42 protein-coding genes and 4 pseudogenes (2 of these 46 running past the window's edge) are annotated in these 57,671 nt (G+C 48.0%); 10 read left to right on the top strand and 36 right to left on the bottom strand.

Features of this window, described 5'->3' with window-relative positions:
* The 4 genes from ACN0UN_RS04210 to ACN0UN_RS04195 form a co-directional block, all read right to left on the bottom strand.
* Positions 1-1,461 carry the 5' portion of a sodium:solute symporter family protein gene (locus ACN0UN_RS04210; protein ID WP_417658860.1) on the bottom strand. Its footprint begins 252 nt before the window's first position, so only the first 1,461 of its 1,713 coding nucleotides appear in the window; it begins with the start codon at positions 1,459-1,461; the stop codon falls past the left edge of the window.
* Between the two features lie 11 nt (positions 1,462-1,472).
* Positions 1,473-1,739 carry a DUF4212 domain-containing protein gene (locus ACN0UN_RS04205; RefSeq protein WP_092856100.1) on the bottom strand — a complete coding sequence of 89 codons (267 nt, stop codon included), beginning with the start codon at positions 1,737-1,739 and terminating at the stop codon, positions 1,473-1,475.
* A gap of 78 nt (positions 1,740-1,817) precedes the next feature.
* The gene (locus ACN0UN_RS04200; protein WP_417658859.1) at positions 1,818-3,272 is read right to left on the bottom strand and encodes a tetratricopeptide repeat-containing sulfotransferase family protein; all 1,455 of its coding nucleotides are present in this window, start codon (positions 3,270-3,272) and stop codon (positions 1,818-1,820) included.
* Positions 3,273-3,346: 74 nt separating this feature from the next.
* Positions 3,347-6,319, bottom strand: a complete 2,973-nt coding sequence (locus tag ACN0UN_RS04195) for a TonB-dependent receptor (RefSeq protein WP_417658858.1) — start codon at positions 6,317-6,319, stop codon at positions 3,347-3,349.
* A gap of 317 nt (positions 6,320-6,636) precedes the next feature.
* Here ACN0UN_RS04195 and ACN0UN_RS04190 point away from each other — a divergent pair, with 317 nt between their 5' ends.
* Complete coding sequence (locus ACN0UN_RS04190) at positions 6,637-10,083, top strand: PAS-domain containing protein (protein WP_417658857.1); 3,447 nt, start codon at positions 6,637-6,639, stop codon at positions 10,081-10,083.
* 3 nt (positions 10,084-10,086) lie between these two features.
* Here the strand turns inward: ACN0UN_RS04190 and ACN0UN_RS04185 are convergent, their stop codons facing one another.
* The 5 genes from ACN0UN_RS04185 to acs form a co-directional block, all read right to left on the bottom strand.
* Complete coding sequence (locus ACN0UN_RS04185) at positions 10,087-10,560, bottom strand: hypothetical protein (RefSeq protein WP_417658856.1); 474 nt, start codon at positions 10,558-10,560, stop codon at positions 10,087-10,089.
* An 8-nt stretch (positions 10,561-10,568) separates the two neighbouring features.
* Positions 10,569-14,564, bottom strand: coding sequence for a S8 family serine peptidase (locus ACN0UN_RS04180; protein WP_417658855.1), 3,996 nt, complete (start codon positions 14,562-14,564; stop codon positions 10,569-10,571).
* 108 nt (positions 14,565-14,672) lie between these two features.
* Positions 14,673-18,875 carry a S8 family serine peptidase gene (locus ACN0UN_RS04175; RefSeq protein WP_417658854.1) on the bottom strand — a complete coding sequence of 1,401 codons (4,203 nt, stop codon included), beginning with the start codon at positions 18,873-18,875 and terminating at the stop codon, positions 14,673-14,675.
* A 153-nt stretch (positions 18,876-19,028) separates the two neighbouring features.
* Entirely contained in the window at positions 19,029-19,676 is a 648-nt protein-coding gene (locus ACN0UN_RS04170; protein ID WP_417658853.1) for a response regulator transcription factor, read from the bottom strand.
* Between the two features lie 3 nt (positions 19,677-19,679).
* On the bottom strand, positions 19,680-21,623 hold the full coding sequence (acs, locus tag ACN0UN_RS04165) for an acetate--CoA ligase (RefSeq protein ID WP_417658852.1): 1,944 nt from the start codon (positions 21,621-21,623) through the stop codon (positions 19,680-19,682).
* 323 nt (positions 21,624-21,946) lie between these two features.
* Between acs and ACN0UN_RS04160 the strand changes: the two genes are divergently transcribed.
* Complete coding sequence (locus tag ACN0UN_RS04160; RefSeq protein WP_417658851.1) at positions 21,947-23,140, top strand: DcaP family trimeric outer membrane transporter; 1,194 nt, start codon at positions 21,947-21,949, stop codon at positions 23,138-23,140.
* A gap of 106 nt (positions 23,141-23,246) precedes the next feature.
* On the opposite strand, the gene ACN0UN_RS04155 is transcribed toward ACN0UN_RS04160, so the two are convergent.
* The 6 genes from ACN0UN_RS04155 to ACN0UN_RS04130 all read right to left on the bottom strand — a co-directional run bounded on the left by ACN0UN_RS04155 (position 23,247) and on the right by ACN0UN_RS04130 (position 31,579).
* Positions 23,247-25,376, bottom strand: coding sequence for a TonB-dependent receptor (locus tag ACN0UN_RS04155; RefSeq protein ID WP_417658850.1), 2,130 nt, complete (start codon positions 25,374-25,376; stop codon positions 23,247-23,249).
* An 83-nt stretch (positions 25,377-25,459) separates the two neighbouring features.
* Positions 25,460-26,611, bottom strand: coding sequence for a poly-gamma-glutamate system protein (gene pgsW, locus ACN0UN_RS04150; protein WP_417658849.1), 1,152 nt, complete (start codon positions 26,609-26,611; stop codon positions 25,460-25,462).
* Positions 26,612-26,638: 27 nt separating this feature from the next.
* The gene (pgsC, locus tag ACN0UN_RS04145) at positions 26,639-27,214 is read right to left on the bottom strand and encodes a poly-gamma-glutamate biosynthesis protein PgsC (RefSeq protein WP_417658848.1); all 576 of its coding nucleotides are present in this window, start codon (positions 27,212-27,214) and stop codon (positions 26,639-26,641) included.
* A complete protein-coding gene (pgsB, locus tag ACN0UN_RS04140) occupies positions 27,211-28,416 on the bottom strand; it encodes a poly-gamma-glutamate synthase PgsB (RefSeq protein ID WP_417658847.1) in 1,206 nt (401 codons plus the stop codon). Before pgsB ends, pgsC begins: the two co-directional genes overlap by 4 nt.
* A 119-nt stretch (positions 28,417-28,535) precedes the next feature.
* On the bottom strand, positions 28,536-31,232 hold the full coding sequence (locus ACN0UN_RS04135; protein WP_417658846.1) for a putative bifunctional diguanylate cyclase/phosphodiesterase: 2,697 nt from the start codon (positions 31,230-31,232) through the stop codon (positions 28,536-28,538).
* Positions 31,233-31,318: 86 nt separating this feature from the next.
* A complete protein-coding gene (locus tag ACN0UN_RS04130) occupies positions 31,319-31,579 on the bottom strand; it encodes a hypothetical protein (protein WP_417658845.1) in 261 nt (86 codons plus the stop codon).
* Positions 31,580-31,718: 139 nt separating this feature from the next.
* On the opposite strand from ACN0UN_RS04130, the gene ACN0UN_RS04125 reads away from it, so the two are divergent.
* Genes ACN0UN_RS04125 through ACN0UN_RS04105 form a run of 5 tightly spaced genes read left to right on the top strand, consistent with a single transcriptional unit; the run spans position 31,719 to position 36,781 of the window.
* Positions 31,719-33,110: an MBL fold metallo-hydrolase RNA specificity domain-containing protein gene (locus tag ACN0UN_RS04125; RefSeq protein ID WP_417658844.1), complete on the top strand. Its 1,392-nt coding sequence runs from the start codon at positions 31,719-31,721 to the stop codon at positions 33,108-33,110.
* 40 nt (positions 33,111-33,150) lie between these two features.
* Complete coding sequence (gene cysC / locus ACN0UN_RS04120) at positions 33,151-33,774, top strand: adenylyl-sulfate kinase (RefSeq protein ID WP_417658843.1); 624 nt, start codon at positions 33,151-33,153, stop codon at positions 33,772-33,774.
* 11 nt (positions 33,775-33,785) lie between these two features.
* Positions 33,786-34,571 (top strand): 3'(2'),5'-bisphosphate nucleotidase CysQ, encoded by a 786-nt coding sequence (gene cysQ / locus ACN0UN_RS04115; protein WP_417658842.1) that lies wholly within the window; start codon positions 33,786-33,788, stop codon positions 34,569-34,571.
* 24 nt (positions 34,572-34,595) lie between these two features.
* A complete protein-coding gene (locus ACN0UN_RS04110; protein ID WP_417658841.1) occupies positions 34,596-36,389 on the top strand; it encodes a hypothetical protein in 1,794 nt (597 codons plus the stop codon).
* Complete coding sequence (locus ACN0UN_RS04105; RefSeq protein ID WP_417658840.1) at positions 36,389-36,781, top strand: SH3 domain-containing protein; 393 nt, start codon at positions 36,389-36,391, stop codon at positions 36,779-36,781. The genes ACN0UN_RS04110 and ACN0UN_RS04105 overlap by 1 nt, the downstream gene beginning before the upstream one ends.
* Here ACN0UN_RS04105 and ACN0UN_RS04100 read toward each other — a convergent pair.
* The 4 genes from ACN0UN_RS04100 to ACN0UN_RS04085 are packed head-to-tail and all read right to left on the bottom strand — an operon-like array spanning position 36,778 to position 39,917.
* Positions 36,778-38,004, bottom strand: a complete 1,227-nt coding sequence (locus ACN0UN_RS04100) for a hypothetical protein (RefSeq protein ID WP_417658839.1) — start codon at positions 38,002-38,004, stop codon at positions 36,778-36,780. The genes ACN0UN_RS04105 and ACN0UN_RS04100 overlap by 4 nt on opposite strands.
* On the bottom strand, positions 38,001-38,498 hold the full coding sequence (locus tag ACN0UN_RS04095; RefSeq protein WP_417658838.1) for a hypothetical protein: 498 nt from the start codon (positions 38,496-38,498) through the stop codon (positions 38,001-38,003). Before ACN0UN_RS04095 ends, ACN0UN_RS04100 begins: the two co-directional genes overlap by 4 nt.
* A gap of 21 nt (positions 38,499-38,519) precedes the next feature.
* Entirely contained in the window at positions 38,520-39,275 is a 756-nt protein-coding gene (locus ACN0UN_RS04090; RefSeq protein ID WP_417658837.1) for a DUF3307 domain-containing protein, read from the bottom strand.
* Positions 39,276-39,917, bottom strand: a complete 642-nt coding sequence (locus tag ACN0UN_RS04085) for a hypothetical protein (protein WP_417658836.1) — start codon at positions 39,915-39,917, stop codon at positions 39,276-39,278.
* A gap of 201 nt (positions 39,918-40,118) precedes the next feature.
* Here ACN0UN_RS04085 and cysD point away from each other — a divergent pair, with 201 nt between their 5' ends.
* From cysD to ACN0UN_RS04070, 3 genes and pseudogenes are all read left to right on the top strand, one after another.
* Complete coding sequence (gene cysD / locus ACN0UN_RS04080) at positions 40,119-41,021, top strand: sulfate adenylyltransferase subunit CysD (protein WP_417658835.1); 903 nt, start codon at positions 40,119-40,121, stop codon at positions 41,019-41,021.
* Between the two features lie 2 nt (positions 41,022-41,023).
* A pseudogene (cysN, locus tag ACN0UN_RS04075) lies at positions 41,024-42,352 on the top strand (sulfate adenylyltransferase subunit CysN); the annotation flags it as partial.
* Between the two features lie 77 nt (positions 42,353-42,429).
* Positions 42,430-42,843, top strand: coding sequence for a WbuC family cupin fold metalloprotein (locus ACN0UN_RS04070; protein ID WP_128351268.1), 414 nt, complete (start codon positions 42,430-42,432; stop codon positions 42,841-42,843).
* Between the two features lie 28 nt (positions 42,844-42,871).
* Here ACN0UN_RS04070 and rfbC read toward each other — a convergent pair whose 3' ends face one another.
* From rfbC to ACN0UN_RS03985, 17 genes and pseudogenes are all read right to left on the bottom strand, one after another.
* Entirely contained in the window at positions 42,872-43,414 is a 543-nt protein-coding gene (gene rfbC / locus ACN0UN_RS04065) for a dTDP-4-dehydrorhamnose 3,5-epimerase (RefSeq protein ID WP_128351269.1), read from the bottom strand.
* An 11-nt stretch (positions 43,415-43,425) separates the two neighbouring features.
* Positions 43,426-44,295: a glucose-1-phosphate thymidylyltransferase RfbA gene (gene rfbA / locus ACN0UN_RS04060; protein WP_128351270.1), complete on the bottom strand. Its 870-nt coding sequence runs from the start codon at positions 44,293-44,295 to the stop codon at positions 43,426-43,428.
* Positions 44,295-45,173 carry a dTDP-4-dehydrorhamnose reductase gene (gene rfbD / locus ACN0UN_RS04055; protein WP_128351271.1) on the bottom strand — a complete coding sequence of 293 codons (879 nt, stop codon included), beginning with the start codon at positions 45,171-45,173 and terminating at the stop codon, positions 44,295-44,297. Before rfbD ends, rfbA begins: the two co-directional genes overlap by 1 nt.
* The gene (gene rfbB, locus ACN0UN_RS04050; RefSeq protein ID WP_128351272.1) at positions 45,170-46,237 is read right to left on the bottom strand and encodes a dTDP-glucose 4,6-dehydratase; all 1,068 of its coding nucleotides are present in this window, start codon (positions 46,235-46,237) and stop codon (positions 45,170-45,172) included. The genes rfbD and rfbB overlap by 4 nt, the downstream gene beginning before the upstream one ends.
* A gap of 39 nt (positions 46,238-46,276) precedes the next feature.
* Positions 46,277-46,483: pseudogene (locus ACN0UN_RS04045) on the bottom strand (polysaccharide export protein Wza); the annotation flags it as partial.
* An 89-nt stretch (positions 46,484-46,572) separates the two neighbouring features.
* Positions 46,573-47,531, bottom strand: a pseudogene (locus tag ACN0UN_RS04040) (IS3 family transposase).
* A gap of 75 nt (positions 47,532-47,606) precedes the next feature.
* Complete coding sequence (rfaH, locus tag ACN0UN_RS04035) at positions 47,607-48,107, bottom strand: transcription/translation regulatory transformer protein RfaH (protein ID WP_128351273.1); 501 nt, start codon at positions 48,105-48,107, stop codon at positions 47,607-47,609.
* 40 nt (positions 48,108-48,147) lie between these two features.
* Positions 48,148-48,290, bottom strand: a pseudogene (locus ACN0UN_RS04030) (UDP-glucose 4-epimerase); the annotation flags it as partial.
* A 30-nt stretch (positions 48,291-48,320) separates the two neighbouring features.
* The gene (gene wecA, locus ACN0UN_RS04025; protein WP_164876771.1) at positions 48,321-49,367 is read right to left on the bottom strand and encodes a UDP-N-acetylglucosamine--undecaprenyl-phosphate N-acetylglucosaminephosphotransferase; all 1,047 of its coding nucleotides are present in this window, start codon (positions 49,365-49,367) and stop codon (positions 48,321-48,323) included.
* 160 nt (positions 49,368-49,527) lie between these two features.
* Entirely contained in the window at positions 49,528-50,730 is a 1,203-nt protein-coding gene (locus ACN0UN_RS04020) for a glycosyltransferase family 4 protein (RefSeq protein ID WP_417658834.1), read from the bottom strand.
* A gap of 8 nt (positions 50,731-50,738) precedes the next feature.
* Complete coding sequence (gene wecB, locus ACN0UN_RS04015) at positions 50,739-51,893, bottom strand: non-hydrolyzing UDP-N-acetylglucosamine 2-epimerase (RefSeq protein ID WP_417658833.1); 1,155 nt, start codon at positions 51,891-51,893, stop codon at positions 50,739-50,741.
* Positions 51,890-53,047 carry a UDP-2-acetamido-2,6-beta-L-arabino-hexul-4-ose reductase gene (gene wbjC / locus ACN0UN_RS04010; RefSeq protein ID WP_128351276.1) on the bottom strand — a complete coding sequence of 386 codons (1,158 nt, stop codon included), beginning with the start codon at positions 53,045-53,047 and terminating at the stop codon, positions 51,890-51,892. Before wbjC ends, wecB begins: the two co-directional genes overlap by 4 nt.
* A gap of 4 nt (positions 53,048-53,051) precedes the next feature.
* Positions 53,052-54,086, bottom strand: a complete 1,035-nt coding sequence (locus ACN0UN_RS04005; protein WP_417658832.1) for a polysaccharide biosynthesis protein — start codon at positions 54,084-54,086, stop codon at positions 53,052-53,054.
* A 148-nt stretch (positions 54,087-54,234) separates the two neighbouring features.
* Positions 54,235-55,371 carry a glycosyltransferase gene (locus ACN0UN_RS04000; RefSeq protein ID WP_128351278.1) on the bottom strand — a complete coding sequence of 379 codons (1,137 nt, stop codon included), beginning with the start codon at positions 55,369-55,371 and terminating at the stop codon, positions 54,235-54,237.
* 7 nt (positions 55,372-55,378) lie between these two features.
* A complete protein-coding gene (locus ACN0UN_RS03995) occupies positions 55,379-56,323 on the bottom strand; it encodes a glycosyltransferase (RefSeq protein WP_128351279.1) in 945 nt (314 codons plus the stop codon).
* Complete coding sequence (locus ACN0UN_RS03990) at positions 56,310-57,542, bottom strand: hypothetical protein (protein ID WP_128351280.1); 1,233 nt, start codon at positions 57,540-57,542, stop codon at positions 56,310-56,312. The genes ACN0UN_RS03995 and ACN0UN_RS03990 overlap by 14 nt, the downstream gene beginning before the upstream one ends.
* Positions 57,523-57,671: the end of a hypothetical protein gene (locus ACN0UN_RS03985; RefSeq protein ID WP_220445650.1), read on the bottom strand. It continues 961 nt past the right edge of the window; the window shows 149 of its 1,110 coding nt (coding positions 962-1,110); its start codon lies off the right edge, out of view; the stop codon is at positions 57,523-57,525. The genes ACN0UN_RS03990 and ACN0UN_RS03985 overlap by 20 nt, the downstream gene beginning before the upstream one ends.

Raw genomic sequence — 57,671 nt, 5'->3', positions numbered from 1 at the left:
AATAGCACCTGTGCTATTCATACGTTTGTGGAAAATACCCAGAATAATCGCAGGGAAGAAGCTCGCTGCGGCTAAGCCGAACGCGAAGGCGACCACCTGCGCCACGAAGCCGGGCGGATTAATACCAAACCACGTGGACAGCGCAATGGCTACTGCGGCGGCCACACGGGCCCACATCAGCTCCTGCTTATCAGTAATATTCGGGGTTAACGTTCGTTTCAGTAAGTCATGCGAAACCGATGTTGAGATAACCAACAGCAGGCCTGCCGAAGTTGACAGCGCAGCGGCAACACCACCGGCAGCAACAAGTGCAACAACCCAAGCTGGTAAGTCAGCAATTTCAGGGTTCGCTAATACCATGATGTCGCGGTCAACCGTCATTTCGTTGCGGTCATCACCTGAATAGAACATTTTGCCGTCGTCGTTCTTGTCTTCCCAAGCAATCAAACCCGTTTTTTCCCAGTTCTTAATCCAGTCCGGCGCAGCTTCATACTCAACGCCTTGCAGATCAGGACCGTTTACTGTGTTGATCAGGTTAACTTTTGCGAAACCAGCAATTGATGGCGCAGTTAAATAAACCACAGAAATGAACACCAATGCCCAACCTGCAGACAAGCGTGCATCACTCACCTTCGGTACGGTGAAGAAGCGAACAATAACGTGTGGTAAACCTGCAGTACCCACCATCAATGCACAGGTAATTGCGAATACGTCAATTTTTGAACGCATGCCCTCGGTGTATGCGGCCAGCCCTAATTCAGCCGACAAGCCATCCAGCCTATCGAGCAAATAGGTGCCCTCACCCGCTACCCCTTCGGCAATGGTTGCACCAAAACCTGTTTGTGGCAGGAAGTGGCCAGTCATTTGGAAAGAGATAAAGATTGCTGGTACTAAGTAGGCAAAGGCTAATACGCAGTACTGTGCAACCTGGGTGTAGGTAATACCTTTCATGCCGCCCAATACGGTGTAGAAGAACACGATAACTGCACCGATAAATACGCCGGTAGCAATATCAACTTCTAAGAAGCGCGAGAATACCACGCCCACACCACGCATCTGGCCTGCAATATAAGTAAAGGAGATCAAGATGGCACAAATAACAGCGATAGTACGTGCGGTTTGCGAGTAGTACCGGTCACCAATAAAATCTGGCACCGTAAACTTACCGAACTTACGCAGGTATGGCGCCAAACACAGGGCTAATAGAACATAACCACCGGTCCAACCCATCAAGTACACACTGCCGTCATAACCGGCGAAAGCAATGATACCCGCCATCGAAATAAACGAAGCCGCTGACATCCAGTCAGCTGCAGTGGCCATACCGTTCATAACCGGATGCACACCGCCGCTGGCAACATAGAAGTCAGAAGTTGAGCCGGCACGCGACCAAATAGCAATCGCGATATAAAGCGCGAAGGTGGCACCGACGATAATAAACGTGAGAGTTTGAATATCCATGTTTCGGCCCCTTACTCTTCGTGAACTTCGTATTTGTTATCTAAGGCCGCCATGCGTTTCACATACACGAAAATTAGAATAACAAAAGTGATGATCGAGCCTTGCTGAGCAAACCAAAAGCCCAACTTAAAGCCGAAGAAAGTAAACTGATTAAGCCAGTCCACCAGGATAATGCCGAAACCATATGAAACGATAAACCACACAGCCAGCAACTTAAGTACCAGGCTGATATTATCGCGCCAATAGGCTTTTGCGAGTTCTTCGCTTTTGAAAGCCATACGCCCTCCAGATTGTTCTGTTGTTGTTTTGTTTTTAGTGATTTATTCACTTATGCAATCTAGTCGGGATATAGCTATCTAGGAAATACGACATTGGTCGTACGCCGCTAAAAACTCGGGGTACTTTGCCGCCAACCCAATACGTTTTTGATGAATAGGCTCATGCACCTGCCCCACACTTGAGGTAAACACCGGCCCATTGTCCTTGTAAAAATGCAGCATGTGCGGCTCATACGCTAACCCGATGTGCGCACACACGTCACGCAACACGCGCTCGGGTTCATGGCACAACTCTTCATAGCTAACCGTTAGAATGCGATTGCCCATTACCGCCAACCAATGGTTCATCAGTTGTTCTTCGTGCTGCATGTAGGCCGCAATATCACACGCATCCCAACTCCAGTCAGCACGGCTGCGGAAGTTACTCTTAAAGCACGACCACGCCACATCGGCCGGTGCGCGCTTAATATATACAGCCCGCCCTTGCGGAAATGCCTGCGCCCAAATTCCAAAGTGACGGCTTAATTGAATGGTTTTATCCACTACCAAATTGTTACCGCTGAACTGCTGGTTCAGCACATGGGCATACACATCAGCAATATGGTCAATAGCGCCCTGAGCGTCGCCGTGTTGTGCAATAAAACCAGGAAAGTCAGAGAAGTTTTCATTGCGCAAATGCATACTGGCGTGGCCAATCGCATTGGTCTCGGCCGCACCTTTTACTTTTGAATGCTTCGCCAGCATCTGCCCTAACAGCGTTGTACCGCTACGAGGCAGCCCCAGCAGGGCCACGGCCCTATTATGGCCAGTTTTCGCTTGTGGCAGCTGTGCGAGCGCCTGAGCGCTATGGTTGGCAATGAGGTCAGCAATAAAAGCTTGGTCGTTTTCAACGGAATAACGGCTGGCACGTTGCATAATCGCTGCGCCTTGCGTGTAGGCGTTGTACGAATCCTCAAAACGCCCTAAATCAGCATAGGCTTTACCTAGGCTGTAATAAAACTGTTGCAGGTTCTTTTCATCTGCGGCCGGTATCGTTGCGAATGCGTGTTCAAGCTTTTCGAGCAACTCCGGGTATTTTTTAAAGTCAGCAATATTACTTAGCGTAAACCACGTAATGCCAGACTGTGGCGCTAACTTCAGCGCATGAATCAAATAGTTTTTAGCACGATCCAGATGCCCAAGTTGCGCGGCAACGGTTCCTGCTAAATGAAATAAGTTAGGGTCTTTAATATCTTTCTTAATCTGTGGCTCAACAAGCTTTAAAACGCGGTTTAAGTCACCCGCTTCAGCGTAAACGCCGCAATAATTAATAAGATGACGTAAGGTCTTTGGCATCACAGCACGATACAAATCAGCTGCCTGCTTAGCGCTATTCACTTCACCAATACGTAATGCGAGCGCCGCACACTTTATCCAATCACTTTCTAGTGGCTCTTCGTTTTCAATAAAATGATTCAAAATAGCTACTGACTCGGCACGCGATCCGCGACGTACTGCAAGCAGCAAGTCATTAAGCGAGTATGTTTCAACCACTTGTGTTATTCCTTCATAGAGCCGAAAAATAAAAGGCCGGAAACCTATCAGTTTCCGGCCTTTGTCGTTACTTCTTAAAACTTAATTTCTGCACTCAAGCGCACTGAACGTGGTGCTTGGAATGAAGTTGGTAAACCATAAAACTCATTTGGTTGACCGCGTGCGATTATGCCATAACCATAATCAACAGCTTCGTATCCAGCAAAACGTTCTGCAACTTCGTTTACTTCAGTGTGCTGATCGTTATCAAACACATTGAACACGTCTAAACGGAAAGTTACATCAGTGTCTTGAATCTGCATATCGTAGCGCGCTGTTAAATCGAGGCTCCAATTGTTTGGAGTACGACCAAAGCTGCCACGTGGTGTGATTTCGTTGTTATAAACAAACGATTCCGCACCGTACAGAGACGCATAGGTATCAGTTGGGTGGAAGCCAAATGCACTTACTGGACGACCAGATTCCCAACGGAAGTTCGCACCAACGGTTAAGTTCTCGATAACTTGGTAAGCACCGCGAATTTTAACCATGTGACGACGGTCATTCGGTAGATTACCGTACGCGCCATCAACCAATCCAGGTTGGTCAAAGTTGGTGGTTAAACCGGCATCATCCTGACCGTTATCAGAACGAACGAAACCTTCGTTGTTACCCCAGCTATGCGACCACGTGTAGTTTGCATCTAACATCCAAACACCGTCAAACGCACGCTTCACTGAGAAGTCTACTGAAGCATACTTACGTACGGCTTCTGGGTAGCCAAGGTAAGAACCTGGAACCGTGTACTGAGCGTACTCAAGTGGGCCCGCATCACCATCAGGGTCAGTTGTAATTGTTACATCGTTACCTGGGTTGGTGAGTACGTAGTAGTGGAAACCACTCGCACACATTGTACATTCAGAACCAAACTCATCGAGTAAGTACTCATTGAAGCCCGCATCAATTGCCACGTCTTCCAATGAACTACCCAACTCACGATAGCTGGTTTTCACGCCAACTGACCAATCTTCGCTAACCATGGTTTCGAAGCCAAGAATAAACTCGTCTTGATACATTGGGTCAAGATCAGCGTTAACCGTTTCAGCCGTACCTTTCAAAGTACCGTCAGCGTATACTGCGCGACCCGTTAAATCACCATATACTGGCGTATTATCAGGGTTGATTGACGCAACTTCATAGGTGCTAACTACGTAGTACTCATCACCTGCTAAACGAATGTTGGTATTCGTTGCAACAGGTAAGAAATAACGACCATAGTTGGCAAAGGCTTTGGTGGTGCCATCGCCGAATACATCCCAGCTCACACCCACACGTGGTGCCCACTGATCAGATACGTCAACGAATTTCTCACCGGCTTTGTTGTAGTTTTCGAACGTTTCGTTACGCAAACCAATACGCGCCGTGATATCTGGAGTAATTGTCCAAGTATCCTGGATATAGAATGCGTTTGATTTCGTTTCGAACGAACCAGAGTTGCGATAAATATTCTCGTCAACTTCAGTACAACCCGCTAAACGGTCTTCTTGCAGAGCAGCAGGATCACAACCGTAGTAGGTGTATGCGACACCGCCAGCACGCGCTGTGTTCTCATCCGCTTCCAAATCTTCATAGTCGATACCGAAACGTAACGTATGGTCTAACGAAAGGTACCAGTCAAAGTCGATACGGTAAGCAGTACGTTTATCGTTTTGCTCAGAAGGTGTTGCCAAGCCGAAGTTGGTAAACTGACCTGAGTAGCCACTCGCATAAATTGCCACCGTGTCACCCGATGCGTTCACGTTCGAGTAACTTGCCTCGTTCACGCCATAAAGCACACTCATGGTGAAGTCGTCAGACAAAATACCAGTATACTGCAACGCGTATGATTTACCGCCACGTTCCAGAATGTAGTCACCGTACAAATCACCACGCGTATCCGACTCAACTTCGTACATATACTTGCTTGAGTCTAAATCGCTTGAGTTGTTCCAACCGGTAAATTCTAGAATATGATCAGGTGTGATGTACCAATCTAATTTCGCAGCATACAGCAAGTCGCTCGACTCACGGTCGTAATACTGTGACGCGGTTGCGAAATCACTGGTACGGTTTTTCTGATTCACCAAACCGAAGAAGAACAGCTTGTCTTCAATCAGAGCACCACTTGCCCAAACGTTGACGTTCGCTTCTTCGCTGTTATTTTCACTGTTAACGATGTAATACGGGCTACCGTTACGATCGATTTGTGCTTGCTCAGTTAAAATAACGTCAGGTGATTGTGATGCAAGTGCATCAGGCTCCCAATATACGCTTGCGCCAGCTTCAAATTCGTTAGAACCTGATTTTGTGGTTACGTTAACAACACCGCCCGTTGAACGACCATACTCCGCAGAATAACCACCGGTTTTAACTTCGAAAGTTTCATACATTTCGAAAGGCAGTTCAGAACCACCCAAGCCGTTACGGAAGTTGGTTACGTTCAAACCGTTCACGTAGTAAACGTTTTCACCAACCGAAGCACCACCAAAAGAGGTCAAATTACCAAACGATGAATCACCTTTGGTTGTGCCTGGCGCCAATAGCGCGACTGAAGCGATGTCACGCGGGACTGGAACCTTCTCAAGGAAGTCTTGCGTAACAACCAACTGCGACTCTGATGACGAAGTGTCAATCATAGAAACGCTTGAACCACGAACGGTCAACGTTTCCATTTGCTCAGTCGTTGGCAAGGTCAGGTTAATGGTTGTTGCACCAGCAACACCAACGTCAACACGGTCTTCTGCAACCGTACCGTAACCTGGCTTTTCGGCTTTAAGTGAGTAAGCGCCGGGTGGCAACAATGGGAAACGGAAGTTACCGTTCGCATTCGTTTCCACGCTACGAGTCAAGCCCGTTTCAAGGTTAGTAATTGTTACAGAAACATCTGTAACCACTTTACCAGATTGGTCAACGGATTGACCTTGCAAGTAACCCTTAGACGCATCTTGTGCCATTGTCGGAGCTGCAACGCCTAAAGCAGTTGCAACCGCAGCAGCGGCAACTGTACTTCTAAAAAAAGTACGTTTCATACTGTCATTCTCCATGGATTTATTATTCTTTGTTGTCAGATGCGTAGCGGATCGATCGAGTACGCTAACAGGCCACATCTGTCATCTCGAAGTGTAACCAATTGTTACACTTGTACTGTTTTAACAAGATTATCCGTTAAATAAAAGTTCTGAGTCGAAAAAATATACAACATATTTTTAAAATAACGTTAATCGTTAATAGTTATTGGTTATTCGTTAACGATTAACTAATAACGAATAACCAATAACGCGCTTGCGGTTCCAGCAAGTTTCCGTTTAACTAACCTTATCAGCCACACGTGAACAGTATCGACCCAATGACCCTGCTCCTTATCCTTGCCTCGCTGGCCTACATCGCTTTGCTGTTTGCCGTTGCCCACTGGGGCGATAAGCCAAACTCGCTGGCGAATAAAATCAGCTATAAACCAATTATTTACAGCATGTCATTGGCTATTTATTGCACCAGTTGGACTTATTATGGTGCGGTTGGTAATGCAGCCACCGATGGCTGGGCGTATATCCCAATCTTGCTCGGTCCATTTTTGCTATTTGTGTTTGCGCTGCCGCTACTCGAAAAACTTGTCAGTGTATCGAAACAACAAAACATCACCTCAATTGCTGATTTTATTGCGAGCCGCTACGGCAAACGCCAGCGCTTAGCATTGTTTGTAACGCTCATTGCCGCACTCGCAACAATTCCTTACATTGCATTACAATTGAAAGCCGTCGGGCTCACTTTTGTTGTGCTTACCGAAAACACCTCGGCGCTCACCCAGTTTTCCATCAACGAGCTGATTGCGGCGGGTATCATGGCCGTATTCGCCATGCTATTCGGTACCCGTCATATTGAGGTTACCGAATACCGCAACGGCATGATCTTAGCCATTGCCTTTGAATCGGCCGTGAAATTACTTGCTCTGATAGCCGCAGCCATATTTGCCTACTCACTATTTAATGACGCCTCGCCCACCAGCATGTGGCAACAGGTAACTCACCCCACCGACAAAGCCTGGAGCTGGGAAGCGTTCTCAGAATTTGAATTTATTGTGCAAACCTTTATGGCCGCCGGTGTTATTTTGTGTTTACCGCGGCAATTTCACGTTGCAGTGGTAGATAACGTGAATGTCAGCCACCTCAAAACGGCACGCTGGGGCTTCCCGCTCTATTTAGTGTTAGTGGCCGTAGCTATTGTGCCCATCGCCCTAAGCGGTGGACTATTTTTCGGCAATGGGTTCGACGGCGACACCTACGCGCTAAGACTACCGCTACTGCATGACCAAACCTGGCTGGCGGTGTTTATCTTTATCGGCGGCTTTTCCGCAGCAACGGCCATGGTCATTATTGCCTCAGTGACACTCAGTACCATGGTCACCAACGACGTGATCATGCCGCTCATTTTGCAGCGCCAAACGCGCTTCCCGGCTGACTTCCAGAAACGGCTGCTCCTGATACGCCGTGTCGCCATTGCCACCATTTTGCTGCTCAGCTACCTGTGTTATTACTTCTGGGCTGCGGGTACTGGCTTGGTCAGTATCGGCCTATTGGCGTTTTCGGTGGTATTGCAGCTACTCCCAGCCGTGCTCGGTGGCCTGTACTGGCGCCGTGGCCATGCCCGCGGCGTGTATGTCGGCTTGGGAACCGGTTTAATCGCCTGGTTATTCGCCGTGGCCGTGCCCATGTACCTGCCCCACAACATGAACGACACCAGCATTATTACCCAAGGCACGGTGATCAGTATGGCCGTGAACACCGCCTTCTATATTGCTTTTTCATTATTGGCACAGCCGCGCTTAATTGACCGCATTCAGGCCACCGCCTTTGTGAAACCGCGCTCAACCGTAAAAGAGCACAGCGTTGGCCGCCACCATCAAGCCACCAACGGCGATATGATGTTGCTCTTGCAAACCTTCGTTGGCGAACAGCGCACCGCGCAACTTATTGACTACTTTGCTGAATCGCAAGGCGACGATACCAGCCACACCAACAAAGAAGATGTCGCATCACGGGAATTTATCGACTACGTAGAGCGCGTGCTTACCGGCGTATTAGGTGCCGCAACGGCACGGTCCTTAGTCGAAGCTGCCTTGCGCGACCGTCGCTTACACCTTGAAGAAGTGGTCCACTTTTTTGATGACACCACCCAAGCCCTGCAAACGCAGCAATCGATATTGTTCAGCTCACTGGAAAACTTAGCGCAAGGCATCTCGGTGGTTGACGCTGAATTACGTCTGGTGGCATGGAATAAACGCTATTTAGACCTGTTTAATTATCCCGAAGGGATGGTCAAACCCGGCCAACCCATAGCCACATTAATTCGCTACAACGCCGAACGCGGCGAATGCGGCCCTGGCGAAATTGATGCGCTGGTGGCGAAACGCCTGAAGCACATGCAATTGGGCTCACCCCACCGTTTTATTCGGCGCCGTGGCGATGGCCGGGTAATTGAAATGGTGGGTAACCCGCTTCCCAACGGCGGCTTTGTAACCTCGTTTACCGACATTACCGAGCACGTGGAAACCCAGCAAGCATTGGAAGAATCCAACATCGACCTGGAACAACGCATTAATGTGCGCCAGAAAAAAATCCGCGAGATTAACAACGAGCTGACCGAAGAAATTGAGCGCCGTCGCAAAGTTGAAGTTGAGCTGAAAAAGGCCAAGCAAGAAGCCGAAGAAGCCAACGCCTCAAAAACGCGATTTCTGGCACTGGCCAGTCATGACATTTTGCAACCGCTCAATGCTGCGCGGCTGTATTTGTCCGCTATGGATGAAACCAACCTTAACCCCAACAATTTACAGCTAACCAGCAAGCTCGATACGGCCTTGGCCTCCACCGAGCACTTGCTCAGTACCCTGCTACAAATTGCTAAAATGGACCAAGGTGCGTTGCAGCCCAACTTCCGTCATGTGCGCTTAAGTACCATTATCGAGCCACTGATTCACGAATACAGCGTGCTTGCTGAGCAACGCGGTATTCGCTTAAAAACACGTTTACACGACAGTGTCGTATACACCGACCCAACCTATTTACGGCGTATCATTCAAAACTTTCTGTCAAATGCCGTTAAATATAACCGTGACAACGGGAAAGTTTTACTTGGCGTGCGCCGTCGCGGTGAGCATTTACTGATTGCGGTGTGGGACACTGGCCCTGGTATTACCTCACAACAGCGCCATCGGGTATTTGATGCGTTTTACCGCGGCTCCAATACGCGCGCTGAAGGCGTTGGGCTGGGCTTAAGCGTGGCCAAACGCATGAGCGAACAACTGCACTGTGAATTGCGTTTAAAAACTGTGGAAGGCTCAGGCAGCTGTTTCTCGGTAAAAGTGCCCCTTGGCAGCCCGGCACAAGTATACGACAAGCCCGAACAGCCAAGTACCGCCGACTTGCACCAAGGTTTGGTGATGGTGTGCGTGGACGACGATCAAGAGAACCTCAGTGCGTTGCGGGCGTTACTGGAAAAATGGGGATGTACAGTTGAAACGTTCACCAGCAGCGCGACAGCATTGGAGTATGCCAGCACCCATGATCGGCCAGACGGCATTTTGCTGGACTATCAACTTGGTGATGATGACCACGACGGCCTAAGCCTTGCTGCTTCGTTGCGGGAGTATTGGGGTGAAACCTTGTCCGGTGCGTTAGTTACCGCCATGCGCGACGACACCGTGCGAAAACAGGCGCGCGAGCGTAACCTACACTTTTTAGCCAAGCCGGTTAAGCCCGCCGCGCTTAAATCCTTACTCAAATATCTGGAACGTCAATAGCCGTTACATTTTACTCAAAGTCGTTGCCCGACAAATGCCGTTTTCAATGGTTAATTGCGGGCGCGGAATCACTTCACAGGTACTCATTTCTTGCGTTGCCTGAATGTGCTCCACGCGTAGCTGCGTGTATTCCGTGATCAGTTTTTGCAAAACCTGCTCATCGGTTACCTGAGTGGAATACGCAATATAATATTCCGGCCCACCACACGCACGTTTGCCGACTTCCGCCAGCTTGCACTGTTCCAGAGAATCGGCCCGTGGAATACTAACCATGGTGCGAATTTGGTTATCCAACGCCGCAATCCGCGCATTGCGCATTGCCGCTGCTGCCGGTTCCATTGCTTGTTCGGCAACCGTCGCACCATTTTGCGAACCGTTTTGCGCACCATTGTCCGCTTGCGTCTCGTCAACGCGCTCAGCGTCCACACAACCGCCAAGCAGCACCAACAAAGCAATAGTACTTAGTCCCTTAACCATACAACACCTCATTGTTTTTTATGAAAATAAGCAAGGCGACGTAGGCCAATTAATGGCAACGCCAACATCAACATAAACCACTGCAACGTCCCGCCGGAGCTCTTTTCCGGGGCAGGCGTTACGGTCACAGACACCGTTTGTGAGCTGGTGGTAACACCGTCACTCACCGTCACTTCAACTTGCACGGTGGTATTGGTGGTCACTTGCGGTGCGGTAAAGGTTGCAACAGCAGTGGTTGCGCCCGATAAACTCACCCCAGCGCCGCTTACCACACGCCATTGATAGCTCAAGTCGTCGCCATCTGCATCACTGCTTGCCGAAGCATCTAAACGAACCGTTTCACCTGAATTGACAGAACCCGGTGACGACACCGAAACTTCAGGCGGTGCGTTCGTTACTTCAACCGTCACGGTTGCCGTGGCTGACGTTGCCCCCGCAGCGTCCACCAACTGCACGGTAAAGGTATCCGTGCCACTCCAGCCATCATCAGGGGTATAGCTTGCCGTTAATCCGTCAAAACTGGCGGTACCATTGCTCGGTGCACTCACCACAGTGCCTGACAAGGCGCCCTGCGGTGCAGCCAAAATCGGCAACTGGGCATCGTATGCCACGCCCACGCCGTTCTCAATACTGCTAACCTGCATCAACACCACAAAATCGCGGCCCAATTGCTCAGTTTGTTCAGTAAAGTCAACGGTCGTTGCGCGGCCCGTGCTCCCTGGCACACTCACGTTGCTCAACGCACCAAAGTCTTGCACGGTTGCGGGCACATCAAATACCACCGAAGCCCGTTCACCGTATGTAAAACTGGCCGCAAGTGCCTGCCCGTTGGCTGGGTATACCCCAGTTGCAGTGTCTGAGTAATAGTACGTTTCACCCACGGTGCCGCGCATGTTTTCCAAGCCAACCGCAGTTGCATAAACAGGGCCACCGCCGTCACTAACATCCACGTAATTAAAGAAAGCTTCGTTACTATTCAGGCGGAACCACACATTGAAGGTATAACGCGAACCGTCGTCCACTTCACCGGGTGCCACCCAGCTTCGTGCCCGCAACCATTCCAGCACCAAGAAAGTATCTGCGCCTTCAGTCACCAGCGCGTAACGCATTTCGCCGTCGCCGTTTACAAACTCAAAGTCGGTCCACAGCGGCGCAATCACGCCATTTGGCTCCGCTTCATCCGGCAGTGCCGCAGCGTTTGCGGTAAGCAATGCACGGCTCGGCCCCATTTCAACCAAGCCGTTGCTCCACATGGAAAACACGCGGCGATCGGCGCCGTCAAATTGCCAGAATGCGCCATCGCCTTCTAATTCAATTTCAGCTACCAAGTCATCACAGCCTTCGGCGCAAACACTACTGATAGTAATATCTTTGCTGGTGGCCACATCGTCTAAACTCATGCCAGCAAAGGCAAAGCCCGGCGCGTCGGTTACCGAAACCGTATCCGGCACATCGTTTTGATTGCCCTGCCACAGCAACATGCCAGTGTCTTGATTGGCACTGTAGCTTAGCTGGTCACTGCGCGTTAAGGTTAAAGCGATGGCATCGTAATCTACCGCGAACGCCGCATCGGTTGGCAAGGCCACACTGAAGTCAGTTGGGTTGCCGGTAAAACCAAGTGCGCCGCGCAATTGCAACTGCATGGGTTCGCCAACAACAACGTCACCCGACGCCACAGCACCGGAAATAATACTGGTGTTGTCCGAAAGCGAGGTATAAACGGCCACCGGCAGTTTCGCATCAACAAAAGTGCCGCTACTGTCAGATAGCGTCAGGCGACCATACTGCCAACCTTCAGCCGCGAACGCAGTATTAATCGTTACGCTCAGTACTTTACTTTCGTTAGCCGCCAACGTCAGCGAACTCGGAAAGTTGGCTGTCATGTTGGCATCATCAAAGCTCATGCTCAGTTGCCAGGTACGCGAACTGTTGCTGACATTGGTGACCGTGCGCTCAAACGTACAGGTACCGATGCAGGCATTGTCATTTAACGAAGCGCGACTAAAGGTAATGCCGGTATCCGCTGCAGCCGCGACATCAACACGCCCTGCACCAATTTGGTGCGGTGTGGCTAAATTGTCATTGTCATCCTGGCGAATGTTAACTTCCGCTGATGTCATTAATGCCGACTTGATTTGATCATGCGTCCAGCTTGGGTTCAATGCACGCAACAGTGCAGCCGCACCCGCCACGTGCGGGCTTGCCATAGATGTACCACTTAACAAGGCAATGCTTTGCCCTGGGTAAGCTGAAAGAATGTTGCTACCTGGTGCCGCAATTTCCGGCTTCAATAGCGTGCTGTCACGATTCGGACCGCGCGAACTGCTGGCGCTGAGCCGATCACGCAAATCCTCACTGATAATGCGCTCCGGCGCATTAATCGTGGCCTGCTCGCCAGCTGACCAGCCTTGTTGCAACTGATTACCAATGGCCTCACCAATGGACACACTCGGCAAGGTTGCCGCCGCCAAATCCATGCTTAAAAAACCGGCTTCATTGTTATACAACACCATGGCTTTCGCGCCAGCGGCCTGTAAATTGTTGGCTTTTTCTTCAAAGGTACAGGTGCCGCGCTGCACCAAAACAATGGCGTCCGTAAACGTACCTGCACTGAACGCATTGCACGCAAGCTCATTGGTTGGCGCTTCTTGTTTTGCCGTTAAAAATGACCCGCTAATTGCGCTGGAAATGGTGAAGTTGCCACTACCTACGGTCACATAAAACGCATCGGTATAATCGCTGTGTTCCATAAAGGTAGCGAATTCACGGCCAGTCTGAGTGTTCGCCACCGCAAACATTTCATCAATACATGCTGGGCAGCCCATCGAGCTTTCTTCCGGGCCGTCATTGCCAGCAGCAGCAATATTCACAATGCCCATTTCGTCAATGGCGCGCACAATATCGGCTTCATATGGGGCTAAGCCATTGTCCAAGCTACCCCATGAGTTGTTAATCACATCCGCGCCGTCATTAGCCGCCGCTTCTAACGCTTGCGCTAAGCTAATTGACGAGCCGGTGGTGGTGCCATCGGCATTCACCCACAAGGCTTTGTACGCGAAAATATTAGCCCCCGGCGCTACGCCAGAGAAATTCACAGCCACGCCATTGAAGGTGGTGCTCAGTGGGTTGCCTGCGGCAGTTCCCGCTACGTGGGTGCCGTGGCCATCAAGGTCAGCTGGCGAGTCAACGTATTCGTCGGGGTGAAGGTCGGCGCCGGCTGGCACGAAGTAACGCGCCACGGCCAACTTATCATTACAAAACGTTGGCTCGGTCGCACAATAGTCATCGGTAACCCCAACGTCGGGTACCGTGTGCCCCGCGTCTTGAAACATCGGGTGTTCCGGGTCAATGCCGGTATCAATAATGGCAATATTCACCCCAGCGCCAGCACTGGCTTGGCCGCCCAGTTGTTGCCATACCGCAGGCGCTTCAATCAAGGCATTGGAGGTGTCCGTTTGCACATACACTTCGCGGTCGGCATGCACTGATTTGATGCCCGCCACACCTTGTAAGCGTTGCGGCAAATCGTCGCCTGCATACTCAACAATGACCGCGTTCAAAGTAAGATTTAACTGACCTTTGAGTGCCGCTTCCGGCACGCGGTCTTGAATGCTCGCCATAACCTGTTGCTGACGTTTACCCACAAAACTCGCGTAGTCGCGCACAGGCGCTGACTTCATGCTCATACGCTCTTGCCCAGTCACTTTGGCTGAGTTAGCAACGTAATCACCAATGCCGCCTTTGTAGGTCGCGACACTGGGTTCTTGTAATTGAATTAAATAACGCTGCACGTTGCTGTTGCGCACGGCGCGCATATCACTAACCGGTTGCTGCACTTTGCGCTGCGGCGCTTTCACGGTGCGTTCATGCACGGTGATTTGAATATCAGATGGGTTGGTTTGTTCGCCAACTACTTGTTGGGCATTCGCGGCAGGAATCAGCGTAAAACTCGCAGCTATGGCAAGCGCAATACGGCTGGCTGCTGCGACAGTTGGATACGTCATGGTACATCCTTTAATAAAAAAACGGCGATAAAGCATTCTATCGCCGTTTTGTATTGAATTACAAAATTTAAAAAATTGTAATTTTTATCGTGTTAATTTACACCGTGTTTACACCGTACGGCGACGTAACCACACCAGTGGCAATGCCAGTAAGGTGAATAACCAACCGAATGAACCGCTTGATGTGTCTTGTGCCTTAATCGCAACAGTCACTGTTTGTTGGCTGGTTGCACGACCATCAGACACAGTCAACATGAAGTTCGCTTCGGAGTCTTCGTCAACACGCGGGGCAATAAAGCGTGCTGCCGCCGTATTGGCATTGCTCAACGATACCGTTGCACCGCCAATAAACTGCCATTGGTAGGTTAACGTATCGCCTTCAGCGTCGGTTGTACCTGCTGCGTTTAACACCACAACAGTATCAGGCGTCACTGAACTTGGCGCATTGATTGAAATCACTGGCGCTGTGTTCGGATCAGCCAATACGGTGACCGTTACAGTTGCAGTAGATTCTTCCAAGCCGTCAGAAACAGTTACTGAGAAGCTGAAGTCCGTGTCGTCTTCTTCAAACAATGGCGCTACAAATGAAGCAACCGCAGTGTCTGCATCAGCAAGCTCAATCTCTGGGCCTGCGGTTTGCGTCCACGTATAGGTTAATGCATCGCCTTCAGCATCGTTTGAAGCAGATGCGTTCAGCTCAACAGTGTCACCGTTTTCTGCCGTTTCAGGGGCGCTCGCTGCCGCCACGGGTGCAGTGTTGGTTACGGTCATTTGCACCGTATTTTCGGTTGAGGTTGAACCTGCAGCATCCACGACGCGGTACGAGAAGCTATCGGTACCCGTCCAGCCAGTAGTTGGCGTAAACGTTGCCGTCATGCCGTCCATGGTTAGCGTACCATTCTCAGGTTGCGCAGTGATTTCAACAGATAACGCACCATCAGGCTTGATCAGTAATGGCAGAATTGCGTCATACGACTCGGTACCGCTGCTAACATTCAACAGCGTTAACAAGTCTCGTTGTGGCGCACCAACTGCGTCCGTCAGGTCAATAGTCATAGCGTTGCTATGCGCACCGCTGTCGCTCACTGCAGCTACGTCACCAAAGGTTGCAACGCTGGCATCCAGGTCAATCTGCACAGAGGCAGCTTGCCCCTGACTCATGCCTGCAATAAAGGCTTCGCCATCAATTGGGTAATAGCCAGTACCGCCAGCGTAAACCATGCTGCCAGTGTTACCATCCATGCTCTCTACACCAATAACAGCATAACCCAGCGGGGTCGATTGGTTGATATCAAGGTAGTTGTAATAGACTTCATTCGTACCCAGGCGGAACCACGTATTAAAGGTATACGTAACACCGGTGGTGTCGCCATACGCTTGCACGTTGTACCACTCGAACACGAGCCACAAATCGACACCGTCATTAACGACGTTATAACGAAGTTCACCTTCACCGGCTTCGGTTTCAAAGTCAGACCAAAACGGCGCCAAAATACCATTTGGTTCGGCAGTATTCGGTAAACCTTGAATCTGATACGTAACGCCAACGCGGTTGCCGCCAACTTCAATCACGCCATTTTCCCAGAAGGTAAACAATGTGTGATTGGTACCTTCGTATTCCCACGTTGGTAACCCATCGATGTTGAGTGTTGTACCCGACTCATCACAACCAGCGTCACAAATCACCACAGGCGTGATGCCGAACCCTGCCAATGCGTCGAAGCCCATGCCTACGTAAGGGAAGGCCGGCGCTGGTTCCAATGTTGCAACAGCTGGGTTATCCGTTTGAGAACCCACCCACGTGTAAGTACGCGCGGTGGTATCTAGCGTAGAACTGTTGGTGGTACTTAAGGTTTCAGTAACAGCTACAGAAGTTTCATCAACCACGAAGTTCTCGTCGCTTGGGAACTGTGCGGTAACGGTTACATCTTCACCGGTAGCACCCATGCTGGCAATCATGCTCATGGTAATTGGGCTTTCAGCAACCAACTCACCTGCCGTAACGCCGCTGCTTAGAGCACCGGTGTTTTCCGACAGCGCGGTATACACCGCAACAGGTAACCGCGCATCTGCGTACGTGCCACCAGCATCGGTAAAGGTTACGGTGCCGAACTGCCAATCTTCACCAGCTTGCGAGCCGTTGATTTCCATTGCGAACTCAGCGCTACCGCTGGCATCCAAGGTTACTGTATTCGGGTAGGTTGCTGTGATATTCGGGTTCAGGAATTCAACCGAAACATGCCACTCAGCCGCCGCATCATTCAAGTTGGTCACTTGACGTGTAAAGGTACACACGTTCATACACATTGGATGCGCGAGTGATGCCGTATCGAAAGTGATGCCGGTATTAAATGCCGCTGGCATTTCTAAACGCCCTGCACCCACATCAAACGGGTCAGCAGCCGTTTCACCATCTTCTTTCTTCACGCCAGCTTTTGATGAGGTCATCAAAATTGACTTCACTTGCTGCGGTGCTAGCGCTGGATTATGTGCAAGTACCAAAGCTGCAGCGCCTGCCACATGCGGCCCAGCCATCGAGGTGCCACTCAACGTGGTATAGCCTTGACCTGGTGCCGCCGATAAAATGTCGTGCCCAGGCGCAGCAATTTCCGGTTTCAGCATGTTCGCATCACCGTTCGGTCCGCGTGAACTGAAATCAGACATGATATCCACCCGCGCCGCATCCGTCTCAACTGAGTTTGGATTAATCGTCGCTTGCATGCCAGCAGCCCAAGCTGCTTCAATTGCTTGGCCGTCGGCCTGCATAATAGATGCGCTAGGCAGAGTTGAAGCACCTGTGGTCATAATGATCACTTCGTCAGGCACGTTGTTATACAACACCATCGCCACCGCGCCAGCAGCCTGCACATTATTGGATTTGCTCTCAAACGAACAGGTGCCGCGTGTTACCAAGGCAATTTGACCAGCAAACGCATCTGCAGCGAACGGAGCACAAGCTTCGATATTGGCTGCATCCACTTGCGAAGCAGGCAGTAAGTCTGCGGTAATCGGTGCCGTAACTTCGAAGTCACCGTTGCCCAAGTTCGCTTCAATCGGGTCAAAACCTGTTACGTCAAGGTCATTAACAAACACACGACCGGTCTGCGTACTAGCAACCGTAATGGTTTCTTCAATACAGCCCGGGCAGCCCACTGTTACGGGTGCCGGACCTGAGTTACCTGCAGAGGTAACCGTGACCACGCCCATCTCATCCAGTGACTTCATAATCGGCGTGTAATAGCTTGATGCTGGGCTTCCGCCAGCGCCACCACCCCATGAATTGTTAATAACATCGGCACCATCAGCTGCGGCGGCCTCAAGCGCATCCGCAAGGCTCAAGGTTAAACCTGAACCACGACCATCGGAGGTATTCCACAGGGCTTTATAAACAAATAAGTTCGCGCCCGGTGCCACGCCAGAAAAGTTAAAGGCAACACCATCGTAAGTTGTACTCACTGGGTTACCGACAGAGGTACCCGCCACGTGCGAACCGTGGCCGTTCATGTCTTGCGGTGAGGTCATGAATTCATCAGGGTGCACGGTGCTTGGTGCTGGAAAAAAGCGTGCAACCGCTAACTTGTCGTTACAGCTACCCGGGTTGGTCGCACAATAATCATCAGTTGCAGCAGTCACTGCAGCATCGTGACCATTATCCGCAAACATTGGGTGAGCAAAATCAATACCGGTATCGATAACCGCAACATTAACACCTTTGCCGGCTACATCTTGGCCGCCGAGCATCTGCCACACATCCGGTGTGTTGATCAGATCATTGGAGGCATCCATGTCAACATAGTAAATTTCGTCTTCATGCACCGCTTTTACGCCCGGCACGCCGCGCAGCTTCTCTTTTAAGTCGCCGCCTTTGTAGTCCACAATCACGCCGTTAAAGGTTAGCGTCAGGTGCGACTCGGCTTTTAGCTCTGGAACGCGTTTGCTGATTTCTGCCAGCACGGCATCTTGACGACGCTGCAAGTATTGCGCGTAGTTTTGTACAGGCTTTGATTTTACATCAAGGCGCTCTTGCCCAGTGGCTTTTGCGAATGTTGCTGCAAAGCCCGCAATGCCGCCTTTATAAATAGCGACAGCTGGCTCTACCATTTCAATCAAATAGCGTGTCGATTTCTGCGCTGCGGCGAACTCATCCAAGCTCATATGCACTTTTTCGCCGTGCACTGTGCCCGTTCGCTCCGTTACTTTTAGCTTCGCGTCAACACTTTGGAACTCTTGAGCTACCGCGGCGGACATGCTTGTTGCTGCTGCAACGGCGATCGCCAGGGTTGACCATCGAGCTGTTAGAATTGTTTTCATTGCTCTTCCCTTGTGTCTGTAAGATATGTGCGACATTGTCCAATCGCAACGAAAGAAATTACCACATCTTGTTAACAAATAAACAATTTATGTTTAAAGGTTGTAACAAAATGTTTCAGACATGTGACAAGGGGCTTTAATAAAACGAAAAAGCTAACTTAGGTTGGATTCAAGCTGCAAGCGTTCAGCCAGCAATACTGCTTGGGTGCGGCTATAAACGCCGAGCTTTCTGAATATCGCGGTAATGTGTGCTTTTACGGTGGCTTCAGTGATATTAAGTTGGTAGGCAATTTGCTTGTTGAGCAAACCTTCGTGTAACAAATACAGCACGCGGTATTGTTGTGGGGTTAAATCGGCCACTTTTTTGGCGAGCTCTTGGTCCTCATCCGTCAAGTTGTCTAAGCGCCCGCGCACTTCTTCAGGCACCCAGGTGTCGCCCTGCAAAATCACATCAATCGCCTCTGCAATTTTAGCTGACGGCAGTGACTTTGGAATAAAACCCAAGGCACCGAAACCAATGCATTTCGCTACAACAGCAGGGTCTTCTGAGCCAGAAATAATCGCAACAGGTAACAGGGGGAAGTCTTCGCGGATACGAATCAAACCATACAAATCGCCACTGCCTGGCATGTGCAAGTCAAGCAGCAGCAAATCAAGATCGTCATCGTCATTTAAAGCAGCCAAAGTCGCATCAAGATCACCGGCCTCGCGTAATTCCAGTTCGGGATAATGATTCGCGAGTGCGCCTTGCAGCGCCTCGCGAAACAACGGGTGATCATCAGCGATTAGAAATTTGGCCATGCTCTACTTGTTTAAGCGGTTCTCTATTAACGAATCTACCACAGACGGATCCGCAAGCGTAGAAGTATCACCTAAGTTTTCAAACTCATTCGCGGCTATCTTGCGCAAAATACGGCGCATGATTTTACCCGAACGTGTTTTCGGTAAATCGGCTGTCCAATGAATGAAGTCCGGTGTGGCAATTGGGCTTAACTCTTTACGCACCCAGTCGCGCACTTCTTTGGTTAGCTCGTCGGTAATTTCGGTGCCGGCCATTGCTGACACATACACGTAAATACCCTGGCCCTTCACGTCATGCGGATAACCCACCACCGCAGCTTCAGAAATCTTCGCATGCTCAACCAGCACCGATTCAATTTCGGCGGTGCCTAAGCGGTGACCCGAAACGTTCAACACGTCATCCACACGGCCTGTAATCCAGTAGAAACCGTCTTCATCCCGACGCGCACCGTCACCGGTGAAATACATTTTTTTGTATGCAGAGAAGTACGTTTGCTCAAAGCGCTCATGGTCGCCCCATAAGGTACGCATTTGGCCTGGCCACGAATCTTTCAGCACCAGGTTGCCGTCAACGGCGCCTTCAAGCTCATTGCCATCGGCATCCACCAAGGCTGGCTGCACCCCAAAGAATGGTCGCGTTGCTGAACCCGGTTTCAAGTCCGTTGCACCCGGCAACGGCGTAATCATGATGCCGCCCGTTTCGGTTTGCCACCAGGTATCGACAATTGGGCAACGGCTCTCGCCAATCACCTTGTAGTACCATTCCCACGCTTCTGGGTTGATCGGTTCGCCAACGGAACCCAGCGTGCGCAATGACTTACGGGTAGATGTTTCTGCCGCAGCCGTGCCTTTTGACATCAACGCACGAATGGCAGTTGGTGCCGTATAGAGAATGTTCACGCTGTGTTTGTCGACCACTTCACCAATACGGCCGACACCCGGATAGGTTGGCAACCCTTCAAAAATCAAGGTGGTCGCGCCGTTCGCCAACGGCCCGTAAACAATGTAGCTGTGCCCGGTAATCCAACCCACATCGGCGGCACACCAGTACACATCGTCTTCGTGGTAATCAAATACCAGTTCGTGCGTCATCGACGCATACACCATGTAGCCACCGGTAGTGTGTAACACGCCCTTCGGCTTACCCGTTGAACCTGAGGTATACAGAATGAATAATGGGTCTTCGGCGTTCATCACTTCAGGCTGACACTCAGCTGGCACGTCTTTGACCAATTGGTCCCACGCCACATCGCGGTTGTTATCCCACTCAGTTTCTTCATGGATAACTTTCGCCACTACCACATGCTCAACCGACGGACAACGCCCGCCACGCAACGCTTCATCAACATTCGCTTTCAGTGGCGTGGTTTTGCCACCACGACGACCACCGTCTGCAGTCACGATAACTTTTACACCGCAATCATTCACGCGGTCGGCAATTGCATTCGGCGAAAAGCCACCAAAAATAACGGTATGTACGGCACCAATACGCGCACAAGCCAACATCGCGTAAGCCGCTTCCGGCACCATCGGCATATAAATCGCAACCCGGTCGCCCTTTTGCACACCGAGCTTCTTCAAACCATTTGCAAACCGCGACACTTCATGGTGCAGCTGCTTGTAACTAATCTCTTCGCTTACGCTTGGGTCATCGCCTTCCCAAATAATCGCAGTTTTATCGCCGCGCTCCGCCAAATGGCGATCAACGCAGTTGTAGCACGCATTCAAGGTGCCATCTTCAAACCATTTGATACTCACATTACCCGGCGCAAAACTGGTGTTCTTCACCTTACTAAACGGGCTAAACCAGCTGATGCGCTGGCCATGCTCACGCCAAAAACCTTCCGGGTCTTTCACGCTCTGCGCATACATCGCTAAATACTTGTCATTATCAATATGCGCCCGCGCTTTCGCATCCGCCGGCACTTTATAAACTTCATGATGCATAGAACCTCCTATTGAACTGCTAGTTCGATATTAGCTATTGGATATTAGCAAAACCCGAAAAACTGCTCTTCTTTCTCTAATATCTAATAGCTAATAGCTAATATCGCTCTTGTTTTTCATGCTTATACCTTCAGTTATTGCGCGCGATCAAGCCATTAGACCATAGTCTAGATTGATAATTAGCGCGTCATGTTAAAAGCTTAACACCATGGTTATTCGTTAATCGTTATTGGTTATTCGTAGCAAAAACCAAAGAGCGAAGAAGCTTTTCGAATAACGACTAACGATTAACGAACAACGTCTTACAAAACAGGAGCACAGCAATGTTGCAGAAAACTCTAACCAAATCGCTAGTTGCCAGTGCAGTTCTTGCCAGCTTGGCAGGCGGCTTAGCCACGAATGCACATGCCGCAGAAGGGCCAGAATGGTCGTTCAGCGGTTACGTTAAACTCGACGCCATGATCTCTGACTACGGTGACGGCTCGGCCGGTTCTGGTACCGACAAGAACATCGGTCGTCAGTTCTATATACCTAGCTTAACGCCGGTTGGCGGTCAAGGCGACGACCAAGTCACTGACTTCCATGCACGCCAGTCTCGCTTCTTTTTCGACGTAAAACAACAGCTTGAAAACGGCGAAGACATTAGCGGTCGCATCGAAATTGACTTCTTAACGGTACCAAGTGGTGACGAACGTATCACCAACTCGTACGCGCCGCGTTTACGCCAAGCCTATTTAACCTACAAAAACTGGATGATTGGCCAAGCGTGGTCAAACTTCCAAGACTTGAGCATCTTGCCTGAATCAGTCGACTTCGTTGGTGCAACCGACGGTATGGTGTTTATGCGCCAGCCGCAAGTACGCTACAGCAGCGGCGCGTGGAGCTTCTCAATCGAAAACCCAGAAACCACTGTGAGCTTGGTTGATCCGGTTAGCGGCGGCGTATCGCGTGCAGCCACTGGCGAAGGCATCATGCCTGACTTTACCGCCAAGTATAAAGGCGCAAGCGGCAATTTGAGCTACAGCGTAGCAGGCTTAGTGCGCCAACTGGCTTATGACATTGACAGTGACGGCAGCGACGAAACCGCAACCGGTTACGGCGTTACCTTAGGCGGTAAATTCGCCTTTGATAACGGCAATGACATTCGTGCGTCGTTCACCGCAGGTTCAGGTATCGGCCGCTACTTGGGCTTAAACACCTTTAACGGTGCTTACGTTGACCAAAACAACAGCCTTGAAACGCTGGACGTGATGGGTGTGACGTTCGCTTACCGTCACAACTGGACCGACAAAACCCGTTCTAACATCGTGTACAGCCGCGGCTGGGCCGACAATACCGATAACTTAGAAGGCTCATTGGCCACTGAATTCACCCAACGCATCGGCTTCAACGTGATGCACTCGGTGGATAAAAAGCTAACCTTCGGTGGCGAATTGTCGCTGGCACAGCGTGAAAACGAATCCGATCAAGAAGGTGATTTAACGCGCCTGCAGTTCATGGCGATGTACAGCTTCTAACTGCAAGTACGATATTAACCATTAGATATTAGAAAGGCACCGCGAGGTGCCTTTTTGTTTTGCGAATATCTAATATCGAACGGCTAATATCGCTTATTGTTCAACGTTAGAAACTATAACGGAAACCAAGATTTGCCGTCATACCCTTCCCTTTCACACTATAGCCAGAGCCATAACGCAGTGCTTGCGAGCGAGCCGGAAAATAGTCGTTGTTCAGAAGGTTTTCAACGCCAGCAAAGAAGTTCCAATTGTGCCACGTATAATCGGCCGACATATTCAGCAGATTATAGCTACGTATAGGGCCTTGATCGCCTGTATAGAAGCCTTCTGCGTTCGGTTCAAAACGATCACGATTAAATACATGAAGCCAATAGAGGCTCACGTTCAAATTTTCCGTGCCTTGATAACGCAGTGCCGTACTTAATTTAGGCGCGCTAATTTGGCGAGCTCCGAGGTAAATATCATTCGCCGTATCTTTACCTTCGGTATAACCATAGGCCGCATTAATGCGCCACGCATCGTTCAGACGATAATCCACAGTCGCCTCAAAACCCCAAATTTTCTGCGGAGCACGAACTGGACGGTAGATACCTGTCGCAGGGTCAAACTTACTGCCTGTACCAAGTTCTGATGTGCTTCTGAACAAAGCCAAGCTGTAGTAAAGATCGTCATACTCACTGCTTAAACCTATTTCGTAATTTTTGACAATTGACGCTTCACCTTCAATTAATGAAAGATCGCTTACCGTTGCGGTTCGTAGCAACAAACCCAAGTCTGGAATTTCATAACCTTCAGAATAGCTAATGTATGGTGAAACACCATTGTCAGCACGGTAACGCAAACCCACATTAAAAGTGTTCGCCGCGTAATCCATTTCGCCCCCACTCACAGCCATTTCAGTTGAGCAAGTTTGTGCATCGCGACAGAGTTTCAGCGTTGTGTAATCGTCAACGGCAACGTTAATATCTTCGCGTCGAACACCTGCTTTCACAGTCCAGTCATACCCCAAGTCCCATTTGGTTTGCAAAAATAATGCGCTGGACTGCATATCCATTTCCGGAACCCATATACGTCCATCCAGCAACGGCTGAGAGGTAACATCTTCCAGTAAATCAACGCCATAAATAAACGTTGTTGGAATTCCTGCTAGGTCAAACCGGCTCGTAAACACTGAACGTAAACCAGCCTTTTCGGACAAAATAGCAGATTGGCCACCGCTATATCCTTCATCGGGATTCGACAACGAAGGTGACCAAAAAAATACGTTATCAATTTTTTGCTTATAGATATCAACCGTCCAAGCTGTATTGCTAAATAGCTCAACATCACTGTATTTCAGCATAAGGTTGTAGTTACCCTCGGGACCCTGCGGCGCACCGAGTTTTATTTCACCTTCCGGAAGCGGTTCTGCATACGTTTTTTCACCCAAATCAATATTCCCGGGTACATCACGGTAATTCGCATTTTGGTCCGAATCGTAATAATTGTACGTGAATTGGAAAGCCTGTTCTGGATTGAGGTCATAGCTTAATTTTAAAAACGCGTCGCGCTGTTTACTGTCTGACAACCCGTACTGCAAACCTAAAATATCACCCTCGGCATCGCGTTGTACGCCGTAATTCTCTTGCGATACTTTGACCACATATCCCAGCGCATCTGACTTCCCGCTGGCACTGAGTACTGAGCGGTAGCCAAGGCTATCTTGCGTCTTAACTAAGCTAGTGTTGACGGATTGAGTGAACGAAACTTCAGCGTCGCCTGGTTTCGGTTGTTTGGTAATGTAGTTGATAACACCACCAGCGGCCCCATTGCCCCACACCGACGTTGCACCGTTGAGCACTTCAATGCGTTCGATTGCTGCAGGGTCTAATGTTCGCACGCCTAAAGAACCGTTACGTAATGGTGTATCCTGCGGCACACCATCAATCATAATAAGCATGTTGCGACCGCGTAATGTCTGGCCAAAATTACTCGTGCTACCGGTATTTGGTGACATTCCTGGTACCACGAACGACAAGATAGCTTGCAGCTCAGAACTTACATGCAAGTTTTCTTGAATTGTTGCTTGGTCTATCACGGTAATACTGGCGGGTACTTCATCAAAGTTTTCAACAATTCGGCTGCCGGTTACTGTGATGCGTTCTAAGCCCTCATTTTCGGTTGACTGCGCATAGCTGTTGAAAGAGAGCGTTGCCACGATCACGGCCGTGGCAATTCGGTTTACTGAGAAGTTCATTGCGAGATCACTTTTATTGTTTTAGACGGAGCCTGATCATAACCAAACTAAATCTAAATGACAATAATTCGCATTCACAAATACTAAACCATCGGTTTGGTGATCTTGCCGTGGTTGCCGGCGCGATTAAAGATACTGGTGATTCGTGCTGAGCGCACAATCAACCAGGTCATGCCGAACAGGCCGAGGCCGAGTGCTAACGCAAGCCAGCGGTTATACACGGTAGACGAGTAAATGCCGCCGTTACCCACGGGCACAGGCTCAACCGGCGCAATGGGTAAGCCGTAGCGATTCGCCAAGTTCTTGATGCCAATAAAATGGATGCCAGGAATCTCTTCTTGTAAGAAATAACCCATCACGGTGTCCACCGCAAAAGCCCGGGCCGGGGCATCTTTTTGTAAGCCTGATTTGAACATATCATCAATGCCTGGCGGGCCAACAATGGTTGCGCCACCACCTACGTTCACAAAAGCTTTGTAGCTGCGGTCCGCTGAATACTCGCGGAATATCGCAATTCTGTCCGCCACAGCTTCTTGATAGTTCGCAGGCTCAATCATTTTTAAATCAGCGCGCTCAATGGAATTACGCAGTGACGCGATGCCCTCTTCCGAAATACCAATACCGCGGTCTTCAATACCACCCAACGAGGCATAAATCGGTTTTAGCGACAACACGCCAGCGTCACGCAAAGCGCGCTCCATGTCTAACCAACTGAAGCCGGGCACGTTCGCACCCCACTGCGACGACGACGCCGAAGCAATAATCACCGCATCGGCTTCCAGCGCTTCCAGAGCCGAATACACCGCTAAGTTCATGGCTGGGAACGAGCCAGAAATGGTCACCGCAACCAAATCGCCGCGGCCAACACCGGCATCGGCCATGAGTTTCACCGCCACCGCAGCCCAGTTCGGGTTCACCGTGGTTTGCTTCGACTCGCGGCCACCTTGGTTGGTGGTAATAATTGAATTTTCTAAGCCCACCAAGCCAGAACGCTGTGGGTCAAATTCGGGATTAATCGGCGCCATTTGCGCACGCATTGGTTGCAGCACATCCATGCCATCGCGCATAATTTTTGCCGCATTCACCATGGTGGCATAGTTGTCATCCACCACTGGGTCACGCTGCCGTAAATTTTCGGCCAACACCATGGCGAGTAACGCCAAAGCAATCAAAAATACCTGGCCCCATAAAGGTACACCTGATGAGCGCCAATAAATCTTCGTAAATTTACTCATACCACTATCTACTCCTGTTGGCGTGACTTACCAGCCCGGCATTTCAAACGCGCGGCTTGCTTCGTACATGTGCAGTGACTCTGGCATGATCACAATCAACGCCAAACGCACCAGCACCGCGGTAACCGCTAACCCACACAAGGTTTGCAGCACCCCTTGGCGCTCAAACCAAATGGCAATTAAGCCCGGAATAATGTAGCCAATAATGCTGCTTTCCATTACCGACATCATAAAGTTCGACTCCAACGCCTGTACTTGCGCTTGTGCCTCGTCCGCGCCCGCTATCATTTGCAAATCGGTCCAGTTCACTAAGTTACCCACAAACAAATCGAACAAGCCCGCGATAATGTAGCCGGTTAAAATCATGATGATGGTTTGGCGACGGCCATACACAATCACGAAACTGGACACAATTTTCACAATCAGATAGGTCACAAACGCGGCCACTAAGGTCAGCGTCAAGCTTAACGGATCCGTCAGTTGCAGCGCCACATAACCGGGTACCACCAAACCACCGGCCGCCAGCCCCAGGGTTTGGGTCAGTAACAGCGTAAAAAACAGCCCGATGCCAATGGCGACGGCCAATATATTGAGCGCTATCATACGTCTTCCTCTTCAATTGCGCGGTTTTGGAAAAAGCGAGCGACTTCTTCGCCTCCGCCATGAATATTGCACATGCCAACAATCAGCGCGTTACCTTGTGACTGTTCCAGCAGTACTTCTGTGATTTCGGTCATGTGGGCACCTTCCATAACAAGCAAGGTGTCTGGGTCCAGGCCATATTTCATCGCCTCACGCACAAAGATAAAGGTGCCAGAGCCCATCAAAATAACCTTGCTGCCGGGAGTCCATTGCGCCACCGCTTCCGCCATTTGTTGCGAGCGGTGCGGGCGATCGGCGCGGCAATTAATCAGCATGATGGAACGGCGACCCTCACCATGCTTTTTCAGCATGGTTTCCCATATGCGCCCCGTAGATTCAGGGTCGTTCGCAGCAAAGGCATTCACAAACACCAATTCGCGCTCAAAGTAGCGCACGTGCAGCACCTGCATGGCGCCCGCTTCCGGCTCCAGGGTCAGCATGCCTTGCAAGGCATCTTCACGGCTCACACCCAAAAATTCGCATACGTTCAACGCCAAGGCGATATTCTCGGCATGCTCGGCGTACTTGAATTGGCTTAATACGGTATCGGGAATCGCGGCAACTTCGTCTTCAGTTACGCCGTGCAGCTTGCTGCGGCGGTCTTGGCATGACGCCTGAAACACATCCAGCAAATCACGTTCAGCGGTAAATAGGTCGCCGCGCACCGGCGTGCTGCCGGCTAATGCCAATGCCACATCGCGCTCCCCCGGCCCCATCACATCCAAATGGTCGGCGCGGGCATTGGTAATCACTCCCACGGTGGAGCGCACCATGCGCAATTCACTTAAGCTTTGGTAGTGCGGTTGCAGCGCCATGCACTCCACCACCACTATTTCAGGCTTTAACGTGGCCATGCGTTTGAGCATGCGCATCTGTTCAATGATGTTGGCACCGCTGATGCGGTAGATAGGAAACTCACGGCCTTCGGGGTCGGTCATCGCTGCCGCTGAGCCGGTGGTTTTGGCACACACACGCTTGCCACCGCCGCGCAGGCCAGCAGCAATAAGTCGGGTAACACTGGTTTTTCCGCGGGTGCCGTTCACATGCACGCGTACAGGAATAGCACGCAACAGCAGCTTGTGGCGTAAAGCTTCGAAGGCGCCACCGGCCACTAACAGCAGCCACAGCAACACCACAATGCTTAACAATAAGGGAAATGACATCTTGGCGACCTTTAGATTGTTAATTACATGCGTAAGTGTATGTAATTAATAGTTCAAAAGATCGCCATTAACAAAGGATTTACGCAATCGCTCACATAAACAGGGTTTAAATAAAACCGCTACAGCTCGCCGAGTGGAACAGCGCGGCCAAAATAAAAACCTTGCATGTAATTACAGCCTAATTCAGTGACAAACTCAGCTTGTTGCGCAGTCTCGACCCCTTCGGCCACAACCGCAAAGTTTAAGCTTTGTGCAATCTTGATCACCGAGCCAATCAACACCCTATCTGAGCGATGCGTGCGAATGCCAGCAATGAAGCTGCGGTCAATTTTTACTTTATCCACCGGCAAGCGCTTCAAATAGCTCAGTGACGAGAAGCCAGTACCAAAGTCATCCAACGAAATGCTGATTTTCTTATCGCGCAGGTTCTGCAGAACCTCAACCGCATAGTCCGTATTTTCCATCAAGATGCTTTCAGTAAGTTCCAGCTCAAGCCATTCCGGATTACAGCCTGTTTCTTCCAGCGTTTGCTCCAAAAACGGTGTAAATTCGCTCCTATTAAAATGTAGTGTCGACAGGTTCACCGCAACTTTGCACGGCCCATGCTTTTGCAAAGTAACCGCAGCTTCGCAAGCGCGGCGGAATACCCACTCGCTTAACGGGATAATCTGACCGGTCATTTCTGCCAATGGAATAAATTCGGTTGGCGAGATAAACCGGCCCGGCTCGCGCTCCCACCGCAATAATGCTTCGTAGCCAACCGTGGCACCGTCGTTACAGCGCACTATCGGTTGGTAATGCAGCGTCAGTTGGTTCTTCTCAATGGCCTCTTGCAAGCTAGAGCGCATCGCCGCCGATGACTTGAACTGCAGGCTCATGCTGTCCTGATAAATCTGCACGTGATTGTGGCCCTGACGTTTCGCTTGATGCATGGCCATATCGGCGCGCTGAATCAATTCCAGTGGCGCATATTGATCTTCCGTTTGATGCGCCACACCAATACTGGCTGTCAGGTAAATCTTGTGGTGCATAATGCGGTACGGCTGCGCCACGGCACTCAATATCTTGCTGGTGATTTCCGCCAGGCCTTCTTCATCGTCCTGCATTTTCTGCATCACAATTAAGAACTCGTCGCCACCGAAACGGGCCAACATGCCGCGCTTGCCAATAATGTTGGTTAAGCGCTGCGCCAGTACCTGAAGTAAGCGGTCACCCACTTGCAAGCCCAAGCTGTCATTAATCAGCGTAAAGCCATCCAGATCAATAAACATGGCGGTTAAGTCACGCTGTTTATGGAAACGGTCAGCAATCATGTGCTCAATGGTGGTGCGGTTATACAACCCCGTTAACGCATCGTGTTCAGCCTGGAAGCGCAATTGCCGCCCCTGCACCACCAACTCGCGGTTACGTTCAATGGTTAGCGCCATAAACAGCACAATGGCGATACCCGCCAAGGTAACCAGAATCTGCAAATTGGCGCGCGCCTGCATTTCTTGCAAGTCATACATGTACGAATAAATGGGTGTGCCTGTGGTGAACTCAGTTTCCAGTGAGCTCTCGTACAAAAACAGCGCATGATTGTGCAGGTAGTCCAACGTTGGGGTGGTCACCCAATGCCCGTGTTGATCAAGCAACATGCCATTCGATATTGCGGTGTAGGTATAAATAGGCGAACGGTATGTCAGGGTTTGGTTGCTGAGCATTTGCGGCACATTCATAACCGCCAGAATGCCCCAGTAACCTTTCTCGTAATTGTCGTCTTTGAAGTCTATCGGAATATGAATATAAACGCGGGCGCCATCTTCGGTTTTTGAGCGCGACGCAACCAGCATTTGTACGTGTTCTTTACGCAACGGATCAAACTGCTGCTGCACATAAGCATCGTTTTGGTACATTTCTTTATACGAGGTGTCGCGGTCGCGCGAACGTTCCCACATAAGCTCGGTGCCGCGCCGCAAAATAATACTTTCTAAGAAATCGACATCACGCAAAAACGCGTTCATGTCCAATTCCATTAAACTGTTGTGAATGCTATCGGGGTAGTTTTCCCAGCGTTCAGCTAGGCGCTTCAAGGTGCTCACATGCTCGTTGCCCGCCGCACGACGCGCAATATTCAGGTTAACCGCCGCCTCTTCGCCCCGGTCACGCAGCTCGTTCATTTCATTATGAAACAGCACCACACCAATCGTGGTAGAAACCAACAAGCCCACCAAAGCAATGGTCGTGGTTAACATACTCACGCACGGCAGTTCTTGCTCGCTGGCGGTACTAAGGTTCCACAGCGCGATGAGTGTGATTAACACCAAAGCCCCGGCAACCAAGCTACCGGACGGGTGACGTGCCAGCAGTGGCGTTTCGATGACAAAATGCATCAACAGCACTACCGCCAGCGCCAGTGCTGCAACGCCAGCAATAATGCGTTGCGCACGAATGGCCCAATGCGACCGTAAACGCAGCGACATCCACAAACCAGCCAAGCCGCTTGTAATGTATAGGCTTGGATGAATTTGCGCATCAAAACTATCAAACAAGTTGCCAACCAAACCGTCGGCTGAAGCGATAATAGCAAGAACCGCGAACACCCGCGAAACGCCGGGTTTCCACTCGCGTTGGCTATTTAAATCGTAAGTTAATAAGGCGATGCCGTTAGCACACGCAGCAATTAATAAGGAAGAGCTTAACGAATGGTAAACTTGCAGTTGGGTCGGTTCAAATAATCGATACAGCAGAATAACAAAAGCTGCGATAAATAATGCTGCCCCAAGCACCAAATTCACCACAGCTTTGGCTTGTTGATCCACCTGAATTATGCGCATGCCCCCGCCCCAATCTTTTATAATTGTTATGGGAACAATATAACCACAACACACTACGAATGACTAGCGCGTTTTTGTAAATATTGTTAAGCCGCAAGCAGTTGAATCTTTAACCGTTTAAAGTACGAAATAGATCGCGGGATAAGCCAGGTTTTACCATTCCGATCACGAAATACCGCGTGCGTAAGAATCGGCGAGCGATGCAGTTCTTGCAGGGTACGCTTCAGTGCGGCGTGATTTGACTCCGCCATCGGCACCCCTATATCGGACAATTTTTCATCACCATTGTATAACGAAATTTTTCGCGGCCGCTTGCGGCGTTCGTTGCGGCTGTATTCGTCACTCACTGATACCTCCTTGTACTAAAGTTGCCAATCACAATGTAAAGAATACGCTATAAAAACTTTTAAACAAATACATGCATAAATTATAACTTCGTGTTAATTTTTATGAAATATTACGTTTTATTTAATCGAGAGCCTTTACATGGACGTGAATCAACGAATTGTTAACCCGCAAATTATTCATCATGGTGCGCACCAAGGCGTAACCGGTTCATGCCACGAATTTTATCTAACCGAAACCGCATCCATGCTCATCGACTGCGGGCAATTTCAAGGGCGCGATGTTGAATACAACGACGTTAATCAGCGCGTGCAAGACATCGACTTTTATATTGATAATCTGATTGGCCTGGTGGTTACCCATTGCCACATTGATCATGTCGGCAGGCTACCCAGCTTGTTGTCGGCTGGCTTTCACGGGCCCATTTATTGCACCCCAGCCACCGGCCTGCTGCTACCACTGGTAATGGCCGACGCCATGAAAATCACCGGCTTTCCCTACCCTGAAAAGGTATTAACTAGGGTGCAGTCCCAGCTCCGCACCCTACCTCTTGAGCAGTGGCACGAGCTGGAACACGGATGGCGCATGCGCTTGCGTAACGCAGGGCATATTATGGGTTCGGCGTATGTCGAATTTGAGCAAGAGCAGAAAGAAGATAATGAAGGGTTGCCGCAACGGGTGGTGTTTTCCGGTGACTTGGGCTGCAAAAATACCCCCCTACTGCAAGACCCTACTCCATTGGAATACGCCGACACCCTGGTGCTGGAAAGTACCTACGGCGACCGCCTGCACGAAGACCGTGAAACACGGCAACAGCGCTTAAAAAATATGATTGAAAAGGCTTTCGTCGATAAAGGCACCGTGCTCATTCCGGCCTTCAGTATCGGCCGCACGCAAGAGCTGCTGTACGAAATTGAAGACATCATGCATCAAGATCCAGACTGGCGGAAAATGACCGTGATTTTAGACTCGCCGCTAGCCACCCAATACACCAGGCAGTATCGACGCCTGAAAGTCTTGTGGGACGAAGAAGCGAAGCTGCGCTTGGCGGATGATCGCCACCCGCTCAACTTCGAGCGCCTGCATGTGGTTGAAAGCCATCAACAGCATGAACAAATTATCGAGTTACTGCGCAGTAGCGGCGAGCCTGCAATCGTAATAGCGGCCAGCGGCATGTGCACCGGTGGCCGCATTGTGAATTATCTGAAGGCATTGCTGGACGATGAGCGCACCGACATTGTGTTTGTTGGCTATCAAGCGGCAAATACGCCCGGGCGTGACATTCAGGAGCACGGCCCCGGCGGCGGTTATGTCGTGCTTGACCAGCAGCGCTATCAAATTCGGGCGCGCGTACACACCTTAGGCGGTTATTCGGCGCACGCTGATCAGCGCGAATTGCTGGAATTTTTGCAAACCACGGTGAAGCCCGTGCACAACGTGCGGCTGGTGCACGGCGAAGAAAACGCGAAAAAAGTCCTTGCGACAAAGATTTCGGACGGCGGGTATGTTACTGGTGATGTTTCCTTTGTATGATGCCCGCAGCCGTAAAGGAATTTCTCAAGGAAGTAAAACTATGAGCGCCGACAAAAACGCCAACCGTAACAACGAAAATATTGTCTGGCATAACCATCAGGTTGGCCGCGAGCGCCGCGCCGCACAGAAGAACCAAAAGCCTGTGGTGCTGTGGTTTACCGGGCTTTCCGGCTCAGGTAAATCAACCATCGCCAACGCGGTGGATGAGCTGCTCAATCGCAATCAAAACCACACCTACTTGCTGGACGGTGACAACATTCGTTTGGGCCTCAACCGCGGGCTTGGCTTTAGCGAAGAAGACCGCATAGAAAACATTCGCCGCATCGGCGAAGTCTGCAAACTGTTCGTCGATGCCGGATTAATTGTGTTGAGTGCTTTCGTGTCGCCCTTTGCGCGCGACCGTGAGCAAGTGCGCCAGTTACTGAACGACGGCGAGTTTGTTGAAGTGTTCGTGGATACGCCGTTGGAAATCTGCGAACAACGCGACCCCAAAGGCCTCTATAAAAAGGCTCGTGCGGGCGGTATTGCCAACTTTACCGGCATCAGCTCGCCCTATGAGCAACCCACCGCACCAGAAATTCATTTAAAAACCGCCGGACTCAGCATTGAAGGTGCCGCACAGCACGTTATTGACTACCTGCGCACCCACAACTACATCGCGTAAAAGGAATTACCATGATCACCCAACATACATTGAGCCAACTTGAAGCCGTCGCCAAAAAAGCAGGCGCTGCCATCATGCAACTGTACAACGCACCTGATTTTGAACAGCGTATTGCCGTGCAAGCTAAAGGCGACGACAGCCCGCTTACGCAGGCCGACCTCGCGGCCCATGACATCATCAAAGCCGGCATTTTAGAGCTCGCTGACATCGAACTTGCGCAGCTGCCGCAACTTTCTGAAGAGTCGGCAGAAATCAGCTGGGACGAGCGCCAGCAATGGAACACCTATTGGCTGATTGACCCGCTGGACGGCACCAAAGAATTCATCAAACGCAACGGCGAATTCACGGTGAACATTGCGCTTATTCACAACCATGAACCGGTGGCTGGCGTGGTGTACGCCCCTGCTACAGACACCTTATACAGTGCGGCGAGCGGCCTTGGTGCCATGAAGAATGGTCAGGCCATCACTGCCCGCCAGAAAAAACCAACCACGCTGCGCATCGTCGGTTCACGCTCGCATCAGTCGCCCGTCATGCAGGCGTACCTCGACAAATTCGGCCAGCAGCACGAAATGGTGCCCATGGGCAGCTCGCTCAAGCTCTGTTTAATTGCTGAAAGCGCCGCTGACTTGTACCCACGCCTCGGGCCAACCAGCGAATGGGACACCGCTGCCGCGCACGCCGTGGTGCTTGCCGCAGGCGGTACGGTTAACACCCTAAGCGGTGAGCCATTGCGCTACAACACCAAAGAATCACTGCTGAACCCGTACTTTATTGCCGAATCAGCAGGCGAATAAGTTGCCGAATAAGGAGAACGCAGCATGTGGCTGTGGATTGCACTAGGAACGCTGCTGGTTGCAGTGGTTTTATTTTTTAAATTCCAAGGGTTTCGGAAGTTTGTTTTCCTCACCGTACTGGCCGTGCTGCTGGGCATTGTGCTCGGCCCGCCTACCTATGTGGTGCTGGACGAACACACCGCGCGCACCGCTGCTGACAACCGCGAACACGTGCACTATTTTGGCTGGCAGATAAACCCGCTAAACCCCACCAGCGCCAAGCACGCCAGAGTTGGCATTTATGACCCTGAGAACAAAGTGTTTCGCCGGCTGGATCAAGCCCAAGCCGCGCAGGTCGCCCTGCCCTTTGTACCGCCGCCCGGCAACAGCATTGGGTTGCACCTGTGGTGGTGGATATTCCCAGCCGTGTACCTTGGCTATTGGCTGCTGAAACGTGCGCCTATCGTTAATTTGTTCGGCTTTGCCACACGCCGCAAAGAGCTGCGTGAGGCACTCGAGCGCGCCGAAGCCGAAAACACCGTATGGGCCTTTGAAAATGTGATAAAGCGTGGCAATCAGTTCCGCCTGAAGCCGAAAAAGACAATTCTGGCTGCTGAAGAAGGCCGTCGCCAAGTATTCGCCAAATACCAACGCCGCCTGCAGCTGTTAGAAAAAGCCTCGGCCACCGCTGCGCAATTGATTACCACCAACGGCCAAGACCAAATTCAACAACAAGGCCATAACCGGGCGCTGGCCGCCAACCGTGACCTTTATCGCATGCTGCGCGAGTTGCTTAACTTGCGCGCCGCCAGCACCCAGCGTGGCCTGCCTATGGACGTAAGCCTTGCCGAAGGTTGGTACACCACCGACACCACCTTTAATAACCCAACCAGCCACGGGTCGCTGTCGGCACATGCGCATGCCTCAGCGGAAGAAGCTGCAGCCTACTGGCGCAAGAGCATCTCCGACACCATAACGCTCGAGCAGGTGTACCAAGCGTTTACCGACCAAACCGAGTCCATGGCCGCCATGGCCGAGCGCTTCAAGGCCGACAACGCACAAACCGCCAAGGTCGTCGGCCAGTACCGCGAGTTCGTAACCAACTACCTACGCAACCAACTGCCGGAAGCCAACGTTGGCAGCGCCACCTTTTTGGCCACACAACACTTCAATCAGAAGTTGTTTTTGCAACTGGCCAGCCCAACCCGCGAGGGCGCCTACCGGCGCTCGTTTACCAAGCATTTGCGTGCTGACGTAGTGCGCTTAGTCACCAGTTTCTTCCCCGAAGAAACCTACAGCGACCAAGTCTGTGAGCTGTTTGACGAGAGCACCAACAGCAGCGTCGCTGGCATGAAGTTTACTATCATGCTGATTCCGTTTAGCCGCCGTTACAGTGGTGAGCCAACCGTGGGCGCACAAATGGTCGCCACCGATCAGTACGGCAGCTTATTGTGGGAGCGCCGCTTAGGCAGTGTTTCTGTGCCCGTGGACAAGAAAATCAGCAGCGATGCCTTTGGCCGCTTAGAAGCCACACTGCTGCTGAAAAACTCCATTCAGTCGCCGCTTAGCCCAAGCGGCAAGCCGCAACAGGTTTCGGCTGCGCAAAAGCGCCGCTTAATGGATGAGCTGAACGACGCCGCCAAAGAAGTCGCCAAAGGCACCGGCGAAGACATTGTGTTGGAGCTTATTAACGAGGCTTTAGCTGGCAACGCCGGTTCGGCGCTGCAACAATACACCGGCGCCATTGAGGCCGACATGGATGCGCTGTACGAACTGGCATTCGAGGCCGCAACCGACATGATGCTGGCCGGACTGAGTTTCTTAGCAGGGGACGACTAATGACAACCAAACGAATCTGCGCGCTCGCGCTAGCAATCACATTGAGCAGTGGAATACCAACTGCACAGGCTGCCGAGGGTTGGGGTTCAAAGCTCGGCGAATTTCTTACTGAATTGCCGCTGGCCGACGCCTGGAACTGGTTTACTGGCATGAACAGTGTGGCATGGGTCAATGAAAACGACCTCAAGGCCGCTAACATACACTATGTGGTGAATGCCAATAGCCGCGTGCTGGTGCGCGCCGGTGCTTCCACCGACACCGCCATCATCGACAAGCTAAACCCGGGTGACACCGTGCAAATTATCGGCAAAAACCCATTTCAAAGCTGGTACCACGTACAACTCAGCGACAACCGCGAAGGCTACATCCATCAGGATCTGTTGCGTCCTTAACCACTAGAACACAAAACTATTCCTGGATACCCGCTGTAATTCGCAACATATTCCTCCCACTCTCGTGAAAGCTCGTCGCCGCGAATGCTGAGCTCCACCACTTCGCGGCGGTGCACCGTGTCGATCACGTTATATTGGCTAACCCGACCACAACGCTCAGCACTAATCGTCTTATTATCCGTGCGCACATATTCATCTTTACCAGTCAGCACCACCAAAGTGCCGCGTTCGCTAATTTCACGAATCGCATGATATTTCGGTTCCACAATCCACAGTTCGCTCTGCCCTAAACGCAGCCCATACAACTCAGTTTCTCTATCGCGCGTAATTCGCAGCTGTGCCAACTCGTATTTTTGTTCATCCACATAACGTTCTGCCAGAGCATGCAACGCCGCCTTGTAGTCCAGTTGCTGCTGATCAGCATCACGCAGGCGCTCATCCAGCACTTTTACCCGTTCAAGTTGCTGCCCTGCGTTGGCCGTGCCCTGCTGCTTCAATTTACTCCAGCGCTGCTTCTCGTATTTGCGGACATACCGCGACACGTTGTTCTGAAAGCCATAAATACTCACTTCGTTAAACTGCAAACCATCGGTAATCAACTTTTTGGCTGTTGTCGCGTCAAGCCATTTACCGCCTAACGCCAAGCATTTATCCTTACCATCTGCTTGCACCGCGCCGCGAAACGGTGCTTTGTAGTAGGTCGGCAAGCCGCAAATAAAATTATCCCAATTCGGGCTGCCCGCTACATTAAAACCACTGCGCCGACCGTTCCCAACAATGCCCGCATCACAAAACACTGCGAAAAACGTAATGCCATACACCGTTCTGGTACCATAGTTCACCTGCGGGTCACGCACCTGCGCCACTAAATGCAGGTTGTACACCTCAACATCTTGGTCATCCATATACAGCGAATAGCCTTCGCTGGGTAACACCTTGCCGTCGCGAATTGAATTTAAGCGCGTAACACAGTTCACCACCGGCTCGCCCAGCAATAGGCTTACTGTAAGGCGCCCCTCGAAGTTGTAATAGCCCCCCATCCGAATGCCTTGATACAAATGTTCCTGCACCGTATCGATTCCGCGCAGCCAGTGATCACGGGTCACGTACACCGTTTCGCGAAACTCCGCGTTGGTTTTCACGGGTGTCGCATGAGCGACAAACGACAAGCTTGCGACAATATTTGTCGCAACAACAATTAACACCAAAAGCCAGCGCTTCATTGCCATGCCTCCATCATCTGGTCCATTTGCTCCACCGTCACCGTGTCCGGATCGGCTGCGGTAAACGGCGACTCTGGCAAGGGTTCAAACCCGTATTCTTCCGGAGTCGGGGCGCCACCAAATAATCGTGCAACATTGATATCCGGCAGCAGATTTTGAGGAATCAGATTTTCCGGAATAAGCTCTTTGGGTAGCAACACAGCCATCATCACTAACGTGAATATAGCCCAAGCAATTTTCTTCGGCCGACTCATCGGTTGTTCATGCGCACCTGTACCAACAGAGCCATCCTTCGCAGAAGTTGCAGGTTCAACCGGCGGCACAACCGTGCTGCCGTCTTCTTGCATCAGCATAATGGGTGAATTAAGTACATTTGAGTCCCAGCACTGCTTGGCGCGGCACTGCGGACAATAAAAGATTTGCACGCCAGCGTTTAGCTCAAGGCGCTGGCGAATACCACACAACGGGCAAAGCTTGCGGGCAAATTCCTGCATAAGTGAATCCTTAGTGCATCCTCACAACAAACCGTGTAAACCAGTAGCGATCAAACCTATTAGTAGAACGACAGCCATACTAACAAAGGTACCAAGCAGTACGTATTCAGTACGGCCGCGACTTCTTCTATCCTGTAAGTCACCAAACCTGAAAACAGATTTCGCTGCCAATACAAACCCAATTGCAGCGTATTCATTTAAAAATAGTAAGGTAAGTATAATTACTCGCTCAAAATTACCAATTAACCGCCCGGCAGTTTCTAAGCTCGTTTCGCCCTCTTCTGCTTTTTCGGTATTTAGCTTCTCAATCAACGGTCTCAGCAATAGAGAAATGAAAACAGAAGCGGGTTTCATAACCAATAAATATGCAGCGAAAGTGATGACAAGGTATTCTGTGCTTACTTGCTCAAGTAAACCTGAAAAACTAAATAGCTGCTCAGTCACTAAAAGCCAGCAGATAATTAAAATGAGAACATGCGACAGCTGATCTATCAGAAAGTACATCAACTTAGGTTTAAAGTAAGATTTTACGAGATCGATAAAGTAATGAGTAATTGCTACGAATAGCGCTAACCCGACAACCGAATAATCAAAAGTATCGGTGAATATTGAGAAGACAAAAAATGCCAATGTACCGTGCACTAGTGCATGAGCCACTAGCATTAAAGAGCGGTAGTGTTTTTGTACTTTATCTGTAACCCATGCGCTTGGCTGAAGATAAAAATCACCCAACACATGCCCGAGAACAAGAGAGACTAAAAAAATTAATTCATTCATTTACAAAAGATCCTTCTTTTGGGGCAAGTTTTCTTGATAAAAATACAAGTATTCACTCACAAGTGCATAATGACTCATATTCAATAATTTGGTCACCGCAAGACGAGAGCGGTTCAATAACACGCCCAACTCAGCATGCGTTGCTTTAGGGTGTTTAAGGTAAGCCAATAATGCGAGGCTTTGCAGTTCCGTTAATCCAGACAAATGCACATCCAAAAACTTTGTTAGTAGTTCAATTTTCTGATTAAAAACACGATTTTTCGTTCGCAATACAATTAAGTTGTGTTTGATAGAATCTAACCCTTCGCCAGATAAAATGAACGCATCCCCTGTAGATATTCTTACCTTGTCGTTAATTGACGCTACGCTTGCAATTCCTAGGCTTTGTCGAATATCAACGCTTGGGGTATGTGATTTCAACGCAAGACGAATCATCACCGTAGCCGCTGCCGCGTATTCGATATTTTCGGTCACAAACTGAAACGAGTCCCCTCGAAACACATCAAACTGACCAGTATAGTTGCTCTTGATATCGTCCAGCACAGCAGAGAGCTTTATCAAAATATTTTCATAATCGTGATTACTGTAACTCCGCGATTTCACAAGGTCCCCAGTAATAACGGCAACAACAGGTTTCGGCATTTTGAGCTCCTTGAATTTATGAGAACAGCATTCAATAAAATGTACCCCCTGAAAGGCACAAAGTCAAATGTTCCTCAATTAGGGAACAATCAATGATGTTACTTGTTTTAGGGTGCAGTTTTAGCACCGAACCCCAACGGGGTGCGGAGCTAGGACTGCACCCCACTTCCAACCACCCAGCACTTAAGATAAACTCGGCTCATGCACCAAATAACCCATTTACAACAGCTTGAAGCCGAAGCCATTCACATTATGCGTGAGGTGGTGGCTGAGCTGCGCAATCCAGTCATGCTTTACTCTGTCGGCAAAGACAGCTCTGTGCTGTTGCACCTTGCGCGCAAGGCATTCGCGCCCGGTAAAATTCCATTTCCGCTGATGCATGTCGACACCACCTGGAAATTCAAAGAAATGATTGAATTTCGTGACCGCATGGCTGAAAAGCACGGCTTTAAACTCATCACGCACACCAACCCTGATGGCATCAAACAAGGCATTGGCCCATTTACTCATGGCAGCGCCGTGCATACCGACGTGATGAAAACCCAAGCGTTGAAGCAAGCGCTCAATAAGTACCAGTTTGACGCAGCCTTTGGTGGTGCTCGCCGCGACGAAGAAAAGTCGCGCGCCAAAGAGCGTATTTACAGCTTTCGCGACAAAAACCACCGCTGGGACCCCAAAAATCAGCGCCCAGAGCTGTGGAATATCTACAACGGCAAAGTACACCCGCAAGAAAGTATTCGCGTGTTTCCGCTAAGCAATTGGACCGAACTGGATATCTGGCAATACATCCATCTGGAACAAATCGAAATTCCCGAGCTGTATTTCGCCAAGCCGCGCCCCGTAGTCAAACGTAACGGAGCCCTCATCATGGTCGATGACGAGCGTATGCCATTACAACCGGGCGAAACACCAGAACTCAAAACCGTGCGCTTCCGTACCCTCGGTTGCTATCCACTCACCGGCGCTATCGAATCCAGCGCCAGCACCTTGCCGGAAATCATCCAAGAAATGTTGCTCACGAACACATCGGAGCGACAAGGCCGGGTGATTGATAATGATGCCAGCGGCTCCATGGAAAAGAAGAAAATGGAAGGGTACTTCTAATGGACTTTTTGCGGTTTATCACCTGCGGCAGCGTTGACGATGGCAAGAGCACCCTCATCGGCCGACTGCTGCACGACAGCAAAATGATCTATGAAGACCAATTAGCCGCCATTACCAAAGACTCTAAAAGAACCAATAACACCGTTGATTTAGCATTGCTCGTTGACGGCTTACAGTCAGAACGCGAGCAAGGCATCACCATCGACGTGGCCTACCGGTATTTCAGCACCGACAAACGGAAGTTTATTATCGCGGACACGCCCGGGCACGAGCAATACACCCGCAATATGGCCACCGGCGCCAGCACCAGCGATTTAGCCGTCATACTTATCGATGCCCGCTATGGCGTACAAACCCAAACCAAACGCCACAGCTATATTGTGAGTTTATTGGGTATTAAACACGCCATTGTCGCCGTAAATAAGATGGACTTAGTTGGCTTTAGCCAAGCGCGCTACAAAGAAATTCAAGACGACTACCTAAAGCTTGCCGGGCAGCTGGATATTCCAGATATCCACTTTGTGCCTATCTCAGCGCTCGACGGCGACAACGTGGTAAACCGCAGCGAACACACGCCATGGTTCCGTGGCCGTACCTTAATGGAATACCTGGATACCCTCGAAATCAACCGTGATGCCGACCACAGTGACTTCCGTTTCCCCGTGCAATACGTGAATCGCCCCCACCAAGACTTCCGTGGGTTTAGCGGTACCATTGCCTCAGGGGGCGTGAAAGTTGGCGATACCATTCGTGCCCTGCCGTCTGGCAAAGTATCCACCATCAAAAGCATTTATACCTTCGAAGGCGATCTGCAGGAAGCCCATGCACCGCAGGCGGTGACATTAACACTGAACGATGAAATAGATGTAAGCCGCGGGGACATGATTGTTGATAAGAACGCCATGCCGCATATGTCGAGCCGACTGCGCGCAAAAATGGTGTGGTTAAACGAGGATGGCCTTGTGCCGTTTCGGGAATACTACGTGAAGATGGGTACCAAGTTGACCATCGGTTCGGTCGAATCAATTCGTTACCGGGTGGATGTGAACAGCTTGGAAGAAAACGAAGCGGAAACCTTGATACTGAATGAAATTGGCTTGGTGGATTTAAACCTGCACGAGCGCGCAGTGTTCGACAAGTATCGTATTAACCGCAACACCGGCGCCTTTATTTTGATTGATAAACAAACCAACGCAACCGTCGGCGCAGGCATGGTGCAGCAGCCGCTTAACGATGAACCCGCGAAACCGGGCGAGGTCAGCGAATTCGAGAAAAACCTCAATGCCTACGTGCGTAGGCATTTTCCACATTGGGGGGCGAAGGAAGTGTGACGGGGCTTACACCTGATTGACAAGCGAGAAAAATTGACACAATTTAAACCCATCCTATTGACGAAAATATTCTAATTATGCGACTTATTGATAAGAAGATAATTGACAAGCTATTAAAGGAGGCTGAGCAATCTTCACGCAAACGAGCTCATTTACTTTTACATTCAAATCACCAAGAACCAGTTCAGCGAATTTTAATAGGTTTAGTAAAGGGCAGCTTTGTTGAACCTCACTACCACAAATTACCTACAAAATGGGAAATGTTCTCGATAATCCATGGCGAGTTATCTATAAAGATATATGATGATCTAGGAAATGTTACTCAATCGGAAACCATAAGTAACAACGAAGCCCATCCGAAGCTAATTGAGTTTCAACATGGTGAAATACATAGCGTTGAATGTATGTCGGAAACCGCTCTTATTTTAGAGATAAAAGAAGGCCCATTTATACATAAAAATGCCAAGTTTTTCCCCAGTTGGGGGCTTTAACAAAATGCATGTGCCGTAAATGTACCCTTTAAAGTTTAGGGGCGTCTACAAAATTAAACCCACTTTTGTCTTTTTCCGATAATTTTGGGTCGGCACTCATTAACGGCCATTCAATGCTCACATCCGGATCGTTCCATAATAACGACACTTCGTACTTGGGAGCATAATAGTCGGTGCACTTGTAAACGAACTCAGCTTCCGCGCTGGTAACGTAAAATCCGTGGGCAAAACCTGGCGGTACCCACAGCATTTTCTTGTTATGCTCACTTAAATAAGCACCAACCCACTTTCCAAAAGTCTCTGAATTTTCACGCATATCTACCGCAACATCATAAACTTCTCCGCGAATGACACGAACTAATTTTCCTTGAGTGTGCTGTAACTGGTAGTGCAGGCCGCGTAAGATACCATGAGCAGATCTTGAGTGATTATCTTGGACAAACTCATAGTCACCACAATATTTTTGAAATTCACTACGACGGAATGTTTCAAGAAAAAAACCGCGCTCATCACCAAAGACTTTCGGTGTTATAAGAACCACATCTGGAATAGCGAGCTTCTTATAATTCATAAACCACCTATTTAATTCAAAAGCGTTGCCAGATACTGACCATATTGTGTTTTACTCAGTGCTTTTGCATGAGCCGCCAATTGCTCATCAGATATCCATTTTTGCTTCCAAGCAATTTCTTCCAAGCACGCCACTTTTAAACCCTGTCTGTGCTCAATGGTTTGCACGTAAGAGCTTGCTTCAAGTAATGAATCATGTGTGCCTGTATCAAGCCATGCAAAACCACGCCCAAGGCGTTCCACATGCAGCGAGCCTCGTTCTAAATAAGCATTGTTAACTGACGTAATTTCTAACTCACCGCGTTCGCTCGGTTTTACTTGCTTTGCAATGTCGACAACATCATTATCATAGAAGTACAAACCAGTTACAGCGTAGTTTGATTTTGGTCTCGCAGGTTTTTCTTCAATGCTTAGGGCCTGACCTTTATCATCAAATTCAACCACCCCAAAGCGCTCGGGGTCTTTTACCAAATAACCGAATACTGTCGCGCCAGTTGCGTGACTTGCAGCACGTTTCAGTTGGTCTGAAAAAAATTGTCCGTGGAAAATGTTGTCGCCTAATACAAGGCATACATTGTCATTACCGATAAACTCTTCGCCAATAATAAATGCTTGCGCTAATCCATCAGGACTTGGTTGTACGGCATATTCAAAACGCACGCCTAAATCATCACCATTTCCTAATAATTTTTCGTATTGGGGTAAATCTTCCGGCGTTGAAATAATCAAAATTTCACGTATACCGGCTAACATTAATACCGATATCGGATAATAAATCATTGGCTTGTCGTAAATGGGTAATAACTGCTTCGATACACCGCGAGTAATTGGATGCAAGCGCGTCCCAGAACCGCCAGCTAAAATTATTCCTTTATAAGCCATTAGTTAAACCTTCCAAAATATTCTTTCAATGTTAGTTCTAGTTGTGACTGCCAACGAGGTAACTCAATACCAAGTTCAGACTCTATCTTGTTAGTATTCAACCGAGAATTTAACGGGCGCTTTGCTGGTGTTGGGTATTCTTCGGTTGATATTGCCTGAACCGTTTCGATATCTAGTTTTTCCCCTAGTTGACGAGACAACTCAAAAATTTTATTCGCAAATCCATGCCAACTAGTCTCTCCTTTCGGAGCGATGTGGTATACACCAGATTCAATCTCATTGCGCTTTGCGACAAATTCTGTCGCTACTTGAGCAAGTAGCCTAGCCGCTGTTGGCGCCCCTACTTGATCTGCGACAACTGAGAGTGATTTCCTTTCTTTAGCTAATCGCAGCATGGTTTTCATAAAGTTATTGCCGCGTGCACTATACACCCAACTTGTTCGCAATATAACAGCATTTGCTTTCGAGCTTATTATCGCTTCGTCACCGGCAAGCTTTGAGCTTCCATACGTGCTAAGTGGCGCAGGTTCGTCTGTTTCTTTCCAAGAAATATCGCCAGAACCAGGGTAAACATAGTCCGAAGAAAAGTGGACAAGAAACGCACTATTACGTTGAGCATATTTGGCAAGCTCTGCGGGCAGTTCGGCATTAATTCGAAAAGCCAAGTCCTGCTCAGTTTCAGCCTTGTCGACCGCTGTGTATGCCGCAGCATTAACAATTACATCAGGCTGAGTTGCTTGAAGATAATCGTTAACAGCTTCTAACCTAGTCAAATCAAGTTCGCTACGCACGGGGGCCAAAATTTCGCCGTATATCGATAAACTTCGAACGATTTCAAAACCAACTTGCCCGTTTACACCTGTTACTAAAATCCTCATGCCGACTTTTCGTCCAATTTATAACTACCATCCAACACTCGTTGCCACCAATTCTTGTTATCTAAGTACCATTGAACTGTTTTACGCAAACCTGTCTCAAAGGTTTCTTGGGGCTTCCACCCAAGTTCTTTTTCGATTTTAGAGGCATCAATAGCGTAGCGGACATCGTGGCCTGGGCGATCTTTTACAAACGTAATCAAGTCACTGTAACTACTTACTGATTCTGGCTTGTGTTGCGATGCCAGCTCTTCTAACAACTCACAAATCAGCTTCACCACATCGATATTTTTCTGTTCATTATGACCACCGATGTTGTATGTGTCATTTATTGCACCATTTTGAGCAACATGAATTAATGCTCGCGCATGGTCTTCGACGAAAAGCCAGTCTCTGATTTGATTACCATCCCCATAAACAGGCAGTGGTTTACCACCCAAAGCATTGAGTATCATCAATGGAATAAGTTTTTCTGGGAAATGGTATGGCCCGTAGTTGTTTGAACAATTAGTTATTAATGTTGGCAGACCAAATGTACGGTGCCATGCTCGAACCAGATGATCTGAGCTTGCCTTGCTGGCCGAATATGGTGAACTCGGTGCATAAGCTGTTGTTTCAACAAATAAATCTGAAGTCCCGTGTAAATCACCGTAAACTTCATCAGTTGAAATATGATGAAAACGAAATGCAGATTTTTTTTCCGATGGCAAATTATCCCAATAACCTCTTGCCGCTTCAAGTAAAGTGTAAGTGCCAATTATATTGGTTTGAATAAATTCCGAAGGGCCATCAATTGATCGGTCAACATGACTCTCCGCTGCTAAATGCATTACGATTTCAGGTTGATACTTTTCAAATATCACTTTCATAGCCGAAGAATCACTAATATCGGCTTTTTCAAACGAGTAACGTGAATCATTAGCCACTGTACTTAATGATTCGAGATTACCTGCGTATGTCAGTTTATCGACGTTCACGACCTGATGTTCGCTGTTCTTAATAAGTTCACGTACTACCGCCGAACCTATGAATCCTGCGCCACCCGTTATTAAAAATGTCTTTCCCATAAATTAAAACTCGCTAACTTTTACTTGTTATTAAATGATCTAGTTACTTCCGATATCGTCTTGGAAACGGCCTAAACTATATAAACCAGTTATCGATGGCAATAGCTGGCTGATGACGCGGTTCCAGCGGGCTACTGGTGCAGCCGTTACGTAAACAATATCGCGCTGCTGCAGCTTAAATTGTTCGGCTAAAACCAGTGCAGTCGCGTTTTTGGCGTTAAGTTGGTACACGTCTGCGACACGTCCTGTCGCAGCATCGGCGGCACGAATAACAAATGTATTCCCCCCATTTTAAGCAGCAGTTATTCGTAGAATTAATGAACCGCTTGCGTTAATTATTGTTTGGGCGAAATGCCTCCGATGGCCGTATTAGGCCGTTCGTTGTTATAAAGCCAAAGCCACTGAGTGGCAAGTTCATGTGCATGTTCGACGCTTTCAAACAGGTGTAACTCGAGCCATTCATGCCGCACTGTTCGATTAAATCGTTCAACATAGGTATTCTGAGTCGGTTTACCTGGTTGAATGTAAAGCATCGTAATTTGATGCTTTTCAGCCGAGTTAATCAGCTCGCTTGACAAATATTATGCCCCATTGTCGCAGCGAATAGCAGCAGGTTTTCCTCGCCATTCAATAACTTGCTCTAAGGCGCGAATAACACGAGCACTTCGCAGCGAAAGGTCGACTTCGATGGCTAACGCTTCGCGGTTGTAATCGTCGATGACGTTAAATGTTCGCAGTGAACGCCCGTCAGCCAAGCTGTCGGACATAAAATCCATCGACCAGACTTGATTCATTGCGGTTGGCACACTTAAAGCATCTGGTGTATCGCGTCGCAGGCGACGCTTGGGTTTGATTCTTAAGTTCAGCTCTAGCTCACGATAAATGCGATACATGCGTTTGTGGTTCCATGGATACCCTTTCACGTTACGTAAGTGCAAAAAGCACAAACCAAAACGCCAGCGCTTCTGCGCGGTGGTTAGGCGTAGCAACCAATCAGCAATCACAGCGTTTTCATCGCTGAGATGGCTTTACAACTTTCCCTCAAGGGCTCCTTGCGGATCTCAGCCTTGAGTCGCTCTTCGACATACATTTTTTTGAGACGTTTATTTTCGTCCTCAAGCTCTTTGAGACGCTTCATCATTAATGCGTCCATGCCACCAAACGTGGCGCGCCATTTATAAAATTGAGCTGAGCTCATACCGTGTTCACGGCAGAGCTCTGGAACGGGTACACTGTTCTCGTTTTGTTTCAGAATCGCTAAGATCTGACTGTCTGTGTATCGTGATTTGCGCATAGAAAACTCCCTCGTTTTAGTTTAACGGAATTTTCTACTTATAACTGCTCCGATTCTTCGGGGGGATTACAATGGTTAAATTTTATTCAGATCATTGTAAGAAAATGTTGCTTTTACTTCTTGTTGCAGCCAATCAAGCAAAACGATGCAACGCGAGTCGCCGTCAAGTTCAATAATTTTTGCAACGAAACCCGCAAACGGCCCCGTTGATATCTCAACGTTATCATTCACTTGCGGTGATGACTGGTGTTCCGCTGCATTCCGAGTATGCGGATCAAGCTCAATGTTTTTCAGTTCTTCAATCAGTGCGTCAGGAATTGTCGCAGGCTGTTCGCCGAACATCAACATCTTCTGCACCCCAAAAGTACTGCGAATTTTATGGAAGCGCCCTGCAAAGTCATCCAACTGCGCAAAGATATACCCCGGAAACAACGCTTCAGTCGCAGCTGTGCGCTTACCACGACGGACTCGTTGCAATGTCACCTGCGGTAAATAGGCTGCAATGTCTTGGTTTTCTAGGTTCACCAGTGCGCGTTGTTCTTGACGCGGCTTGGTGCGGATTACGTACCATTTCATAAACTGTTATTCTTATAGTCTTGTGAGGCTAAATGTCATACGCCAAGTCAACTACATGAATGTAATCTCGAACGCCGGTATCATAGTCCTTGCCGAATGCACTCAATTGCTTTAAACGCTCGGCCGCTACCTGCGAAATTTACGGAACCAAATTATTGAGATATCGTTTGGGTCTGCACCAATCTATTATGTTCTTTTAGTTTCGTTCAATCACTACGACTGGACGGCCTTGCTTCGTAGTATCTTAAATTGATAGCAATATACCGTGTAAGCGCCTAAGAATAATAGCAACGACGCCCAAGCTGGTGTTTGAAGTTGATTCAAAACAACACCAATTACTGCCAATACAACAGCTTGACCACATAGAATCGCTAATGTTTGACTCTGACAAAATCCGGCTCGAATGTAAAAGTGGTGAATATGATCACGATCCGGTGAGGTTGGATTCTTACCATTTATAGCGCGGCGAACCATTATCGTCACCATATCCATTATTGGGATGGCAACTAACCATAGGGAGGTTACTGGGCTAATAATCACTGTTTGAGTACTCGTAAATTGCGACTGTGTAGCTAAAGTCAATAACCAAACAACCGCTAAGCCAACAAACATCGATCCTGCATCACCCATAAATACTTTACGACAATGTTTTGAAATCGACAGATTACAGAATAAAAATGGAAATAATGCAAACCCCGCCAACGTTGCAATCAGCTGTAATTCAGCGTGCCCGTTCAAAGCTGCTAGCAAACCGATACTAAAGAAAGAGATGACTCCCATTGAGCCTAACAAACCGTCAATGCCGTCGATCATGTTGTAAGCATTCATTGCTGCTAACACAGCAAGATAGGTAAAGACGATTCCCGCCATACCCATATCAACATTTCCTAAACCGAACAGATTACCAAGATTTGAAATATATAAGTCACCGCCGAAGATTATAACACTCGCAGCAATGAATTGACCAATTAGGCGTATACGTACACTTAAATCGTATTTATCGTCGAGCATGCCAATAAAAACCATCATCGCGGCGCTCACTAAGAATAAGCGACTGTGCAGTGCTAATTCGGCCGAAAAAAGCATAGCTACGGCCAAGCCACCAAACACCGCAATACCTCCTATCAGAGGTACTGAGCCTGTGTGCTGTTTACGAACACAGGGTTTGTCCAACAAATCGATCAAAACGGCTACTGGATGCATAAGGCGCAACATTAAAGCTGTCGCAGTTAATACGATCAGAATTGGTAAAACGGACATACTCTGAGTCATCTCCAAGCGGAATGCTTTGTTTTCATAACCAAATTAAGCAGAATTTTACACTATTGTTGTTGCGAGTGCCACGCGCAGTAAGCACATTTACATTTACATACGTTAAGTTTATGTGGTTACAAATTACGCAGGCTTAGCATTCTTCGCGCTATTTGGTCAATTTATCGGAGATTTGATTTGCGGCGGACTCTACAGAAAACTCTTTCGTTAACAATTTGTAACTATTTTCACCCAATTTTGTACGTGCTTGCGAACTCTTTAGCAGAACTAGGGCATTTTTATAGAGCTTCTCATCTTCGCCGTTGATGGTGATATAACCTGCTTGGTTTGCTTCGATGATATCAATTAAATCATTCCCACTATTGACACTACCCAATATTGGTAACTTACGCTGCATATACCCCAAGAGCTTTCCAGGAAAATTATGTGACGAATGTTTATTCGATAGAGAAAACAAGCCTACGTCAACCTCATCGAGCAACGCTATAAATGCCCCTTGATCAATAGGTGGAAGATAGCTGAAGTTATTCAATTCCCAGTCTTCAGCTAAGCGATTAATCAATTCAACTTCGTCACCTTGGCCTACAAACAAAAAGTGGGCTTGAGTTTCATTTTTTAGAGCTCGTGCTAATCGCATGAGGTTTGCCATATCTTGCGCATGGCCAATATTGCCTCCGTAGAAGAAAATAACTTTATCTTGTAACCCGAGATATTCTCGCTGAGAAATTACTGTTTGTAATTTGCGAGGTTCATTAATCGATGCCCAGTTCCGTAACACTTCTAGAGGAAAATTATCCCCGTGAAGCTCTTTAAAAAAATTGATACTTGCTTGGGACATCATCCCAATCATGTCTGCCTGACGATAAGACCGCAGCTCAAAATGTTTAAAATAGCGATGAATGAGAGAGCCTTCACAAACCATTCCCGCATCAATAACCCACTGCGGAAAGATATCACGCAGCACAAGATAAGCGGGTATTTGATAGCGTTGTTTTAATCGTTTTACCAACCCACCCCAAAATATTGACGGTGAATAATAAATAATGCCGTCGAACACTTCGGTTTTGAATTTCGATTTGAGGCTGGTCCACGCTCTGTTAGACAGTAACGTTTCGTTGATGGCTCGTTTGATTTTAGATGGAGTTTTTACATCACCGCTCTTAAAATACCAAACGCGAATGCCATCGATTACCTGCTCATCAAATAACCCTTCTTGCACTGCCTTCGGGGTAACAACAGTCACCTCGTTGCCTTGCTTCACTAGCTCTAATGCGAGCTCATAAAACATTTTCGCAGCAACGCGCGTACTATGAGGCAAATAGTCATCGATTAATAAAAGCAACTTAGCCATGCGTTCAACTACCAATCATACCGACTAAACGAGTCCATATTCTTCCAATGTGGCGTAAGCTTGGCGGTGCCAGTAATTAAACGTACAACGCGCTCTGACGTGTTTCTGATTTTGTATTCTTCTGGAATTTCACGTTCTGTTCCTGAGAATACATCGCGCGGGGCGGTCGCAATTCTTACGCCTTCTATCAAGGTGTCAGCATCTAAGCCAGTTAATGCAATCGCGCCAGTATCCAATGCCTCAGGGCGTTCAATCGAGCGACGCATCGTTACTGCTGGGAAGTTCAGTATCGAGGATTCTTCACTAATTGTGCCGCTGTCTGAGATTGCACAAAAAGCTTCCATTTGAAGTTTGTTGTAGTCAAAGAATCCGAACGGCTTCAAGAAGCGAATACCGTCGCTAACTTTATCTAAGCCTAGTTTTTCAAGGCGGTTGCGTGTGCGCGGGTGCGTTGACACAACGACTGGATACCCAAAGGTTTCATGTAAGGCATTTAATGCTTCAACTACTTTTGCAAGGTTCTCTTTACTATCCACGTTTTCTTCACGGTGCACACTCACAATAAAGAACTTGCTGGCCTCTAGCTCAAGTTGGTTCAATACGTCCGAGTTTTTAATCGATTCAAGTGAATGTTCGAGCACTTCGCGCATTGGCGAGCCGGTCAGGTAGATAAACCGGTGCGATAGCCCTTCGCTAATTAAGTGACGCCGCGCATGCTCGGTATACACCAAGTTAAAATCTACCAGATGGTCAACTAGCTTACGGTTAATCTCTTCTGGTACGTTAGCGTCAAAGCTTCGGTTACCCGCTTCCATGTGGTAAGTCGGTACTTTCATCCGCTTGGCCATAATGGTTGCGGTGGCACTGTTCGTATCACCAAGCACTAAAACTGCATCCGGCTTTTCTTCGAGAATTACCTGTTCGGTTTTAATTAAGATTTCACCGAGGCTACGGCCTAAGCTTGACGTATCGACGTTTAAGAAATGATCGGGCTGACGTACGCCAAGCTCTTCAAAAAATACGTCATTGAGTTCGTAATCGTAGTTTTGTCCGGTGTGCACAATTTTATGATCGACAACTTGGTCCAGTGCGGCCATAACACGCGATAGACGAATGATTTCTGGGCGCGTCCCCAATATCGTCATTACTTTTAATTTCTTCATTTTTTCAACTCTCGCGGTTGTGCCACTGGGCTTGCATAGGTATCAGGGTTTTCACGATCGAATATTTCGTTTGCCCACAACATGACAACCATTTCGTCATCACCAACATTGGTAATGTCATGGCTCCAGCCTGGCACAGTTTCGACGATTTCTGGATTCTCACCATCGGTAAAAAGTTCATAAAACTCATCGGTCACCATATGACGGAAACCAAAACAGGCTTTACCTTTAATCACCAAAAATTTTTCTGTTTTAGTGTGGTGATAATGACCACCGCGAGTAATACCCGAGTGTGCAGTGAAATATGAAAATTGTCCGGCGTCAGGTGTTTTTAACATTTCAACAAACACGCCACGCTCGTCACCGTATTTCGGCACGCTATAAGTAAATTTGTCTGTCGGTAAATAACTCACGTAGGTTGAGTAGAGCTTCCGAGTAAAGCCCGTTCCAACACGTTCAGAAATTAGCGTATTGCGGCTTTCTTTAAAAAAGTTAAGCTGCTGCGCTATATGCCCAACGGTTTTTGTGTAAACGGGCCCTGCTTGTACAAAGCCCGATGCAGGCGGCATTTTATTGGTTCGAATAGCATTAACAGCGTCTTGCACACACTCAAGCATCATTCGTACAACATCATCTACATAGACAAGCTGCACTTCGGCAGTTTCATCGTGAACTTGAATGGGTATATCTCGAATGATGTTATGGCAAAAGGTAGCAACCATCGAGTTGTAATTCGGCTTGCACCATTTACCAAAGACATTTGCTAATCTAAAGATGTAAACAGGATTACCCGTTTTTTCTGACAAACTCAACAACGCATCTTCGGCAGCCTTTTTGCTGCAGCCATATGCGTTATTCCGATCGGCTTGAATCGACGAGCTGAACACGATGGGAATAGCGCGCGCTTGCTGTTTCACTGCTTCGCATAACGCGACAGTTAAATCAGCATTTCCAACCTGAAATTCATAGTCATCTTTAGGTCGATTAACACCTGCTAGATGAATTACTGCATCAACCTTATTAAGCAGGTGAGGCAACTCATCTATTTTATTTTCGCGGGTAAAACTAATCACCTCAATATCATCTATTTCGCCTAAATGAATAATGAGGTTTTTACCGACGAACCCGTTTGCTCCAGTAATTAACAACTTCATGGCGTTAACCTTCTGGACTGACGTATTTGCCAGCGGCAAATGCATTCATAAAGTCGAGTTTTCGCAATAATTGTTTCATACCTTCGACGTCTAAACGTTCGGTATTGTGTGAGTTGTAATCTTCTATTTCCGATATGTTGGTATCGCCCTGCTCAACATACTTGGCATAATTTAAGTCACGCAGATCTGGCGGTACGCGGAAATACTGCCCCATGTCTTCTGCACAGGCCATCTCTTCTCGCGATAATAATGCTTCGTAGAGTTTCTCACCGTGGCGTGTACCCATGATATTAATTGGATACTCTGTTCTATTGATTAGCGACAAAATAGCCTGCGCCAATGTTTCAATTGTTGCTGCGGGTGCTTTTTGTACAAAAATATCACCATTTTTGCCGTGTTCAAAAGCATAGAGAACAAGGTCAACCGCATCATCCAGCGTCATCATAAAGCGCGTCATTGATGGGTCAGTAATAGTAATAGGCTTGTCAGCCCTGATTTGGTCAACAAACAGTGGAATAACAGACCCGCGAGAGGCCATAACATTCCCATAGCGCGTACCGCAAATGACGGTTTTTGTCTCGTCGACATTCCGCGATTTAGCCACCATCACTTTTTCCATCATGGCTTTTGAAATGCCCATTGCATTGATCGGATAAACCGCTTTATCTGTGCTCAAGCAAACAACGCGTTTAACACCGTTTTGGATAGCAGCTTCCAGTAGATTTTCGGTACCTACAACGTTCGTTTTCACCGCTTCCATAGGATGAAATTCACAGGATGGTACCTGCTTCAGTGCCGCTGCATGATAAATATAGTCGACACCGCGTGTCGCATTCAGGATACTTTGATAGTCGCGCACATCACCGATGTAAAATTTTAGCTTCGGATTGTTGTAGGCTTTACGCATATCATCTTGTTTCTTCTCGTCGCGACTGAAGATGCGAATCTCGGCAATATCTGTATCGAGAAAACGACGAAGAACCGCGTTACCGAAAGAGCCTGTGCCGCCGGTAATCATTAATACATTATCTTTAAACATAGTTTGCCTATTTTACCCTGACATAGGTTGGTTGTTTGATCTCATTAGCGGGAATGACCAGTTATGAAGTATTTAGCTTTTTACACTGATTAAAATATCAAAAACTAGGTTCTCGTTTAATCGCTCGATGCTACCATTTCTAAATTTCTTATCCAAAACGCTCTAACAAACTTCTGAACATTGTTAGATTAGCTTCTTCTATTTCTGGTCTCGCAAACTGCTTGGATGCCCACGTGCTAATATTTTTTCTCATTGTTAAATGATCAGCACTGCTGGCAGCAGCCGTTTTATTTATTGCTTCAACAAATTTTTGGCGGTTATCTAATGCCACATCCCAACCGAGACCCAACTCTTCAAGATTCCTCCAAGGCGTTTTATCTGATATCAGTACCGGAAGGCCAGCGCATAAAGCTTCAACAATCGCATGTCCGTAATTCTCCCCGAGTGTGGGAAGAAAGAAAAGATCATAATCTGCAAGAGTGCTGATCACCTTGCTTGGCTCAAGCATACCTCGATAATTTGTCTTTATTCGATTAGGAAGCTTGTGAATCAATTTCTGGCACTGCTGCCAGTAAGAGTCATCTTCAACTGGACCAAAAATATCAAACTCAATTTCAGTTGCCGCATCACTCAAGACATCCAGCGCGAAAAGTAAATTTTTCTTCTCAGATATTCGAGAAAGAAAGGCAACTCGTAACTTATCGCTATCTTTCACTCTACATATTTTCGGAGACTCAACATTTGGAATATTCTCAGCTATTACAATATCGACCTTATCTCCAAATATTTCTTTAATATCATCTCTTTCATGCACAGTGGAAGCGTGAAAAACAACATTCTTGTGCAAGAGCAGCAATTTATAAACTGCAATATATGATTTCTTCTTTAGGTATCGAATACGAAGTGCACCATCAGAAAATTCGCCTCTGGGTGCAATTAAAACCTTTCTGTTAAATAATCTTGCTAGCAGCTGCGGTACTATTGAAAACTTTACTGAGAAAAAACTATTTATGTACAAAAACGAGTACTTTTTATCTCGTACTAATGCGATTAGCTTGGATAGCCCGTTTGAAAAATAGAATACATTTGCTTTTCCTACCGCTTCCCAGCTATTTTTGCTCACACTATGAAACCGATATTTGTCTCCAATATCTCTATCGGATGTCACTATATCAAAAGATATGCCATGAGGGGATATTTTGTTAACAATGTTCTTTAAAGTTTTAATTGGACCACCAGCACGCTTAGCTGGAAGATAGTACGAAGTAAATACTAATATACGCATTAAAAAATCAATTCCTTAAGTCCTTCATAAAACTAAGAATGCCATTGAAAAATCTATACCGGCCACGAAGAAGTAGGGTCGAAGCACTCATAAACCTGTAAAATAAATTCATCTGAGTCATTGCAAGTCTGCGTTTACAAATATCAATTAATAAGTTGAGCCGGTTAGATACTATCAGGTAATCAAAGTCTTCTAAAAAAACAAAATCATTTCTATGTCGATCTATAAATTTGCTCATAACATTGTAATTCTCTAGTTCTCGTAACCTCAGATCATAAGAACTTCTGCTCGATATAAAATTTAACGGATTTCCCTCTTCCTGATTAAGCTTATCGTCAAATGTTACAGTGGACTCGTGACGTCGATAATCCGCAAGACAGTTATTAATAATTACTTTTCGGCCCAATAAGATCGACCACTCATTAAACCAGTTATCATGGCCCGCGGTCCACTCTGAAGGGATTGGTGTAACCAACTGAACAAGCTCTTTTTTTATCATCATCGCCATACCCGTAGCGTAGGCTCGATTTAGATTTCGTTGAAACCTTAGCCGTTTAAGTTTGGTATCCCCAACTCTCTTCAAATTTCCGTTGCAAAACCAAATATCATGCATCAATAGCAGATTATCACCAATGCTATCCATGCATACTTTCACTTTATCTTCAACCCAACTGTCATCTTGGTCACAAAGAAATATAAAATTACCACCTGCATGGCTCAAAGCGATATTGAAATTTTCTTTATAACCAACATTATTATTGTTTTTTATTACCTTTATCTTAGAACAGGATATCGATCCAATTACCTCTAATGTGCGGTCGCTAGAGTTATCATCAGAGATAATTATTTCATCAACCTCGACGCTTTGATTCAAAATACTTATTAATTGTTCTTTCAGATACTTTTCACCGTTATATGTAGCTATAACGACTGAAATTTTACCGTCCTTCATTGTTAAGACCTTTAAAGCAAACTAGCATTACAATTCCCCAAACAATCATTGTGGAATACATATAAAACGTATTACCGTTCGAGCCGCTGTAGAGCAAAACCCCATAATATGTGAATAGAACTTTAAGGTAACCGAAATCATTATTCGAAATTGAGTTTATGATTAAAAATACAGATGGAAGAAGTATATAAAGTATCGCAATAAAAGCAGCCAAAAACCCAAACTTCATTAGAACGTCTAAATATTGATTCTCATACATAGATTGGTTTAGCTCTTTTGTGTCGCCAAAGCCCTTCCGATATTCGCTATATGCCGGACTTTCATACCCCAATCCCGCACCAAACGGCAGATGAGCTTCTGCTTCATGAATAAGAATCTCTGCCTGATCTTTTCTAATGGATACCGTATTAAATGATTGAGATTGGTTAAAGCCTTCAATTTTTTCCTGAACTAATCCAAATAAACCTAAGTTTACGATCAATACAATCATAGATATTGCACCAGCTATACCAATTAGGAAATGGCCTAAATGCAAGCGCAATTTTAGAAAAAATCGCATGATTATTTCGGATGCAATCAACGTTAAGAATAGTAACAGTATAAAATATTGAGTAATCGACGCCGATAACCCGATAGTTACTATTAAAATACCAATCAGTAATCGTCGTTTATAAAAAAATATCTCTATGCCTAGACAAAAAATTATCAAAGAAGTGAGGTTACTATAAACTTTTAAACCATTTTCAGCTGCGCCCGCAAATCCAAATGCATAACCCAACCGTCCCACTAGCGTTGTATCAAAGAAAACGTGAAATTTAGGAGATAACAATGCAGCAACATAGATAAAAATATGTGCTGTACATATCAAAAATACAGAAAAATTTATTTTAGCCAGAACATTTCTTAAGGTTCCATAGTTTAACGTGCTGATCAAAACATAAGGAAACAGAAAATAATAAATGGAGAAATAATTATTTCGCAGCATGTGCTGTAGGCTATTACCTTTTAACGCACCGACGTAAAACGAGATATGAAATAAGAAAATCACAATGAGGAAGTATAAGAAATAATCTCTTTCCCAAGCTCTTAAACCACGCTCAAAGACGACTATAAACATTATCAGTAGAATTGAAAAATAAAGAAATTTCCCTGCCGTGAAAAACGCCAAAGAAAGAATAAGAGAGTAGAATAGGAATTTATTAAACCAATCTTGTTTCATAGAACTTAGTTAAAATAATATAGAAACAAAGACTCAACGGCAGGGAGAGTGCGGAATGAATACCTAAGCCGAACTTTAAAAACACTATCATAAGGAAGCCATTTAGACCCACGCTCACAAATATGAATA

This window comes from Pseudidiomarina sp., assembly GCF_048267825.1.
Classification (GTDB): Bacteria; Pseudomonadota; Gammaproteobacteria; order Enterobacterales; family Alteromonadaceae; genus Pseudidiomarina.
Note: the sequence above shows the minus strand (reverse complement) of the source record. Positions and strands in the feature narration are given on the sequence as shown.

Bases quoted from the DNA above. Each gene is read 5' to 3' on its own strand.
- ACN0UN_RS04205 (WP_092856100.1), bottom strand. From the start codon at position 1,739: ATGGCTTTCAAAAGCGAAGAACTCGCAAAAGCCTATTGGCGCGATAAT.
- ACN0UN_RS04195 (WP_417658858.1), bottom strand. From the start codon at position 6,319: ATGAAACGTACTTTTTTTAGAAGTACAGTTGCCGCTGCTGCGGTTGCA.
- ACN0UN_RS04190 (WP_417658857.1), top strand. From the start codon at position 6,637: ATGACCCTGCTCCTTATCCTTGCCTCGCTGGCCTACATCGCTTTGCTG.
- ACN0UN_RS04185 (WP_417658856.1), bottom strand. From the start codon at position 10,560: ATGGTTAAGGGACTAAGTACTATTGCTTTGTTGGTGCTGCTTGGCGGT.
- ACN0UN_RS04180 (WP_417658855.1), bottom strand. From the start codon at position 14,564: ATGACGTATCCAACTGTCGCAGCAGCCAGCCGTATTGCGCTTGCCATA.
- ACN0UN_RS04175 (WP_417658854.1), bottom strand. From the start codon at position 18,875: ATGAAAACAATTCTAACAGCTCGATGGTCAACCCTGGCGATCGCCGTT.
- ACN0UN_RS04170 (WP_417658853.1), bottom strand. From the start codon at position 19,676: ATGGCCAAATTTCTAATCGCTGATGATCACCCGTTGTTTCGCGAGGCG.
- acs (WP_417658852.1), bottom strand. From the start codon at position 21,623: ATGCATCATGAAGTTTATAAAGTGCCGGCGGATGCGAAAGCGCGGGCG.
- ACN0UN_RS04160 (WP_417658851.1), top strand. From the start codon at position 21,947: ATGTTGCAGAAAACTCTAACCAAATCGCTAGTTGCCAGTGCAGTTCTT.
- ACN0UN_RS04155 (WP_417658850.1), bottom strand. From the start codon at position 25,376: ATGAACTTCTCAGTAAACCGAATTGCCACGGCCGTGATCGTGGCAACG.
- pgsW (WP_417658849.1), bottom strand. From the start codon at position 26,611: ATGAGTAAATTTACGAAGATTTATTGGCGCTCATCAGGTGTACCTTTA.
- pgsC (WP_417658848.1), bottom strand. From the start codon at position 27,214: ATGATAGCGCTCAATATATTGGCCGTCGCCATTGGCATCGGGCTGTTT.
- pgsB (WP_417658847.1), bottom strand. From the start codon at position 28,416: ATGTCATTTCCCTTATTGTTAAGCATTGTGGTGTTGCTGTGGCTGCTG.
- ACN0UN_RS04135 (WP_417658846.1), bottom strand. From the start codon at position 31,232: ATGCGCATAATTCAGGTGGATCAACAAGCCAAAGCTGTGGTGAATTTG.
- ACN0UN_RS04125 (WP_417658844.1), top strand. From the start codon at position 31,719: ATGGACGTGAATCAACGAATTGTTAACCCGCAAATTATTCATCATGGT.
- cysC (WP_417658843.1), top strand. From the start codon at position 33,151: ATGAGCGCCGACAAAAACGCCAACCGTAACAACGAAAATATTGTCTGG.
- cysQ (WP_417658842.1), top strand. From the start codon at position 33,786: ATGATCACCCAACATACATTGAGCCAACTTGAAGCCGTCGCCAAAAAA.
- ACN0UN_RS04110 (WP_417658841.1), top strand. From the start codon at position 34,596: ATGTGGCTGTGGATTGCACTAGGAACGCTGCTGGTTGCAGTGGTTTTA.
- ACN0UN_RS04105 (WP_417658840.1), top strand. From the start codon at position 36,389: ATGACAACCAAACGAATCTGCGCGCTCGCGCTAGCAATCACATTGAGC.
- ACN0UN_RS04100 (WP_417658839.1), bottom strand. From the start codon at position 38,004: ATGAAGCGCTGGCTTTTGGTGTTAATTGTTGTTGCGACAAATATTGTC.
- ACN0UN_RS04095 (WP_417658838.1), bottom strand. From the start codon at position 38,498: ATGCAGGAATTTGCCCGCAAGCTTTGCCCGTTGTGTGGTATTCGCCAG.
- ACN0UN_RS04090 (WP_417658837.1), bottom strand. From the start codon at position 39,275: ATGAATGAATTAATTTTTTTAGTCTCTCTTGTTCTCGGGCATGTGTTG.
- ACN0UN_RS04085 (WP_417658836.1), bottom strand. From the start codon at position 39,917: ATGCCGAAACCTGTTGTTGCCGTTATTACTGGGGACCTTGTGAAATCG.
- cysD (WP_417658835.1), top strand. From the start codon at position 40,119: ATGCACCAAATAACCCATTTACAACAGCTTGAAGCCGAAGCCATTCAC.
- ACN0UN_RS04070 (WP_128351268.1), top strand. From the start codon at position 42,430: ATGCGACTTATTGATAAGAAGATAATTGACAAGCTATTAAAGGAGGCT.
- rfbC (WP_128351269.1), bottom strand. From the start codon at position 43,414: ATGAATTATAAGAAGCTCGCTATTCCAGATGTGGTTCTTATAACACCG.
- rfbA (WP_128351270.1), bottom strand. From the start codon at position 44,295: ATGGCTTATAAAGGAATAATTTTAGCTGGCGGTTCTGGGACGCGCTTG.
- rfbD (WP_128351271.1), bottom strand. From the start codon at position 45,173: ATGAGGATTTTAGTAACAGGTGTAAACGGGCAAGTTGGTTTTGAAATC.
- rfbB (WP_128351272.1), bottom strand. From the start codon at position 46,237: ATGGGAAAGACATTTTTAATAACGGGTGGCGCAGGATTCATAGGTTCG.
- rfaH (WP_128351273.1), bottom strand. From the start codon at position 48,107: ATGAAATGGTACGTAATCCGCACCAAGCCGCGTCAAGAACAACGCGCA.
- wecA (WP_164876771.1), bottom strand. From the start codon at position 49,367: ATGTCCGTTTTACCAATTCTGATCGTATTAACTGCGACAGCTTTAATG.
- ACN0UN_RS04020 (WP_417658834.1), bottom strand. From the start codon at position 50,730: ATGGCTAAGTTGCTTTTATTAATCGATGACTATTTGCCTCATAGTACG.
- wecB (WP_417658833.1), bottom strand. From the start codon at position 51,893: ATGAAGAAATTAAAAGTAATGACGATATTGGGGACGCGCCCAGAAATC.
- wbjC (WP_128351276.1), bottom strand. From the start codon at position 53,047: ATGAAGTTGTTAATTACTGGAGCAAACGGGTTCGTCGGTAAAAACCTC.
- ACN0UN_RS04005 (WP_417658832.1), bottom strand. From the start codon at position 54,086: ATGTTTAAAGATAATGTATTAATGATTACCGGCGGCACAGGCTCTTTC.
- ACN0UN_RS04000 (WP_128351278.1), bottom strand. From the start codon at position 55,371: ATGCGTATATTAGTATTTACTTCGTACTATCTTCCAGCTAAGCGTGCT.
- ACN0UN_RS03995 (WP_128351279.1), bottom strand. From the start codon at position 56,323: ATGAAGGACGGTAAAATTTCAGTCGTTATAGCTACATATAACGGTGAA.
- ACN0UN_RS03990 (WP_128351280.1), bottom strand. From the start codon at position 57,542: ATGAAACAAGATTGGTTTAATAAATTCCTATTCTACTCTCTTATTCTT.